54 protein-coding genes (2 of these 54 running past the window's edge) are annotated in these 55,637 nt (G+C 72.0%); 28 read left to right on the top strand and 26 right to left on the bottom strand.

What is annotated here, in order from left to right:
- From J7E93_RS05525 to J7E93_RS05510, 4 genes are all read right to left on the bottom strand, one after another.
- Positions 1-733, bottom strand: the 5' portion of a protein-coding gene (locus tag J7E93_RS05525) for a YoaK family protein (RefSeq protein WP_215066101.1). The gene continues 5 nt to the left of window position 1, outside the view; only the first 733 of its 738 coding nucleotides appear in the window; its start codon is at positions 731-733; its stop codon lies off the left edge, out of view.
- Entirely contained in the window at positions 714-1,238 is a 525-nt protein-coding gene (locus J7E93_RS05520) for a DoxX family protein (protein WP_215066100.1), read from the bottom strand. The genes J7E93_RS05525 and J7E93_RS05520 overlap by 20 nt, the downstream gene beginning before the upstream one ends.
- Positions 1,239-1,284: 46 nt before the next feature.
- Positions 1,285-1,947 carry a hydrolase gene (locus tag J7E93_RS05515; protein ID WP_215066099.1) on the bottom strand — a complete coding sequence of 221 codons (663 nt, stop codon included), beginning with the start codon at positions 1,945-1,947 and terminating at the stop codon, positions 1,285-1,287.
- Positions 1,948-2,112: 165 nt separating this feature from the next.
- Positions 2,113-4,014: an amidohydrolase gene (locus tag J7E93_RS05510; protein WP_215066098.1), complete on the bottom strand. Its 1,902-nt coding sequence runs from the start codon at positions 4,012-4,014 to the stop codon at positions 2,113-2,115.
- Between the two features lie 444 nt (positions 4,015-4,458).
- On the opposite strand from J7E93_RS05510, the gene J7E93_RS05505 reads away from it, so the two are divergent.
- The gene (locus tag J7E93_RS05505; RefSeq protein WP_215066097.1) at positions 4,459-5,451 is read left to right on the top strand and encodes an alpha/beta hydrolase; all 993 of its coding nucleotides are present in this window, start codon (positions 4,459-4,461) and stop codon (positions 5,449-5,451) included.
- A gap of 119 nt (positions 5,452-5,570) precedes the next feature.
- Positions 5,571-6,293 (top strand): alpha/beta fold hydrolase, encoded by a 723-nt coding sequence (locus tag J7E93_RS05500; protein ID WP_215066096.1) that lies wholly within the window; start codon positions 5,571-5,573, stop codon positions 6,291-6,293.
- 117 nt (positions 6,294-6,410) lie between these two features.
- Here J7E93_RS05500 and J7E93_RS05495 read toward each other — a convergent pair whose 3' ends face one another.
- Positions 6,411-7,778: an NAD(P)/FAD-dependent oxidoreductase gene (locus J7E93_RS05495; protein ID WP_215066095.1), complete on the bottom strand. Its 1,368-nt coding sequence runs from the start codon at positions 7,776-7,778 to the stop codon at positions 6,411-6,413.
- A gap of 259 nt (positions 7,779-8,037) precedes the next feature.
- Here J7E93_RS05495 and J7E93_RS05490 point away from each other — a divergent pair, with 259 nt between their 5' ends.
- Genes J7E93_RS05490 through J7E93_RS05480 form a run of 3 tightly spaced genes read left to right on the top strand, consistent with a single transcriptional unit; the run spans position 8,038 to position 9,311 of the window.
- Positions 8,038-8,646, top strand: a complete 609-nt coding sequence (locus J7E93_RS05490) for a Dps family protein (RefSeq protein ID WP_215066094.1) — start codon at positions 8,038-8,040, stop codon at positions 8,644-8,646.
- Between the two features lie 48 nt (positions 8,647-8,694).
- Positions 8,695-9,129 (top strand): NAD(P)H-dependent oxidoreductase, encoded by a 435-nt coding sequence (locus J7E93_RS05485; RefSeq protein WP_215066093.1) that lies wholly within the window; start codon positions 8,695-8,697, stop codon positions 9,127-9,129.
- An 8-nt stretch (positions 9,130-9,137) separates the two neighbouring features.
- On the top strand, positions 9,138-9,311 hold the full coding sequence (locus J7E93_RS05480) for a hypothetical protein (RefSeq protein ID WP_215066092.1): 174 nt from the start codon (positions 9,138-9,140) through the stop codon (positions 9,309-9,311).
- Positions 9,312-9,385: 74 nt separating this feature from the next.
- Here J7E93_RS05480 and J7E93_RS05475 read toward each other — a convergent pair whose 3' ends face one another.
- The 3 genes from J7E93_RS05475 to J7E93_RS37975 all read right to left on the bottom strand — a co-directional run bounded on the left by J7E93_RS05475 (position 9,386) and on the right by J7E93_RS37975 (position 10,672).
- On the bottom strand, positions 9,386-9,817 hold the full coding sequence (locus J7E93_RS05475) for a hypothetical protein (protein WP_215066091.1): 432 nt from the start codon (positions 9,815-9,817) through the stop codon (positions 9,386-9,388).
- A gap of 166 nt (positions 9,818-9,983) precedes the next feature.
- Positions 9,984-10,478 (bottom strand): hypothetical protein, encoded by a 495-nt coding sequence (locus J7E93_RS05470; RefSeq protein ID WP_308367844.1) that lies wholly within the window; start codon positions 10,476-10,478, stop codon positions 9,984-9,986.
- Positions 10,475-10,672 carry a hypothetical protein gene (locus tag J7E93_RS37975; protein ID WP_308367842.1) on the bottom strand — a complete coding sequence of 66 codons (198 nt, stop codon included), beginning with the start codon at positions 10,670-10,672 and terminating at the stop codon, positions 10,475-10,477. Before J7E93_RS37975 ends, J7E93_RS05470 begins: the two co-directional genes overlap by 4 nt.
- Before the next feature lie 324 nt (positions 10,673-10,996).
- Between J7E93_RS37975 and J7E93_RS36735 the strand changes: the two genes are divergently transcribed.
- From J7E93_RS36735 to J7E93_RS05445, 4 genes are all read left to right on the top strand, one after another.
- Positions 10,997-12,916 carry a glycosyl hydrolase family 8 gene (locus tag J7E93_RS36735; protein WP_251066059.1) on the top strand — a complete coding sequence of 640 codons (1,920 nt, stop codon included), beginning with the start codon at positions 10,997-10,999 and terminating at the stop codon, positions 12,914-12,916.
- A 379-nt stretch (positions 12,917-13,295) separates the two neighbouring features.
- On the top strand, positions 13,296-14,333 hold the full coding sequence (locus tag J7E93_RS05455) for a terpene synthase family protein (protein WP_215066090.1): 1,038 nt from the start codon (positions 13,296-13,298) through the stop codon (positions 14,331-14,333).
- 14 nt (positions 14,334-14,347) lie between these two features.
- On the top strand, positions 14,348-15,700 hold the full coding sequence (locus J7E93_RS05450) for a cytochrome P450 (protein ID WP_215066089.1): 1,353 nt from the start codon (positions 14,348-14,350) through the stop codon (positions 15,698-15,700).
- 158 nt (positions 15,701-15,858) lie between these two features.
- Entirely contained in the window at positions 15,859-18,756 is a 2,898-nt protein-coding gene (locus J7E93_RS05445; protein ID WP_215066088.1) for an AAA family ATPase, read from the top strand.
- A 57-nt stretch (positions 18,757-18,813) separates the two neighbouring features.
- Here the strand turns inward: J7E93_RS05445 and J7E93_RS05440 are convergent, their stop codons facing one another.
- Both J7E93_RS05440 and J7E93_RS05435 read right to left on the bottom strand, forming a co-directional pair.
- Positions 18,814-19,317: an STAS domain-containing protein gene (locus J7E93_RS05440; RefSeq protein WP_215066087.1), complete on the bottom strand. Its 504-nt coding sequence runs from the start codon at positions 19,315-19,317 to the stop codon at positions 18,814-18,816.
- Positions 19,318-19,475: 158 nt separating this feature from the next.
- Positions 19,476-20,090 carry a sigma-70 family RNA polymerase sigma factor gene (locus J7E93_RS05435; protein WP_308367838.1) on the bottom strand — a complete coding sequence of 205 codons (615 nt, stop codon included), beginning with the start codon at positions 20,088-20,090 and terminating at the stop codon, positions 19,476-19,478.
- 75 nt (positions 20,091-20,165) lie between these two features.
- Here J7E93_RS05435 and J7E93_RS05430 point away from each other — a divergent pair, with 75 nt between their 5' ends.
- Positions 20,166-21,014, top strand: a complete 849-nt coding sequence (locus J7E93_RS05430; RefSeq protein WP_215066085.1) for an alpha/beta fold hydrolase — start codon at positions 20,166-20,168, stop codon at positions 21,012-21,014.
- Between the two features lie 43 nt (positions 21,015-21,057).
- Here the strand turns inward: J7E93_RS05430 and J7E93_RS05425 are convergent, their stop codons facing one another.
- Together J7E93_RS05425 and J7E93_RS36730 are read right to left on the bottom strand one after the other, a co-directional pair.
- Positions 21,058-22,095, bottom strand: coding sequence for a polysaccharide lyase 6 family protein (locus J7E93_RS05425; protein WP_251066089.1), 1,038 nt, complete (start codon positions 22,093-22,095; stop codon positions 21,058-21,060).
- Positions 22,092-22,490 carry a chondroitinase-B domain-containing protein gene (locus J7E93_RS36730; RefSeq protein WP_251066094.1) on the bottom strand — a complete coding sequence of 133 codons (399 nt, stop codon included), beginning with the start codon at positions 22,488-22,490 and terminating at the stop codon, positions 22,092-22,094. Before J7E93_RS36730 ends, J7E93_RS05425 begins: the two co-directional genes overlap by 4 nt.
- Before the next feature lie 297 nt (positions 22,491-22,787).
- On the opposite strand from J7E93_RS36730, the gene J7E93_RS05420 reads away from it, so the two are divergent.
- Genes J7E93_RS05420 through J7E93_RS05410 form a run of 3 tightly spaced genes read left to right on the top strand, consistent with a single transcriptional unit; the run spans position 22,788 to position 25,383 of the window.
- Positions 22,788-23,111 (top strand): hypothetical protein, encoded by a 324-nt coding sequence (locus J7E93_RS05420; RefSeq protein ID WP_215066084.1) that lies wholly within the window; start codon positions 22,788-22,790, stop codon positions 23,109-23,111.
- Positions 23,101-24,195 (top strand): polyprenyl synthetase family protein, encoded by a 1,095-nt coding sequence (locus J7E93_RS05415; RefSeq protein WP_215066083.1) that lies wholly within the window; start codon positions 23,101-23,103, stop codon positions 24,193-24,195. The genes J7E93_RS05420 and J7E93_RS05415 overlap by 11 nt, the downstream gene beginning before the upstream one ends.
- 27 nt (positions 24,196-24,222) lie before the next feature.
- A complete protein-coding gene (locus tag J7E93_RS05410; protein WP_215066082.1) occupies positions 24,223-25,383 on the top strand; it encodes an oxygenase MpaB family protein in 1,161 nt (386 codons plus the stop codon).
- A gap of 12 nt (positions 25,384-25,395) precedes the next feature.
- Here the strand turns inward: J7E93_RS05410 and J7E93_RS05405 are convergent, their stop codons facing one another.
- Positions 25,396-26,535 (bottom strand): winged helix DNA-binding domain-containing protein, encoded by a 1,140-nt coding sequence (locus J7E93_RS05405; protein ID WP_215066081.1) that lies wholly within the window; start codon positions 26,533-26,535, stop codon positions 25,396-25,398.
- 134 nt (positions 26,536-26,669) lie between these two features.
- Here J7E93_RS05405 and J7E93_RS05400 point away from each other — a divergent pair, with 134 nt between their 5' ends.
- Both J7E93_RS05400 and J7E93_RS05395 read left to right on the top strand, forming a co-directional pair.
- Entirely contained in the window at positions 26,670-27,185 is a 516-nt protein-coding gene (locus J7E93_RS05400) for a DinB family protein (RefSeq protein ID WP_215066080.1), read from the top strand.
- Positions 27,186-27,262: 77 nt separating this feature from the next.
- The gene (locus J7E93_RS05395; protein WP_215066079.1) at positions 27,263-27,538 is read left to right on the top strand and encodes a GlsB/YeaQ/YmgE family stress response membrane protein; all 276 of its coding nucleotides are present in this window, start codon (positions 27,263-27,265) and stop codon (positions 27,536-27,538) included.
- A gap of 82 nt (positions 27,539-27,620) precedes the next feature.
- Here the strand turns inward: J7E93_RS05395 and J7E93_RS05390 are convergent, their stop codons facing one another.
- The 3 genes from J7E93_RS05390 to J7E93_RS05380 all read right to left on the bottom strand — a co-directional run bounded on the left by J7E93_RS05390 (position 27,621) and on the right by J7E93_RS05380 (position 29,571).
- Positions 27,621-28,157 carry a hypothetical protein gene (locus J7E93_RS05390; RefSeq protein WP_215066078.1) on the bottom strand — a complete coding sequence of 179 codons (537 nt, stop codon included), beginning with the start codon at positions 28,155-28,157 and terminating at the stop codon, positions 27,621-27,623.
- 41 nt (positions 28,158-28,198) lie between these two features.
- Positions 28,199-28,756: a hypothetical protein gene (locus J7E93_RS05385; protein WP_215066077.1), complete on the bottom strand. Its 558-nt coding sequence runs from the start codon at positions 28,754-28,756 to the stop codon at positions 28,199-28,201.
- 131 nt (positions 28,757-28,887) lie between these two features.
- Positions 28,888-29,571, bottom strand: coding sequence for a hypothetical protein (locus J7E93_RS05380; protein WP_374105357.1), 684 nt, complete (start codon positions 29,569-29,571; stop codon positions 28,888-28,890).
- A 141-nt stretch (positions 29,572-29,712) separates the two neighbouring features.
- Between J7E93_RS05380 and J7E93_RS05375 the strand changes: the two genes are divergently transcribed.
- Together J7E93_RS05375 and J7E93_RS05370 are read left to right on the top strand one after the other, a co-directional pair.
- Complete coding sequence (locus J7E93_RS05375) at positions 29,713-30,147, top strand: Hsp20/alpha crystallin family protein (protein WP_215066076.1); 435 nt, start codon at positions 29,713-29,715, stop codon at positions 30,145-30,147.
- A 108-nt stretch (positions 30,148-30,255) separates the two neighbouring features.
- A complete protein-coding gene (locus tag J7E93_RS05370) occupies positions 30,256-30,654 on the top strand; it encodes a DUF2267 domain-containing protein (protein WP_215066075.1) in 399 nt (132 codons plus the stop codon).
- Here the strand turns inward: J7E93_RS05370 and J7E93_RS05365 are convergent, their stop codons facing one another.
- Positions 30,655-30,975, bottom strand: a complete 321-nt coding sequence (locus J7E93_RS05365) for a hypothetical protein (protein ID WP_215066074.1) — start codon at positions 30,973-30,975, stop codon at positions 30,655-30,657.
- A 203-nt stretch (positions 30,976-31,178) separates the two neighbouring features.
- Here J7E93_RS05365 and J7E93_RS05360 point away from each other — a divergent pair, with 203 nt between their 5' ends.
- Positions 31,179-32,486, top strand: a complete 1,308-nt coding sequence (locus J7E93_RS05360) for a peptide ligase PGM1-related protein (protein ID WP_215066073.1) — start codon at positions 31,179-31,181, stop codon at positions 32,484-32,486.
- A gap of 49 nt (positions 32,487-32,535) precedes the next feature.
- Here J7E93_RS05360 and J7E93_RS05355 read toward each other — a convergent pair whose 3' ends face one another.
- From J7E93_RS05355 to J7E93_RS05345, 3 genes are all read right to left on the bottom strand, one after another.
- Positions 32,536-34,134 carry a M20/M25/M40 family metallo-hydrolase gene (locus J7E93_RS05355; RefSeq protein ID WP_215066072.1) on the bottom strand — a complete coding sequence of 533 codons (1,599 nt, stop codon included), beginning with the start codon at positions 34,132-34,134 and terminating at the stop codon, positions 32,536-32,538.
- The gene (locus J7E93_RS05350) at positions 34,127-35,107 is read right to left on the bottom strand and encodes an NmrA/HSCARG family protein (protein WP_215066071.1); all 981 of its coding nucleotides are present in this window, start codon (positions 35,105-35,107) and stop codon (positions 34,127-34,129) included. Before J7E93_RS05350 ends, J7E93_RS05355 begins: the two co-directional genes overlap by 8 nt.
- Positions 35,108-35,311: 204 nt before the next feature.
- Positions 35,312-38,128 (bottom strand): hypothetical protein, encoded by a 2,817-nt coding sequence (locus J7E93_RS05345; RefSeq protein WP_374105356.1) that lies wholly within the window; start codon positions 38,126-38,128, stop codon positions 35,312-35,314.
- Positions 38,129-38,560: 432 nt separating this feature from the next.
- On the opposite strand from J7E93_RS05345, the gene J7E93_RS05340 reads away from it, so the two are divergent.
- Both J7E93_RS05340 and J7E93_RS05335 read left to right on the top strand, forming a co-directional pair.
- The gene (locus tag J7E93_RS05340; protein WP_215066069.1) at positions 38,561-39,475 is read left to right on the top strand and encodes a diiron oxygenase; all 915 of its coding nucleotides are present in this window, start codon (positions 38,561-38,563) and stop codon (positions 39,473-39,475) included.
- Positions 39,476-39,550: 75 nt separating this feature from the next.
- Positions 39,551-41,074: an FAD-dependent oxidoreductase gene (locus J7E93_RS05335; protein ID WP_215066068.1), complete on the top strand. Its 1,524-nt coding sequence runs from the start codon at positions 39,551-39,553 to the stop codon at positions 41,072-41,074.
- Positions 41,075-41,187: 113 nt separating this feature from the next.
- Here the strand turns inward: J7E93_RS05335 and J7E93_RS05330 are convergent, their stop codons facing one another.
- The 3 genes from J7E93_RS05330 to J7E93_RS05320 form a co-directional block, all read right to left on the bottom strand.
- Positions 41,188-41,832, bottom strand: coding sequence for a DUF4232 domain-containing protein (locus tag J7E93_RS05330; RefSeq protein ID WP_215066067.1), 645 nt, complete (start codon positions 41,830-41,832; stop codon positions 41,188-41,190).
- 61 nt (positions 41,833-41,893) lie between these two features.
- Complete coding sequence (locus J7E93_RS05325; protein WP_215066066.1) at positions 41,894-42,514, bottom strand: L-threonylcarbamoyladenylate synthase; 621 nt, start codon at positions 42,512-42,514, stop codon at positions 41,894-41,896.
- Between the two features lie 129 nt (positions 42,515-42,643).
- Entirely contained in the window at positions 42,644-43,222 is a 579-nt protein-coding gene (locus J7E93_RS05320) for a Type-2Aa cytolytic delta-endotoxin (protein ID WP_215066065.1), read from the bottom strand.
- Between the two features lie 163 nt (positions 43,223-43,385).
- Between J7E93_RS05320 and J7E93_RS05315 the strand changes: the two genes are divergently transcribed.
- Positions 43,386-44,657: a Tm-1-like ATP-binding domain-containing protein gene (locus J7E93_RS05315; RefSeq protein ID WP_215066064.1), complete on the top strand. Its 1,272-nt coding sequence runs from the start codon at positions 43,386-43,388 to the stop codon at positions 44,655-44,657.
- A gap of 67 nt (positions 44,658-44,724) precedes the next feature.
- Here J7E93_RS05315 and J7E93_RS05310 read toward each other — a convergent pair whose 3' ends face one another.
- Positions 44,725-47,400: an FAD/NAD(P)-binding protein gene (locus J7E93_RS05310; protein WP_215066063.1), complete on the bottom strand. Its 2,676-nt coding sequence runs from the start codon at positions 47,398-47,400 to the stop codon at positions 44,725-44,727.
- Positions 47,401-47,416: 16 nt separating this feature from the next.
- On the opposite strand from J7E93_RS05310, the gene J7E93_RS05305 reads away from it, so the two are divergent.
- The 3 genes from J7E93_RS05305 to J7E93_RS05295 all read left to right on the top strand — a co-directional run bounded on the left by J7E93_RS05305 (position 47,417) and on the right by J7E93_RS05295 (position 48,390).
- Positions 47,417-47,611 carry a hypothetical protein gene (locus J7E93_RS05305; protein ID WP_215066062.1) on the top strand — a complete coding sequence of 65 codons (195 nt, stop codon included), beginning with the start codon at positions 47,417-47,419 and terminating at the stop codon, positions 47,609-47,611.
- Between the two features lie 12 nt (positions 47,612-47,623).
- Positions 47,624-48,085 (top strand): Rrf2 family transcriptional regulator, encoded by a 462-nt coding sequence (locus J7E93_RS05300; protein WP_215066061.1) that lies wholly within the window; start codon positions 47,624-47,626, stop codon positions 48,083-48,085.
- 92 nt (positions 48,086-48,177) lie between these two features.
- The gene (locus J7E93_RS05295; RefSeq protein WP_215066060.1) at positions 48,178-48,390 is read left to right on the top strand and encodes a hypothetical protein; all 213 of its coding nucleotides are present in this window, start codon (positions 48,178-48,180) and stop codon (positions 48,388-48,390) included.
- Positions 48,391-48,411: 21 nt separating this feature from the next.
- Here J7E93_RS05295 and J7E93_RS05290 read toward each other — a convergent pair whose 3' ends face one another.
- Both J7E93_RS05290 and J7E93_RS05285 read right to left on the bottom strand, forming a co-directional pair.
- Positions 48,412-49,653, bottom strand: coding sequence for an NAD(P)/FAD-dependent oxidoreductase (locus tag J7E93_RS05290; RefSeq protein ID WP_215066059.1), 1,242 nt, complete (start codon positions 49,651-49,653; stop codon positions 48,412-48,414).
- Positions 49,650-49,970, bottom strand: a complete 321-nt coding sequence (locus J7E93_RS05285; protein WP_215066058.1) for a bifunctional 3-phenylpropionate/cinnamic acid dioxygenase ferredoxin subunit — start codon at positions 49,968-49,970, stop codon at positions 49,650-49,652. The genes J7E93_RS05290 and J7E93_RS05285 overlap by 4 nt, the downstream gene beginning before the upstream one ends.
- A 170-nt stretch (positions 49,971-50,140) precedes the next feature.
- Here J7E93_RS05285 and J7E93_RS05280 point away from each other — a divergent pair, with 170 nt between their 5' ends.
- The 4 genes from J7E93_RS05280 to J7E93_RS05265 all read left to right on the top strand — a co-directional run.
- A complete protein-coding gene (locus J7E93_RS05280; RefSeq protein ID WP_215066057.1) occupies positions 50,141-50,959 on the top strand; it encodes an IclR family transcriptional regulator in 819 nt (272 codons plus the stop codon).
- Between the two features lie 202 nt (positions 50,960-51,161).
- Positions 51,162-52,244 carry an S-(hydroxymethyl)mycothiol dehydrogenase gene (locus J7E93_RS05275; RefSeq protein ID WP_215066056.1) on the top strand — a complete coding sequence of 361 codons (1,083 nt, stop codon included), beginning with the start codon at positions 51,162-51,164 and terminating at the stop codon, positions 52,242-52,244.
- Positions 52,241-54,694 (top strand): FAD-dependent oxidoreductase, encoded by a 2,454-nt coding sequence (locus J7E93_RS05270; RefSeq protein ID WP_308367822.1) that lies wholly within the window; start codon positions 52,241-52,243, stop codon positions 54,692-54,694. Before J7E93_RS05275 ends, J7E93_RS05270 begins: the two co-directional genes overlap by 4 nt.
- Positions 54,695-54,704: 10 nt before the next feature.
- Positions 54,705-55,637, top strand: partial view of an aromatic ring-hydroxylating dioxygenase subunit alpha gene (locus J7E93_RS05265; protein ID WP_215066055.1) — the 5' portion only. 210 nt of this gene lie beyond the right edge of the window; only the first 933 of its 1,143 coding nucleotides appear in the window; it begins with the start codon at positions 54,705-54,707; the stop codon falls past the right edge of the window.

Raw genomic sequence — 55,637 nt, 5'->3', positions numbered from 1 at the left:
TCGGCGGTCTGGTCCACGGGGCATCGGAGGCCGAGAGGCGGTGCGTGACCAACGCCGTCACCACGAGCAGTCCCAGGGCCAGGCCGAGGGCGGCGCCGAGCCCCCCGTGCGACAGAAGCACGGCGCCCACGAACGCCCCGAGGAACATGGCCAGGACGGACAGGATCCGGCGGCCGGGCCGGGGCGCGGCCCCGCCGGCCGAAGCGGAGTCCGCCGCCAGCCCCGTCAGGGTCAGGGTCAGCACCGTCGTGGTCAGGTCCTGGACGCCCAGACGCCGGGCGACCGCGTTCTGCAGCCCCATGGCGAGACCGAGGAGCACGATCAGGACGTACTGGACCGTGGTGGTCACCCGGCCGTGGGAGGCCGCGGCCGCGACAACGGCCCCGGCGACGAGGACCGCCTGCACTGCCGTGGCCGAGGTCAGCAGCCGTCCGCGGTGTGCCGCGAACCGGGAGCCGAACCGCCCTCCGGCCAGCGCACCGGCGAGGAAGGCGGCCACGCAGACGACGGAGGCGAGCGCGGACAGGCCCTCCGCCCCGGCCAGGGCGAACCCCAGGAAGACGACGTTGCCCGTCATGTTGGCGACGAAGACATGCCCGAGGGCGAGAAAGCTCACCGCGTCGACGAGGCCCGTCACCACCGTCAGCGTGAGCATGAGCGGGGGCAGGGGGCCGTGCCGGTCCCCCTTCGGCGGCACCAGCGTGTGGGCCGCGTCAGTCAGCAGCTTGCGCATGCTCAGGTGTTCCTTCCACGACGGAGGGGCGGTGCAGGAGCGCACGCGTGAGCAGTCCGCCGGCCGGGCCGACCACGACGGCCGCCACGGAGACCCACAGCGGCCAAGGGGTCGGTCCGAGCACATGGTCCACCGACCAGCGGCCCGGTCCGGTGAGCGCCAGCGCCGCGGCGACGGTGACGAGCACCAGCGGGTACTCGTATCCGTCGTGCTGCACCCAGAGCCCGTGGGGCAGTTTGACGGTGCCGGCGACCGTCATCACCCCCATGGCGACCATCGCCGCCGCGGGGGTGAGAAGCCCGGCCGCCAGGAACAGGCCGGCCCCGATCTGGCCGGCGCCCGCGGCGAGCGCGGTGAACCGGCCGCCGCGGAAGCCGTCGCGGCGGAACTCCTCCGTCCCGCCCGCCAATCCGCTGCCTCCCAGCCGGAAACTGACTTTCTGCACGCCGTGCCCGGCGACGAGGAGACCCGTCACCAGCCGAAGTACCAACAGTCCGGTGTCCATTGCGTTCCTGCCTGTTCCTGACGTTCCGTCTCGACCGGGGGTGGGATCAGCCGGCCGCGTGGGCGCCGATGACGGCCTGCGCGTAGACGATGCCGAGGCCGTAGGCGCCGCCGTGCTCCTTCACCACGTCCGTCACGGCGCCGTACGTCTCCGTGCGGGCCCAGTCGCGCTGGAGCTCCAGGAGGACCTGCACCCAGGTCACCGGTATGGCGCCGCCCTGGATCATGCGCTGGACGGCGTGCTCGTGGGCCTGCGGGCTGACTCCGCCGGACGCGTCCGTGACGACGTAGACCTCGTAGCCCTGGGAGATCGCGGACAGCGTGGGCAGGACGACGCAGACCTCGGTCCACAGCCCGGCGATGACGAGCTTCTTGCGTCCGGTCGCCTTGACGGCCTCGACGAAGGCGACGTCCTCCCAAGCGTTCATGGTCGTGCGGTCGATGATCTTCTGGTCCGGGAAGACGGCCGGAAGCTGCGGCATGATCGGGCCGGAGAAGGACTCGGCGGCCACGGTGCTCAACACGACCGGCACGTCGAAGGCCTTGGCGGCCTTCGCCAGGCCCACCGTCGCGTTGATGATCGCGGTGCGGTCGCCGCTTCCGGTACCGAAGAACATCTGCGGCTGGTGGTCCACGAAGAGCACGGCACAGTTGTCGGGGGTGAGCAGGTCCGGGCCGGGGGCCGCGGTGACCTCGGAGATGTCGATCACGAGTGTGCCTTTCCATGGGTGTGGTGAGCGCGGACGGACGTCCGCTGCTGGGCGGCCGCACGGTCTGCGGCGCGAGAGGGGGTGTCCCCCGGAGAGCCGGAGAGCCGGAGAGGCGGTGTTCCGGGCCCGGGAGGGGCGGCTCGTGACCGGCCCCCTCCCGGAGATTCACAGGGAGAAGCAGGGGTCGAAGACCCCGCTCTCGGTTTCCGGGGCCAGGCCTCGACGGGCGCGCCACTGCCGGTGCTGCTCCGACTCGGCGACGGCCTGCCCGAGCAACTCCGCCTGGCGAGCACCGGAAACGCCGGTACGCGGCGGGAGCGCCGACGCCGAGCCGGTCGCGTGGTAGCCGCCGAAGTGCGCCACCGGGCTCCACTCCGGGCCGACCGACGGCAACTCCTCGTCGAGCCCCTCGTACTCCGCCACGGCGTGGACGATCCGGCCGCCCACGACCATCAGCAGGGACTCGATGTGGGCGATCTCCGGCTCCGGCACCGCGAAGTAGTCCTGGGAGAGGACGGCGAGGTCCCCGAGGAAGCCCGGTCGCAGGACTCCCTTGATGCCTTCTTCGCCGGTGAGCGCGGCACCCGCTTCGGTGAACATCGCCAGCGCGGTGCGCCGGTCGACCCGGTTGTGGGGCGGGCGGACGACCAGGTCGCCGACGGAGCGGCCGGACACCAGCCAGTGCAGGGCGATCCACGGGTTGTACGTGGAGACGCGGGTGGCGTCGGTTCCGGCGCCGACGGTCAGGCCGCGCTCCAGCATGGCCCGGATCGGAGGGGCGTCGGCGGCGGCGGCGGGGCCGTAACGGCGTACGAACGCCTCGCTCTGGAAGGAGAGACGGTTCTGCACCGACATGGCGCCACCGAGGGCGGCCACGCGGTCGAGGCTGTCCGCGGAGACGGTCTCCGCGTGGTCGAACAGCCACCGGTTCCCGGCCGGGAAGAGTCCTTCGGCGGCGAGTTTCTCGAATACGGCGAGGTCGCGGCGGATGGTCTCGTCATAGGTGGCGTGCAGCCGGAATCCCCAGCCGTTCTCCATGAGAAGGCGTACGGCCTTCTCGAATTCCACCTCGTAGTCGGATGTGAGTTCGGGACGCGGCTGGGCGAAGTTCTCGAAGTCCGCCGCGGCCCACGTGAGGTTCTCGCCCGCACCGTTGAGGCGCAGCCATTCGTCCCCGTCCTCCGGGCGGGCCGTCTCGATCCAGCGGGCGAGGTCCGCCACCTCCTGGCCCGCGGTCTGCGGGAAGAGGTGATAGGCGATACGGAGCGACAGTTGACCGGCCTCGGCCAGTTCGGCGACCGTGCTGTAGTTGTCGGGGAAGTTCTGGAATCCGCCGGCCGCGTCGATCGCGGACGTCAGTCCGAACCTGTTCAGTTCCTTGAGGAAATGACGGGTGGAGGTCTTCTTGTCCTCGCCGTCGAGCATCGGGGCCTTGGCCAGGGTCGAGTAGAGGACGAGGGCGCTGGGAGCGGCCAGCAGCAGGCCCGTGGGCTCGCCGTCCCTGCCCCGTACGATCTGGCCGCCCTTGGGCGCGGGGGTGTCCCGGGTGTAACCGGCGGCCTTGAGCGCCGCCCGGTTGAGCACCGCGGCCTGGTACAGGTGCAGCACGAACACGGGGGTGTCCGGCGCGGCGGCGTTCAGCTCGGCGACGGTGGGCAGCCGCCGTTCGGCGAACTGCTCGGCGGACCAGCCTCCCACCACCCGCACCCATTGGCCCTTCGGCGTGCGGGCCGCCTGTTCGCGGAGCATCGCCAGACCCTGGCGCAGCGTGGGAACGCCGTCCCACCGCAGCTCCAGCACGTAGTTGAGCCCACCGCGGATGACGTGCAGGTGGGAGTCGTTGAGGCCGGGGACGATCCGGCGGCCGAGGGCGTCGACCACCTGCGTGGCCGGGCCGACATGGGGAGCGACGTCGTTGTCGTCGCCGACGACGGTGATGACGCCCGCGCGGATGGCGATCGCCTCGGCCTGGGGGCGGCCCGGGTCTCCGGTGTGGATCTTCGCGTTGCGGACGACGAGGTCCGCGGGGTTGTCGGCGGCGCTGGGAACCAGCCCACCGACGGGCATCGTGGACACCTTTTCGACAACCTCCTGGGGCGTGGCAGCGTCGATTTCGATCGGGATCGACATCCCTCCGGATCGGCAGCAGCGGGGCGAGGAGGAGCCGGCCGGCCTCCCTCACCGTGCCCACGCTCGTCCGAGGCGCATGCCCCGCGTCCGTGGTGCGTGGTGCGGCACAGGAAGGACCCGGCAGCCCGCAGCTGCTTCGCCGCCAGGCTATTTCGATCATGAGGGGCGGTGTTTCCCGACAGCGCACCGCGAACGGTCCGGCAGTGCACTGCGTGCCGTTCCATGCGCTGTCGGTTCACCACTGGTGCGCTCGTGGTCAAGCGGCGGGACCGTCCCAGGCCTAGCGTGGTGATCGACGGCGCCGCGGATCAGCAGGTCCGCCCGGGCGTCGCCCCCCTCGCCGGAGAGACCGGCGCATCACACGGAACGCAGGAGGCCCCCATGTCCGACGCCGTTGAGCCGGTACGACACGCCGCTGAGCCGGTACGACCGGTCCTGGAGTCGGCGGCGGCCGCGTTCACCGAAGCGACCGCCAACCCGCCCTACCTCTTCGACCTGCCGCCCGCCGAGGGCCGTAAGGCGGTCGACGAGGTGCAGTCCGGCGAGATCGACATGCCGGACATCGAAGAGGAGTGGATCACGGTGTCGGGTGGCCCGACGGGCAGCGTCCGGGCCCGCATCGTCAAGCCCGCCGGTGCCGAGGGAACGCTGCCGGTGATCCTCTACATCCACGGCGCGGGCTGGGTGTTCGGCAACGCCCACACGCACGACCGCCTGGTGCGCGAACTCGCCGTGGGCGCGAACGCCGCCGTGGTCTTCCCGGAGTACGACCTCTCCCCCGAGGTCCGCTACCCGGTGGCCATCGAGCAGAACTACGCCGTCGCCCGGTGGGTCGTCCAGCAGGGCGCGTCCAAGGACCTGGACGGGTCACGGCTGGCCGTGGCCGGCGACTCCGTCGGCGGCAACATGACCGCGGCGCTGACGCTGATGGCCAAGGAGCGCGGCGACATCCCGCTGGTCCAGCAGGTGCTGTTCTACCCGGTCACGGACGCGAACTTCGACACCGCGTCGTACCAGCAGTTCGCCACCGGCTACTTCCTGCGGCGCGACGGCATGCAGTGGTTCTGGGACCAGTACACCACCGACGAGGCCGACCGCGCCCAGATCACCGCCTCCCCGCTGCGGGCCACCACCGAGCAGCTGACCGGCCTGCCGCCGGCTCTGGTCATCACGGGCGAGGCCGACGTGCTCCGCGACGAGGGCGAGGCGTACGCCAACAAGCTGCGCGAGGCAGGCGTCCCGGTCACCGCCGTCCGCTTCCAGGGTGTGATCCACGACTTCGTCATGCTCAACGCCCTGCGCGGCACCCACGCCGCCGAGGCCGCCATCACGCTGGCCACCGGCACCCTGCGGAACGCGCTCCACGCCGGCTGACACCCGCATCCCTGACGCACAGTCACATCGCGGTCGCCTCCGAGCAATTCCGCAAACGGTTCCACCTTCCGCCCCCTTCCCTTTCCCCTTCCCTTTCCACCACAGGAGATCAGCCAGACATGACGACGAACCCCACACCCACCGCCGTCCTCGTCCACGGAGCGTTCGCGGACGCGGCCAGCTGGACGGGGGTCATCGCGGAGCTGCAGCATCACGGCATCCCCGTTGTCGCGCCGTCGAACCCGCTGCGCGGCCTCGCCTCCGACGCCGCGTACATCGCCTCCGTGGCCGCCCAGATCGACGGCCCGGTGGTGCTGGTCGGCCACTCGTACGGCGGAGCTCTCATCTCGGTCGCCGGCACGACGGACAACGTCGTCGGGCTGGTCTACGTCGCGGCCTACGCGACCGAGGAGGGCGAGAGCCTGGGCGAGCTGCAGGGCCGCTTCCCCCTCTCGTCGCTCGTCAGCAACTTGAAGGAGGCGACGTACCCCGTGGAGGGCGCTGAGCCCGCGGTCGAGGTCACGATCAGGGCCGAGGCGTTCCCGGAGATCTTCGCCGCCGACGTCCCGGCGGACGTCACCAAGGTTCTGGCGGTGGCGCAGCGCCCCCTCGCGGCTTCGGCCTTCACCGAGACCGCATCGGCCGCCGCGTGGCGGACCAAGCCGTCCTGGGCGCTGGTCGCGGCGGCGGACCAGGCGATCAACCCGGAGGTCCAGCGTTTCGGCGCGAAGCGGGCCGGGGCGACGATCGTCGAGGTCGAGGGCGCCTCGCACGCCGTGGCGGTGTCCCGGCCCAAGGAGGTCGCGGAGTTGATCCGTGACGCGGTGCGCGCCACGAGCTGACCACACGTCAGGGCGATGGCCGTCCCCCGTCACACGCGAACTCCCCGTACCGGAACGGTACGGGGAGTTCGCGCGCACACATCGGCGGAGCGCTCTGCGGAGTGCTCAGCGGTGCGCTCAGCGGAGGGCTCCGAGGGCGGCCTCGACCGTGCGGTGGAAGGTGGGGTACGTGTAGATCATGTGCTGGAGCCGGCTCACGGGCACCTCGGCGTGGACGGCCACGTTCAACCCGTAGAGCACCTCGCCTCCCGCCGGTCCGGCCGACGTCGCCCCGATCAGCACCCCTCGGTCCGCGTCCTCGACGAGCTTGACGAATCCGTCGTTGCCCGGCCCGTGGACCCAGCCTCGCGTCGAGGAAGCCAGGCTCACCACGCTGGTACGGATCCGCAGCCCCTGTTCACGGGCCTGGCGTTCCGTCACCCCCACGGCACCGATCTCCGGATCGGTGAAGGTGACGCGGGGCAGCGCCCGGTAGTCGGCGTCGGGACCGGGCTGCCCGAGGATGTCCCGTACGGCGATCTGCGCCTGGTACATCGACACATGGGTGAACGCGCCGCGGCCGGTGATGTCACCGACGGCCCACAACCCCTCGCCGGCGCGCATCTGCCCGTCCGTGGGCACGGCTCCCGCCGTCGGATCCAGCCCCACCGTGTCGACGGCCGGCCCCGCCAGGTCGGCGTGGCGCCCGGTGGCCACCAGAAGCCGTTCGGCGTACAGCGGTTCCCCGTCGCCCTCCAGGCGGACGGTGAACCGGGCGCCGTCATGGCTGACCTGGCGCACCCGAGCTCCGGTGCGCACGGTGACGCCCTCCCTGCGCAGGACGTCCGCGACCAGCTCACCGGCCTCCGGCTCCTCCTGGGACAGCAGACGGTCCTGACCCTCGATGACCGTGACCGCGCAGGTGAACCTCTGGAAGACCTGGGCGATCTCGACACCGATGGCGCCCCCGCCGAGGACGAGCATCGACGTCGGCAGCTCCCTGGCGGCCATGGCGTCACGGTTGGTCCAGTACGGCGTTCCGTCGAGCCCCGGTATCGCCGGGATCCTGGGCCGGGCACCGGTGGCCAGCACCACGCCTCGTCGTGCCGCGAAGGTCCGGTCGCCGACCGTCACCCGGCGCGGCCCGGAAAGGCGGCCCGTTCCCCGGACGAGTCGACCGCCCTTGGCCGCGAGACGCTCGGCGGCGACGCGGTCGTTCCAGTCGTCCGTGGCCTCGCCGCGGATACGCCGGGCGACCCTGTCCCAGTCCGGCGTCAGGGTCGCTTCACCGGCCAGGGCACTCACCCGCCCCGCCTCGGCCAGCAGGTTCCCTGCCCGGATCATCATCTTGCTGGGCACGCACCCCCAGTACGGGCACTCCCCTCCGACGAGTTCCGCCTCGACGCCCACCACATCCAGTCCGGCCTCGGCGAGCGTGCCCGCGACGTACTCGCCTCCCGGGCCCAGCCCGACGACCACCACATCCACCTGTTCGTTCGCGCTCATGACCGTCTCTCCTCTTTCCTCGTCGTCGCGGGGTCGTCGGCTCCACGGGCGTGGGCTGTCCGGCGAGGCTAGGTCGGCCGGCCGAAGACCCGTGTCCGTCGCGCGCACGGGTTCTGGCCCCGGAGTGAACGACGGTCCGGGCCACCGCACTCAGTGCACTGGCGGACCGCACCGCATGCGCTGTCGGTCAACGCGCCCCGTAGCGGGACGCCTAGCGTCCCTCGGGTACGCCCAGCACGGCACCCCAGGAGGCCAGCCCATGACCACCAGCACGTCCCAGCCCAGGAGCAGCAGCAGCCAGCCGTGGCTGCACCAGAAGGGCGAGGTGATCCAGCCGTTCGGCACGGTGCGGCAGTTGCCGATCGGCCTGTCCTTCGAGGCGCGGATGTACGCCTGCCAGCGCCTGAACCAGCTCCTCGCCGACACCCAGATGCTGTACGCGCTCTACAAGAAGCACCACTGGCTGATGCGGGGCGCGACCTTCCATCAGCTGCATCTGCTGCTCGACCGGCACGCCGAGGCGCAGCTCGCCGTCGTCGACGCGCTCGCCGAACGCGTGCAGAGCCTCGGTGGCGTCGCCGTCGGCGATCCGCGGCACGCCGCGGAGATCACGGCGGTGCCGCGTCCTCCGGACGGCGTCGAGGAGGTGCCCGCCATGCTGTCGCGGCTCCTCGAGGCCCACGAGACGATCCTCATCGACGCCCGCGAGTCGGCCCGCCGGCTGGCGGACCTCGGCGACGACGGCAGCAACGACCTGATCGTCTCGGAGGTGATCCGGGGCGGCGAGGCGCAGGCCTGGTTCCTCGCCGAGCACCTCGTGGACACCCCTCTCACCCGTCTGCTGCCGGAGAAGGGGCACGGGGCATGACGACGCACCGCCCCTCTCCCGTCCCGGGGGCCGCGCGAGAATGAGCGTGTGACTCACGTTCATGTCGTCTACGCCCACCCGAGCGAGCAGGGCTTCACGCGTGAGGTTCTCGGCGCGTTCCTGAGCGGTCTCGACGAGGCCGGACTCACGTACACGCTCTCGGACCTCTACGCGATGGACTTCCGCTCGGAACTCACGCGCGCGGAATACGAGCGGGAATCCGGCCACCGTACGGATGTCCCGGTTCCCGAGGACATCGCGGCCGAACACGCGAAGCTGGCCGCCGCCGATGTGTGGGTGTTCCTCTACCCGGTGTGGTGGGCCGACTGCCCCGCACGGCTCAAGGGCTGGTTCGACCGCGTGTGGACGGTGGGGTTCGCGTACAAGCCGGCCGGGGTGTGTGTGGCCCGGAAGGCGTTGGTGCTGTGCACGGCCGGGTACAGCATCGCCGACCTGGAGGCGTCGGGTGCTACCAGGCGATGAGGACCGTCATGCTCACCGACCGCATCGGTGCGCGAGCGGAGTCGAGCGATTTCGTCGTCTTCGGCGGCGCGGCGGGCGGGGAGAGCGGGAGCGGCGTCGTCGCCCCGCCCTGGGCGGAGGTCAGAGCCGGACACCTGGCGCGGGCGGCGGAGTTGGCGCGGTCACTCCGGCAGGGCGGGTAGCGGCGTGCGGCGGCTGTACGACGTGAGCCCGAGCGCGGCGCGCGAGGTCGCCGCCGCGGACGTCAGCCGTTGTGTCAGGGCTGCGGCCGGTCCGGTCCCGCGTCCCGGCTCGGAGCGGGTCGGATCCGCAGGCCGGGCCGGCGCCGGTGGACGGTCAGGTACGACATGCCCCGCTCGCCCGCGACGAGCGCCCGGGTGGAGCCGTGGGGCAGCCAGGTGAGTGTGCCTTCGGCCAGTGCCAGCGGCTCCTCGGTGGTGACCAAGGTGCCCTCTCCCTCGACGACCAGCAGGAGGACATCGAGGTCCGGCTCGGTGTGGGTGTCGACGCGCCGCAGGGGCGGGAGGCGGACCACGTTGGCGTCGAGCTGCCGACCGGGCTCCGCCAGCCGCCATACGGCTCCGGCGCGTTCGGGGTCGAGCGCCTCCAGCGCTCCCGTGCCGAACAGGACCCGGGGGAGCTGTGCGCCGTCGGCCGGCTCGGGGGAACCGCCGTCTTCCCCAGTCATCCGGCTCCACCGTCCGCTGCGCGCTGTCCACCACCGACGGGCCGATTCCCGTACGGTCCATCGCCGCGAGCGACCCGTCCGCGAGGCCTTCCACATGGTCACAGGCGTCGTGCGGACGAATCTAACACGCGCGTGTCGATGAGCGTCCCGGCCGCGCCCAGCGCATTCAACGCTTGAAGACACTCGCGTCCATCACGTCCGCCTCGGCCGGAGGCCGCACATCAAGTGGCCGGTCGAAGGCGCTGAACGAGGTGATGGTGTGGTACTCGGCGTCTCTGTAGACCACTTCGAGGATGTACGGCCTGCCCTCGGTGGCGACGTAGAAGGTGGAGGAGCTTCCCTTGTGCGCCTCGTCGGTCACCACGAGCGGAATCGCCGGGCTGCCGTGGATCTCGGTCGGCTGCCCCTTCGTCGGCACGCCGAAGGAGGTGAACGGATAGGTGCATGCGGCGAGCCCGTCGCCCGGCTTCGCCTCGCTGGACGGGGTCTTGATCCACCGGACCCGGTCCTCCGCACCGGCCGAGCCCCGGCCCGACCACTGGGCGAGGTAAGCGCCGTTCGGGCGGACGTAGTCGGTCTCGCCGATCCGGATCTGTTCGAGAACGGCACCGGTGGGCCAGGTCGTCCTCGCTGTGCACCTGTCCTTGAGGTCGGTCGTCATACGGCTGGAAGAGCCGCCACGGGCGGTCGCGGTGGTGCGCACATCGCGGTCACCGACGTGAGCGCGCTCATCGTGTCGTTCGCGTCGTCAAGCATCCGCTCGGCGGAGAGCTCCTTCGCGGGGGTGTCCGGTGCGCCGCCCGCGCAGCCGACAGCCGCGCCACTCACCACCAGGCACGCCAGCCCAGCGGTCATGACAGTCGATGCCGTTCGCACGAGTCCCCCCGGATGATCAGCGGTTCACGCTACCGGATCCCTATCGCCGCGGGGTACGCGCGGCGCACTCCCGCGCACTCCTAGCGACCCGCACTGGCCTCGAACCAGACCCGCACCGGCCCCGCAAGGCCCCGCCGCCGGTCTTGCGCGGCGACCGCGCCTCTCTCTACGCTCCCGCCAATGGTTAGGAATATTTCCTAACCATTGACCGCCCGTACCGTGCCGTTCTCCCTCGACGCAGCACCCGATCCGACCGTCACCGGGACCGGACGCCCTGTCCGGATGAAAGGAACGACCACTGCCATGAGCCGAAGAGGCATATCCCTTATCATCGCGTCGGCGCTGCTGCCCCTGCCGCTGTTCGCGATTCCGCGGGCAGCCGCCGCCGACACCCTGGTGTCGGTCGGCAAGCCGGCCACGACGTCGTCGGTCGAAGGGAGCGGGTTCGAAGCGGGTCTCGCGGTCGACGCGAACACCGCCACCCGCTGGGCCAGCGCCGAGGGCGTCGATCCTCAGTGGGTGCGGATCGACCTGGGTGCGGGCCACACGATCTCCCGGGTGAAGCTCAACTGGGAGGCCGCGTACGCCAAGACGTACAAGATCCAGACCTCCACCGACGGGTCGGCCTGGACCGACGTCTACTCCACCACCGCGGGCGACGGGGCGATCGACGATCTGGCCGTCTCCGGAACCGGACGCTACGTCCGGATGTACGGCACGGGCCGCGGCACCCCTTACGGCTACTCCCTCTGGGAGTTCGAGGTCTACGGCTCCGCCACGGGCAGCGGTGACACCGCCGCGCCGAGCGCCCCCGGCAGCCTCCGCTCGACGGCGTCGACGTCCACGAGCGTCTCGCTCGCCTGGAACGCGGCCACCGACAACGTCGGCGTGACGGGCTACGACGTCTACCGCGGCGGCAGCCTCGTCGGCTCCACCGCCGGCACGTCGTACACCGACACCGGGCTCACCGCCTCGACCTCGTACAGCTACACCGTGAAGGCGCGCGACGCGGCGGGGAACCTCTCGGCCCCGAGCAACACGCTCGGTGTCACGACCCCGGCCGTCGGCTCGGGGCCGGCCGTCCCCTTCGGCAGCCACCTCAAGCCGTACGTCTCGGGCATGTTGAAGCCGTCCGGCACACAGACGACGATCGACCAGAAGGTCGTCGACCACTACAAGGCGTGGAAGTCGGCCTTCGTCCGCCAGAACTGCGGCAACGGCTGGTACCAGGTCATCTCGCCGGACGCCGACCACCCCTACGTCGCCGAGGCGCAGGGCTACGGGATGGTCATCGCCGCGACCATGGCAGGCGCCGACCCCGACGCCAAGAAGATCTTCGACGGCCTGGTGAAGTGGAAGATCGACCACCCCTCCGCCATCAACCCGAACCTCCTCGCCGCCGAGCAGGACGTCAACTGCAAGAGCGTCAACGGCGGTGACGGCGCCACCGACGGTGACATGGACGTGGCGTACGGGCTGCTGCTCGCCGACAAGCAGTGGGGCAGCACGGGCACGTACAACTACAAGGATCTCGCGGTCAAGCACATCAACGCGATCAAGAAGGACGAGGTCAACCCGACGACCAACCTGCTGAAGCTGGGCGACTGGAGCAGCTCCGGCGATCAGTACTACTACATCACCCGCACCTCGGACTGGATGATCGACCACCTGCGGGCCTTCCGTACGGCGACCGGCGACGCGGCCTGGGACACCATCCGCGCCGCGCACCAGAACCAGATCGCCAACCTGCAGTCCACGTACGCTCCCGGCACCGGGCTGCTGCCCGACTTCGTCGTCACCACCAACACCACCCCGAAGCCCGCCCCGGGGCAGGTCCTGGAGGACCCCAACGACGGCGCCTACTGGTGGAACGCCTGCCGCACGCCGTGGCGCATCGCCGACGACGCGGTCACCAGCGGCGACGCCAAGCCGCTCGCGGCGGCGCGCAAGCTCAACACCTGGATCAAGACGAAGACCGGCGGCGACCCGAACAAGATCGCCATCGGCTACAAGCTCAACGGCACACAGATCTCGGCGGGCAGCGAGGCGGCGTTCTTCGCGCCGTTCGCGGTGGCGGCGATGACCGACTCGGGCAGCCAGGCGTGGCTCGACGCGCTCTGGAACAAGATGCTGTCCACCCCCGTCGACACCAGCAGCTACTTCTCGGCGAGCATCCAGCTCCAGGTCATGATCACGGCATCCGGCAACCACTGGGTCCCGTAACACGTCCTGCGGTGCCCACCGGACGGCCCCCCGCCGGTGGGCACCCGGTCGCGTTGTGCAGCCCGTGGCGGGCTGAACGGCACGTTCTCGCCACCATCGACTCCGCAGGCGATCGACCGGCCGCTCCCCCCGGCCGTCGAACGTGCCCCACGCATATTCACCATGACTGCACGTCAGGCACTACCCACAATGCGCCAATCTCTCCCCCGCCCGTCGTTGACACTGCGCGACGCCCTGAGGTTAATTAATCAACGAGTGGCCGATACGGAGCGGCCCGCCGTCGCGAAGTCACCGCAGGAGGGGGCGAGTTGGGAGCCACGACTGTCACGAACCCACATTGACCGGGTAGGGGCGCAGCACACTTCTTCAGGGGGGATCGATGACCCGGCTCAACGCTTTCACAGTTCCCGATTTTCATCTTCCGTTCGGCAATTCCAAGCATCCGCAGGCCGCGCAGGCGAACACCGATGCCACCGCCTGGGTGGTGCGACACGAGCTCGTGACGGACGCCACCGAGCAGTTCACGGGCATCGGGTGCGGCCATCTCGCCGGCCGGGTGAGCGGCGAGGTCGCGTACGACAGGGTCCTGCTGCTCGCCGAATGGATGGCCTGGTCCTTCGTCCTGGACGACCAACACGACCATCTCATCAGGACGGGTGACGTGGCGGCCTGGCGGCCCGTCGCCGAGGCGATCACCACATATCTGGAGACGGGGATGCTCCCCAGCACGTCATCACGGCGGAATCCCCTGGTGAGCGGGTTCGTCGACCTCTGCGACCGCATCCTGGCCGGCATGTCCGAGGCGACCGCCGCCCGCTACCGGTCCCACGTCCCGCAGATGCTGCGCTCCTTGGACCAGGAAGCGGTCAATCGCGAGAACCCGGGCCGCCCGTCGGTGGAGGACTACATCGTGATGCGCCGGCACAGTTCCCAACTGCTGCCGATGATGGACATGGTGGAGGCGGGACTCGGCATCGACCTGCCCCAACGGATCCACGGGCTCGCGGAGTTCCAGGAGCTCATCGCGAGCGCCGTCGACATCATCTCGTGGGCGAACGACGTGTTCTCGCTCCCGAAGGAGTATGCCTGCGGGGACCACAACAACCTCGTCTCCCTCATCTCCCACCACGAGCGTCGCTCGCTCTCCGACGCGGTCCGGGCGGTCGAGAACCGGATCCAGATCCGCATCGAGGAGTATCTGGCCGGAAAACAGCGGTTGTTCAAGGTTCTGGAAGCGGACGGGACGACGACCCCGGAGCTCCGCGAGACGGTCTCCCGGTGCGTGCGCAGCTACGAGGACTGGATCATCGGCACGGATCTGTGGCAGCGTTACGAGTGCACGCGGTACAGCGACGAACGGTTCGCGGCCGGGCTGGAGTCTGCGTACACCCGCCCGGACCTGATCTCGGCGGCATGACAGGGAGTCGGTCCATGACAGGTCTGGAAGTCTCCGGCTCCGCGGTCCAGGCTCCTGTGGCTCCGGGGCGCATACCGCTCCTGGGCCATGTGCCGCGGCTGATGCGGGAGCCGATCGCGTTCCTGGAGTCCCTGCGGGACCACGGCGAGGTGGTACGGCTCGACATCGGGACATGGCCGGTCCTGGTGCTCACCAGCCCGGACCACGTCCACGCCGTCCTGGTCCAGCAGGCCCAGAAGTTCGGCCGCGGGAGGGTCTTCGACCGGCTCCGCCCGATGTTCGGCAACGGCATCGTGACGACCGACGGCGACTTCCACCGCAAGCAGCGCCGGATGATCCAACCCGCTTTCCACCGCAACCACATCACCGAGTACACCGAGACGATGGTCCGGCAGGCGGAGGCGATGACGTCGTCGTGGACCCCGGGCCGCCAGGTCTCGATGGTCAACGAGACCCGCCGGTACGCCCTGTCCTCGGTCGCCGAGATGATCTTCTCCGGCGATCTGAGCCGGCCGGCCGTCGCCGAGGTGCACCGCTCGCTCCCCATCGTCCTGGAGGGGATGCTCCTGCGGGTGGTCATGCCCAAGTCCCTGGACCGGCTGCCCATCCCGCTCAACCGGCGGTTCGACTCCGCCGCCGCGCGCCTGCGCAGCATCATCGACGAGGTGATCGCCCAGTACCGCACCACGGAGGAGGACCGTCCCGACCTCCTCTCCCTGCTGCTGTCCAGCGTGGACGCCGACACGGGCGCGCCGATGACTCCCGAGCAGGTACGGGACGAGGTGATCGCGATCATGTTCGCCGGTACGGAGACCCCGGCGACCACCCTGGCCTGGATCTTCCACGAACTCGGCCGCCATCCCGAGGTGGAGAAGCGGCTGCACGCCGAGGTCGACGCCGTCGTGGGCACGCGCCCGGTCCGCCCCGAAGACCTGTCCCGGCTCGCCTACACGAACCACGTCTTCCAGGAGGCGCTGCGCCTCCACTCGCCCCTGCTCTTCACCCGACGCGCTCTGGCCCCGCTCACCCTCGGCGGCGTGTCGATCCCAAAGGGCGCGGAACTGGCGTACAGCCCCTACGCGTTGCACCGTGACCCGGCGCGGTTCCCGAACCCCACGGTCTTCGACCCGGACCGGTGGGCGCAGGACGCGGCCGAGCGGCCCGACGCGCACACGTTCGTCCCGTTCGGAGCCGGCCAACACAAGTGCATCGGCGATCAGTTCGCGGTCGCGGAGATCCTCACCGCGCTGGCGACCGTGGCGTCACGGTGGCATCTGAAGCCCGCGCCGGGCGTCACGGTGCGCGAGGTCCCCGCAGGCATCCCGCAGCCGAGCGAACTGCCCATGATTCCCGTCGCCCGCCACTGACAACTCCCGCCGCCCGCTGCGCACTTCACCGCCATGAAGTGCGCAAAGGGTACAGCATCGCGACCGCGACCGCGGCGGGATTCCGGAAAAGAAACGTTGAGCAACATCATCCCGCCTACGGGCCGTACACTCGGCCGCACGCGCAGGAGGGGGCACGAATGTCACAGGTCGGCGAAGCGAGGATGTGGGCTTCCCAGCCTCTTCTCGAACGGGAATCCGAGATTCTCGCCATCCATCGCGCGGTGGACGATCTCTGCGGCACCTCCGTCGCCGGTACGGTCACCCGCCGCGGGGGTGTGATGACCTTCGCCGGCTCGGCCGGCATCGGCAAGACCACCCTGCTGGCCGAGGCCCGTCGGCACGCCGCCGAGCGCGGCTGCACCGTGCTGTTCGCACGCGGCGGCGAGCAGGAGAAGCAGGTGCCGTTCCATGTGATGCGGCAGCTCATCCAGCCGAGGTTCGTGGCCATGAGCGAGGAGGCGCGCCGCGACGTCCTCGGCAACTGGTACTCCATCGTCGCCCCGGCGCTCGGCCTCACCGCCGCCCCGACAGGCCGGACGGCGCCGGACCCTCAGGGCGTACGCGACGGCCTCGACTGGGTCGTCACCCACCTGGCGGTCCGCAACGCCCCGGTCGTCCTGGTCCTCGACGACGCCCACTGGGCGGACGCGGAGTCCCTCGCGTGGCTGACCGCCTTCGCGGCGCGGGCCGAGGAACTGGCCATGCTGATCATGGTCGCCTGCCGTCCCGACGAGATCCCCGCCGACGCCGCCTCCCTGCGTGCCCTGATGGGGCGCCAGGGAGCGCGTCCGCACGAACTCGCGCCCCTCAGCACGAGCGCGGTGGCGCGCATCGTCCGCGAGGCCCTCGACGAGAACGCGGACGACGTGTTCTGCCGGGAGTGCTGGGCCATCACCGGCGGAAACCCCTTCGAGGTCGTCGAGCTGGCCATGAAGGGGCGCGACCAGGGGCTGAAGCCGCACCAGGACAGCATCCCCCAGCTGCGCGACCTGGCCTCCGCCGTCAAGGGCAGCGGTCTGATCCAACGCCTCGAACAGCTCGGACCGTCGACCCTCCGGTTCGCCTGGGCCGCCGCCGTCCTCGGCACCGCGGTCCCCACCGGAATCGTCGGAGGAGTCGCGGCCCTCGGCGAGGCGCAGACCACCGAAGCCATCGACCAACTGCGCGCCGCGCGCATCCTGACCGTCCTCACCAGCGTGCGGCGTCAGGAGGTCGTGGAGTTCTTCCACCCCCTCGTCGCCACCGCCGTCTACCGCTCGATTCCGCCCGGTGTCCGCGTCGCCATGCACGGGATGGCCGCACGGGCCCTGATCGACGACGGGCACGGCGCCGCGGCCGCAGCCCGTCACCTGCTGGAGATGCACCCCGAGGGCGACCCCTGGGTGGTGCAGCAGCTGCGCCGAGCCGCGCGCGACAGCTTCTCCGCCGGAGCGCCCGACGCCGCACGGCGCTACCTGGCGCGGGCCCTGCGCGAACCGCCGGAGGCGGAGGACCGGGCCGAGGTCCTCTTCGAGCTCGGCTCCGCCAACCTCCTGCACGACCCCGCGACCACGATCAACCAGCTCAGGACCGCCCTGGAGGAACCCGACTCCGAACAGGAGCTGCGGGAGGCGATCACGTACCGGCTCGCACAGGCCCTGGCGCACACCGGCCAGTTGGCGGAGGCCGCCGGTCTGCTCCACGACGAGGCCCGGCGCGCCACGAGCGCCCGCACCCGGCTGCGTATGCAGGCCGAACAGTTCAAGTGGAACTCCGTCCGGGTCGACGAGGAGAACTCACCGGCCCGGTCCCGGCTCCTCGCCCAGTTCGCCAAGCGACTCACCGGCCGCGGGCTGCCCGAGCGGCACATCCTGGGCCTGCGCGCCTGGGACGCCGCCATGCGCGGCGAACCCGTCGCCACCGCCCTGGACTACGCCGAGCAGGCGCTGGACGGCGGGATGAGCTGGACCGACCAGGACTTCGGTTTCGAGGTGCCGGCCTCCGTCGCGGTCACGTTCATGTACTGCGACCAGCCGGGCCGCGCCGAGGAGCTCTTCAACACCGGAATCGTCGAGTTCGAGTCGAAGGGCTGGCGCGGCGCACACCTGTCGTTCGTGTACACGCTGCTCGGCTACATCCGGTACCGGCGCGGACGTCTCGCCGAGGCCGAGGACTTCGTCCGCAACGGCCTGCAGATCGCCGACCGCATCGGACACGGCATCCCCGCGCAGTGGTACGCGATCGGCACCCTCATCGAGACGCTGCTCGCCCGGGGGAACGTGGCCGAGGCCCAGCGGGTCGCCCGCGCGTACGGACTGGCGGACGGCTTCCCGAAGGCGGTCGTCTACCCCGATCCGCAGGCCGTGTGGGGCAAGCTCCTGCTGGCCGAGGGCAGGATCGAGGAGGCCGAGAGGCACCTCGTCGCAGCGGGCAGGCGCCTCGATCTGCGTGGCACGCGGAACCCTTCGTGGAGTCCCTGGCAGCTCGACCTGGCGCTCGCCCAACTGACCCACGATCCCGGCCAGGCGCGTGCCACGGCGGCCGAAGCCGTGGCTCGTGCCCGCGCGTTCGGGGCGTCCAGCGTGATCGGCCATGCGCTGCGGGTCGCGGCGGCCACGGCCACGGACGCGTCCCAGGCGTCCCTCCTGCTGGAGGAGGCGGTCGGTCATCTCGAACAGTCGCCCGCCGCGTACGAGCTCGCCCACGCGCTCATCGACCACGGCACGGCCCTGCACACGATAGGTGACACCCACAGGGCGGCGCAGCAGCTCTACCGCGGCCTGGAGACCGCCGTCGCCTGCGGCGCCGACGCGCTCTCGGCCAGGGCCCGCGCCCACCTCGCGTCGGCCGGACTGCGTCCGCGCCGGCTGCACACGTCGGAACAGGAGACCCTGACGGTCATGGAGGACACGGCGGCCCGCCACGCCGCTCTCGGTCTGGACAACACGGCCATCGCCAAGGAGATGCGGACGGACGTTCAGACGGTCTCGGAGCTGCTGTCGGCGGTGTTCACGAAGGTGGGCACCGACAGGGCCGGACTCCGCCAGATCTTCTGAGTCGGCCTTCAGACCTTCTGATGCCCGGTGCGGCGGTCGGCCGCCCGCCGGTCACTCTCAACGGGCGCGCGGGAGCGGGGAGGGTGGGACTCCGGACGCCGTCCCGCTCCCCCGGCCGCCGGCGGCTCGGGGCGTCCGCCGTCGGGCGGAGGAAGCGCCCCGTGCACGGGCGGCCTCGGTGCGTTGCGGCAGGGCCCTGATCAGGTCCTCGCCCTGCTGCAGCAGGTCGAGCCAGTCCGCGCCGTCCACGAGGTGGAAGTCGCCGAGCAGGCCGAGCAAGCGCCGTGGTTGCGGCTGCCAGTCGTAGAAGACCACGCGCGCGCCGCGGGCGTGGGCACGCTGCTGGAAATCCAGCACACAGTGCATGCCGACGACGTCGACGAACGGGACGTGGCGCAGGTCGCAGGCGATGACGGCGACATCGCCCGCCAGGGACGTCAGCACGCCCGTGAAGGCCGCTTCGGCGGTCAGATCGAGCTCTCCGGACGGAGTCAGGTGCACGGTGGGGCCGTATCGCCGTACGACGATACGGAAGTCGTTGCCGCTCTCGACGGTTTCCATGGCGCGTCTCACCTGCCAGGAGGGAGGACCCTTCGGTGTGCCCGTACCGTTTGCGCGACGGCGCGGGCGACCACTTCGATACTGGCTCCCCTGCGGTCGCCTCCGCAACCTCTCCCACCTCTCCCGCCTCTCCTAGGTGGGGGGCGCCGTCGCTGTCGTTAGGCATCGCCCCGGAGGCGGACCCGCTGGATCCGACAGGCGAGGGCGCGGCGCGCGGAAGCCGTCGCGGTGGGGGCCGCGGGCGTGGTGGCCTTCGGGGGGAGATCGAGGCCACGGCTGATCCTGTCGTACGCGTCCTGGTAGCCCGCGGGCAGCTCCGCCCGGTGCCGTCCGAGGTCCTCTTCGACAAGGCGGCGCAGCTCGTCGACGTTCCGGGGCGTGAAGCGCTTCTTTCCCCGGGCGACGGCGATGACGTACGGGGTGCAGCGAGCGGTGTCGCCGAAGACCTCGGAGAGCTCCTCGGCCAGGCCCCAGAGGCGTCCCTCAAGCCATGGGGTGTCGTACTGGTCGAGGGAGAGGACCGCCGGGGGCGGTGCGTCGTCCTTCCGGTACTTCGCCACCTGCTTGGACACGGCGGGCTGACTCATCTCGGTGAGCTGGGCGATCTTCTCCTGGGTCCAGCCGAAGCCGGCGAAGACCGGGATCATCTCGGCGCGCAGCTTTCGCATCTCCTCGCCCGCGCGGATGACCTCGTTCATGCCGGCGAGCATCCGCACGGCCTGTTCCTCGGTCAGCGTCCCCGGGTCCTCGTACACGCTCTTCTCGCCTGTCACAGCCTTGTTATACACCGTTCACCCCAGGAATATAACCGGGTTGTACAACTCGGTTATGGGTGCCAGGATCCCTCCATGCCCACCTTCAGCGCACCTGACGGAACCGCTCTCGCCTATCGGACGACCGGAGACGGCGCCCCCGTCGTCTGTGTCCCCGGGGGCCCCGTGGACTCCGCCTACCTCGGCGATCTCGGCGGTCTGTCCGCGCATCGCCGGCTGATCGCTCTGGACCTTCGCGGCACCGGACGGTCCGCGGTCCCCGAAGACGCTTCCTCCTACCGCTGCGACCGCCTGGTCGACGATGTCGAGGCGCTCCGCGTCCGCCTCGGACTCCCCCGGATCGATCTGCTCGGGCACTCCGCGGGCGCGAACATCGCGACGCAGTACGCGACCCGGTATCCGGGGAACGTCGGCAGGCTCGCCCTGATCACCCCCAGCACCCGGGCCGTCGGCATCGCGATCACCGGGGAGACGCGCCGTGAGCTCGCCCGGCTTCGCAAGGACGAGCCGTGGTTCCCGGCGGCGTACGCCGCGCTGGAGGCGATGACCCGGGGCGCGGGCGGCGACGGGGAGGCCCTGGCTCCCTTCTTCTACGGCCGGTGGGACGCCGAGGCCCGGCAGCACCATGCCGCCGGGCGGCCGAGCAACGAGAAGGCTGTCGCGCTCTTCGGCGCCGAAGGCGCCTTCACCCCGGCGGCCACGCGTGCGGCGCTCGCCTCCTTCGAGGCACCCGTCCTGCTGTTCGCCGGAGAGTTCGATCTGAACAGCCCGCCCGCCTCGGTGGCGGAGTTCGCCGGACTGTTCCCCGACGCCTCACTGGTGGTGCAGCCGGGAGCGGGCCACTATCCCTGGCTCGACGACGCCGACCGCTTCGTGGCGACCACGGCGGCGTTCCTGTCCTCTCCGGGTCAGGGTCGACCGTGAATCGGCGCCGCCGGCCAGTGGGGCCGTGAGCGGCCCGGGGCGCTCAGGAGGCGTTCGGGCCGACGTCCGCCGGCGTGAGGGGCCGGCGGAGAGGCGCCAGTGTCGTGTACTCGTCGGCGCCGATGTCGCGGGGGGTGCCGCGCGTGTGGCCGTCGATGTCCTCCTCCACGACGGGGCTTCGCAGCGTCGCCGCGCCGATCGCCGGGCTGCCCGACGACAGCCGGAACACCCCGTCGGCCTCCTGGCGCAGGCGCGGATCGATCCTGGTGTAGCCGCCGGAGGGGATGTTGCCGTTGGAGGCGCTGCCCCAGAGGATGTTGCTCTGCCAGGTGAAGCCGGTGGTGCTGCCCATCGCGACCAGGCTGCCGGCGTTGCCGACGAGCAGGTTGTCGGCGACGACCACGTCCCGCGGCTCGTACTCCCTGGTCTCGCCGGACAGCGTCTCGGCGTTGTCGAGCAGGGTGTTGTGCGCGATCACCGCGCGGTCGCACGCGTCGTTGCCGCGCCGCTCGTCGGTCGTCTCGCCGGTGTGGTGGTCGCGAGTGGTGCCGCTGCCGATCACCAGGGCCCGGCCCGACAGTCCGCCGATGTAGTTGTTGACGACCAGATGGTCGTTGCCGTAAAGCCGCACGCCCTCGGTACCGCCGAGCAGGTAATTGCCGTCCACCGTCGAGCGGTTGCCGTGGCGCAGCACGATTCCCCCGCGGCTGTCGCGGATCGTGTTGTACCGCACGGTGTTGTCGGAGGACTTCACCGAGATGGTCTCGGGGTCCCCGTCGCACCGCTCGAACAGGTTGTACTCCACGAGCGCGTCCGCGCCGGACAGCGCCCGGCCGCTGACGCCGAGCCGGATCGGCTCGCCGCCGTTGGAGCCGGTGAAGCTGCGGTCGGAGAAGTGGTTCTTGAAGAGGTGGAGGCGCTGGGCCAGGGCGGTGGAGCCGCTGGGGCCGTCGAGGACGACGAAGATGCCCGCGGTCGTCTTGTGGTGGAAGTGGTTCCGGTCGATCTTGGTGTCGTCGGCCCGCACGACGACCCAGTAGAGACCGCTGACATCGGCGAACCGGAAGTCGTTGCGGGTCAGCCGGATGCGTGAGCAACTCTCCGGTATCTCCAGGCTGGTGCTCTGCCGGAAGGTGAAACCGCTGATGGTGATGTGCTGGAGTTGCCGAAGACGAAACTGCGTGCGCCGTTCAGTACGGCGCCGCCGCGGGACGCCGAGACGATGGTGATCGGCGCGCTGCTGGTGCCGTTCTTGCCCGAGACGTTGATGGCGCCCCCGGTGGGGACGGTGTACGAGCCGTCGGCGAGGACGATCCGGTCGCCGGGCGCCGCGCTGTCGATCGCCTTCTGCAGGTCGCCGAGCGAGCTGACCCGCGTCTCGGCGGCCGACGCGTCGGCCGACAGCAGGGTGGTGAGCGGCACAGCGGCGAGCGCGGCTCCCAGCGCGGTGCGCGTGAGGAACGTACGACGGTGCATGCTGCCTCCTGGAGGAAACGGGAAGGTGCCGGCCGGCCGGCACTTGGCCGTCGGCCCGCGGCGGTTGGGGGCTCCCGCGCGATACGGCCCGTACGGTTCCCCCACAGCTTCGGGCCCTGCCCTGCCGTTGCGCTGACGTACCGCTGATGCGCCGCTGACACGGCTCCCCCACCGAGCGCGTCCGGCGCGCGCACGCCAGTCCAGGCGTTCGCCCGATCGGTGATCCGCCGCACGCCGACCACCGAGTTCGATCACGCTGGCGACGGAACGGCCGGGAGCGGTGTGGGAGGGGATGCGGTGACGCACGGAACGGGGCCGGAGCGCGGCCCGGGGCACAGCGACGCGGTGCTGCTGGCCGCGGGGGCGGCCGACTGGGCGCTCGACGGTCTGACCACCGCCGCGCGGGGCCTGCGCAGTCTACTCGGACGGGCCGACCTGGGCGGGTTGGCAGAGGACGGCCGGCAGGACCTCAGGGCCCGTGGACGACTTGCCCTGGACCGACTGGCCCTGGGCCGTCCGGCTGCCTCCTCGCCGGCCTACCTGGAGGTGCTGGCCCGGCACACGGTCGCCCGGCAGGCCGCCGCCCGGCGCGCCGACGGTGGTGACCGCGATGACGGCTGACGGCAGCACGCCGGGCGGCGTGTCCACCGCGGCCCGGCCCGGCGGCGAGGCGCAGACCGTCCTGAAGTGCCGTGTCGACGCGGTGGTGGAGCGATTCGTCAGCGACGAGATCGACCAACTGCTCGGGATCGACGGCGAGCTGGCGCCGGTGGCCGAGCAGTTGCGCACCGCCACCGCGTACGGAAAGCGGCTCCGAGCTGCGTTCTGTTACTGGGGGTGGCGGGCGGCGGGGCAGCCCGACAGCGACGCGCTGGTACGGGCCGCGGCCGCGATGGAGCTGGTGCACGCAGCGGCCGTGGTCCACGACGACCTGATCGACGACAGCCCGCTGCGGCGCGGCCTGCCCACCGCGCACATCGCCCTGCGCACGGCCGCGGGCGGCCGCGGACGGCCGGGGGCGGCGCGGTCCCTGGCCATGCTGGTGGGGGATCTGCTGATGGCGTGGGCCGGGCAGCTGTTCGTCTCCAGTGGCCTGCCCGCGGCGTATCTGTCCCGCGCCCGCCCGCTGTGGGCGGCGTTGGCCCGGGAGCTGATCGCCGGGGAGTGCCTGGAGATCCTGCGTACCGGCGGCGAACCCGATCTTCGGCGGTCACTGCAGGTGATCCGGTACAAGACCGCCAAGTACACCGTCGAGCAGCCCCTGCTCATCGGCGGCGCCCTGGCCGGGGCGACGCCCGAACTGCGGGAGGTCTTCACCGAGTACGGCCTGCCGCTCGGCGAGGCGTTCCAGTTGCGGGACGACCTGCTGGGCCTGTTCGGCGACACCGCCCGTACGGGCAAGGCCAACGCCGACGACCTCGACGCCCGCCGTCCCACCGCCCTCCTGGCCGAGACCTGGAGCCGGGCGACACCGGCCGAGCGCAAGGATCTTCGGCATCTGCTGGACGGCCGCCGTCAGGACGGGGACAGTCTTCGGCGGGTCCGCGAGATCATGCTCCGCACCGGGGCTCCTGACCGTGTCGAGGACATGATCAACCAGCGGGTGAGGGTCGCCACCGCCGTCGTCCGACAGGCGCGTCTTCCGGCCGACGCCACCCGCGCACTGACCGGTCTCGCGGCCGATGCCGCCCACCGGCGCCACTGACCCGCCGCCCGCGCAAGGAGAGACGTCATGACCTTTACGGAAGCGTCGATGGACGCGCTGCGCCGCTCCGGGGACGAGCTGGCCGACGCCACCGTGGCGACCCTGTTCGAGCGGGGCGAGGTGGGCAGGTTCAACACCCTGATGCGGTACGTCTCCACCGTGGGACAGGATCTCCCCGACGGGCTGCCCGACGTCGCCCGGGAGTACCTGCACGCCACGAGCGCCCCGCCGGCGTGGGTGGACTGGGACGAGATGGAGCGAGCGCGGCTCTTCTTCGTCGACAACAACGTGCACATCTCCACCGCCCTGTCCTTCGCCGCCATGCCGGCCTGTTACCTCGTCCCGCACGTCGCCCGGCTGCTGTCGGCGACGCACGGCCTGAACTATCCCTCCAAGCGCATGGCGGAGACGGGCCAGTTCACCGTCCACCTCATGCAGCCCGACGCGTTCGAAGCCGGCAGCCGCTTCATTCCCGCCGCCCAGAAGGTGCGGCTGCTGCACGCCTCCATCCGCCACCACCTGGGGCGGGAGAACGCCTGGGACACCGGGACGCTCGGGACGCCGATCTGCCAGGAGGACATGATCGGCGGGCAGATGTTCTTCTCGCTGCTGGTGCTGGACTCCCTGGACCGCCTGGGTGTCCACATGAGCACCGAGGGTGCCGAGGCGTACTACTACGCCTGGCGGGTGGTCGGCGCCATGCTCGGCGTGGATCAGGACGCCGTCCCCGAGGACCTGCAGGCTGCGCGCCGTTTCCTGGACCTGTACATGATCCGGCACATGGGGCCCTCCGCGGAGGGCGCCCATCTGACCGGGCAGCTGATCGACCTGTACGAGGAGGTCGTCCCCGGCACCTTCTTCGACCCGGTCGTCTCCGCCCTGATCCGCCATCTGATCGGTGACACCTGCGCCGACTGGCTCGATGTACCCCGCACTCCCTGGGACACCGTCGTCAAGGCCGCACCCCACCTGCTGGGGGTGCTGGAGACGATCGAGGACCGGTCACCGCTCGGCGCGTGGGCTCTGGACCGCCTCGGCCACCTCACCACCCACCTGGAACTGTCCTCCCTCACCCGCGGCCGGGTGATGCACTACGCCGTCCCGGAACACCTCAAGAAGGAGTACGGCGTCCCCAACACCCCGCTCCGCAGCCGCCGTTGGACCCCACCCGCACCCACCGTGACCTGAGGACGGCGAGGCCTATCCCGGAAGCAGGCGTACGGTCGCGTCGGGGAGTCTGGTCCACCAGTGGCCGTAGCGGCTGTACACCCGGGGCTCGCGGTCGGCCAGCAGGGCCGACAGGGACCGGGCCTCCGCGGCGAGGCCGTCCCACGCCTCGGGCGTGAGGTCGTGGAACGCGGCGGCCTCGATGCCGCCCTCGACCGGCCGCCACACGCCGGCGACCTGGCCGTCGACGAGCAGCGTGGGCAGGACGTCGCCATTGTTGCGGATCACCAGGCGGCGGTAGGCCGGGGGTATGAGACGGCTGCGGTCGGCGTACGCGAGCAGCGTGCTGTCCCACATCGCCATGAGGCGGGGCGGGGCGGGGGTGTCCGCGGGCGGGCGCGCGGCGCCGGGGATGTCGAACAGCGCGATGCCGTCGGGTCCTTCGAGGTGCTCGACGGCGCCGTCGAGCGCGCCGAGCGCCTCACGGACCCATGCCCGCTGGACCATGGCGAACTGTGCCACGTCCGCGACCGACGCGGGCCCGAACCCTTCCAGGTAGCGCAGGACGAGGGTCTGCAGCGCCTGAGGCACCGTGGACCGTCCCGTGGGGACGGAGTCGGTGGGCGCGGCGACGTAGGACGGCCGGACGCCGAACGACCACGGCCCGCCCGTCGGGGCGTGGTGCAGCGGGGCGTAGGCCCGCAGCCCCCACCAGGCCCCGGCCTTCTTCTCCGGGCCGAGCCTCTGCTCCAGCCATGCCTCCATCTCGGCGCCGGTGCGAGGCCGGTCGGCGAACGCCCGTATCTGCGATACCAGAGCGTCGCCGCCCGCCGGAGTCAGCCCCTGGACGGCGAAGCGGGCGCCGAGACGCGAGCCGTACAGGGTCGGCTGCATCGCCGCACGGAACGCCTGGTAGTCCTCGGCGTGGACGGCGTGCAGGGTGATGCGCATGAGGGTCGCCTTGACCAGGGAGCTTCCGGCGAAGGCGGTGTCCAGGTCGCGCGGATCGAAGTCGGCGAGCCGGTTCCACAGCGCGAGATACGGCGAGGCGGGGTGCTGCGCCTGCAGGGCGACCACCCTGCGGGTCGCGTCGGAGGCGCTCAGCCGCTCCCGCTCCAGCAGCAGTTGGCGGCCGAGGGTGGCTCGGTTGAGTTCGCGCGCGGTGATCTTCACGGTCGGGGATTGTGCCGTGAACCGGCCCTGCCCGCCAACGCCCCCGGGTGCGGGAGCGGCGACGGGGCGCTGCCGCCTCGCCTGGGCGGAATTCGCTCGACACCGCGCCGGAGGGTGCGGGAGGCTGCCCGGCGATGACACGACGAACCGATACTCCTCCCTCGTGGGACGAGTACACGCAGCTGACCACCTTCCTCGACTACGCGCGGGACACGGCACGGGCCAAGTGCGAGGGACTGTCCTCGGAGGACGCCCGCAGGGCGCCGTTGCCTCTTTCGCCGCTGATGACGGTGTGCGGCCTGATCAGCCACCTCCGGTGGGTCGAACACCACTGGCTCCAGGTGGTGTTCCTGGGTGAGGAGCCCGCGGGCCCGCTCACCGAGGTGTCCGACGAGGATCCCGACCCGGAGATGCGGCAGGCTCTGGACATCCCGCTGCCCCGTCTTCTCGCCGAGTACGAGGAGCAGAGCGCCCGCTACCGCGGCCTGCTGTCCGAGCACGACCTGGACACGAAGGCGAGCCGCCCCGTCCGGGACGGCCGTCACGTGGATCTGCGCTGGATCATCCTCCACCTCATCGAGGAGACCTCCCGCCACAACGGTCACCTCGACATCGTGCGTGAACTCCTCGACGGGCGGACCGGCGTCTAGGGGCGTTTGAAATCGGCCGCGGCGCGTAGGCGAAGGAGGAGAAGCCACAGCACGCTCAGCCGAGAAGGAGGACCACCATGGGCATCATCGCCTGGATCGTCATCGGACTGCTGGCCGGCTTGATCGCGAAGGCACTCATGCCGGGCCGGGACCCGGGCGGGCTCGTCATCACCATGCTGATCGGCATCGCGGGAGGCCTGCTCGGAGGGTGGCTGGGCAAGGTGCTCTTCGGCGTCGACTCCCTCGACGGATTCTTCGAGCTCTCCACGTGGATCGCGGCGATCATCGGGTCGATGATCCTGCTCGCCGCCTACCGGATCTTCACCGGAGGACGCGCACGCCACAGCCACTGACGCAGCCGGGCAGAGACCGGAGCGGGCCGACAGGACCCGCTCCGGTCTTTGCGTTCGAGAGCACCGGCCCGCGAGCCGAGCCTCACTTCGTCAGCAGGCGGTTGAAGAACGACCGGTACTGGCGCAAGGCCATCCGGAGGCTCTCCGTATCGACCTCGCCGCCCTGGTTCCACTGGCCTTCCAGACCCTTCTTGTGGTCGGCGAAGGTCTCGGCCAGGGTCCGCATGACGTCGGCCACCAAGCCGTCGGCCGCGTGGACGGCCTCCCGTGGATCGTCCACGAACTGGTTCTGGATCTGTTGCCAGCGGGTACGGAAGGACTCCACGTCATCCGCCGACAGCAGTTCCGGGACCTCCTCCGTGTCCTGGCCGGCGTCCTGGTCGCCCTCCGTCCGCTGAGCGCCGCCCGCGGTGTCCTCACCCGGGGGCTCCTCCAGGGACTCCTGCGGCGTCTCCTCCGTCTCCGTCGCTCCTGCTTCCGTCGCCGTCGCCTCTCCCGGGTACATGGGCGTCGCCGGTCCTTCTCCGCCGCCCGTCTCCTGTGCTCCGAAGCCGGCGATGTCCTCGGTGGTCAGACCGCTGTCGTCGGGTGGGCGGTCCGGTATGTCGTTGTGCTGCATGACGTCTCCTCGTACGCCTGCCGTACGCTCCCGCGGACGGATCAGGCCCTGGCCGGGCCGGACCGGCGGCCGTCGGAGAGCAGTTCGTCGAAGAGGGCCCGGTAGTGCACCATGGCCCCGCGCAGCTGCTCGGTGGTCGCCTGCCGGCGTGTGCTGAGCGAGTTGATCTCGTGAGCCGCCCGGTAGTGCTCCAACGTTCGGCCGTGCTCGACGGAGAGGTCCCGCACCTGCTGGTCGAAGTCCTCGGTGGGATAACCGCGTGCCTGCATGAGGGCGGTCACGAGCCGGTCGGCGTCGTGCACCGCGTCCTCGGGACGGTCGACGAACTCCTCCTGGACGCCGTTCCACTCCCGGGCGTACCTGTCTCGTTCGGTGTCCTCCAACGGCCGCAGCTCGAGAGAATCGTGGCGCTTCTCGCGTTCGGCGAGATCGCGCTCGGCGGCCCTGCGGCTTCCGGCGTCCTCGACGGTCCGCTCGTACTCCGGCCCGAAGCGCTCCCGGAGGCGGCGTCGCCGCCGTACGACCACCATGGCCAAGACGATCAGGGCGATCACCACCACAACCGGGATGATGATGGCCAGTAGCGTCCCTGTTGACATCGGGGCGGCCCCCTCGGTCGGTTTCGGGTACGTCTGTCTGCGGCGCTGCTGCCCGTTCGGAACAGGACGAAACGGACGTGTGTTCGCGGGCCTCGACGCCACGAACGTCGCCCGCCCGGACCGGCGCCGGCTCAGGGGGAGCTGCGGCGCTGTTCGGTGCTTTTCCGGCTCAGGCGTTCCGTCTGCCGGGTGAGGTCCTCGATGCGGGCGGCCAGTTCCGGGTGCCGCCCCCGCAGGTGGGCGGTGGTGGCGGTGAGGGGACGGACGAGGTGGGCGGCGTCGTCCTCGGCCAGGGCTCGGTTGAGGTCGTCGATCGGGATACCGGCTTCGACGGGGAGGTCGGGCAGGGCTGTGATCTGGCCCGCGAGCCGGCGCAGGTCGGCGGCGTTGTGGCGGGCCCACGCCGCGACGGTGCGGTGTGCCGCGCGGCGGTCCCGGGTGGCCTGGACGCGTTGTTCGCCCGTGGTGCCCGCGGCCCCGGGGCGGAGCCGCAGGTAGCGGCGCTCGGCTGCCTGGCGGCTCGCGACGCCGAGCGGTTCGGCGAGGTCGGCCCAGCTGGCGCCGGCCGCGCGCGCTGTCTCGATGAGGCCGGACTCCCAGCCGGCGAGCTGATCGCGCACATGGCGCAGCAGCAGAAGCGCGGCGAGGGCCTGCTCGGGCAGGGCGCCGTCCGACTCCCGTCCGCCACCGCCGCCCTCGCCGTCGGAGCCGGCGCGGGCGCCGCGTACCGCTTCGTCGATCGTGCGGAGCGCCGCCATGGCGGCGATGAAGGAGGTCGGGCCGCTCGGCTGTCCTGGCTCTTCGACGGGGGTCACCTTCGCCTCCTCGCGTCACCCGTTCAATGACATGTCCTCTTGTCATCGTTTGGACGACATGTTACAAGAATGAGTAGGTGAAGCGCAGCGCCCGGGCGGCTCCGCCCGGGCGCCGGACTTGATCGCCGGAGGTGTTCCGAGATGCTGATGCGCACCGATCCGTTCCGCGAACTCGACCGACTCACCCAGCAGCTCCTCGGCACGACGGGGACCTGGTCGAGGCCGTCCGCGATGCCGATGGACGCCTACCGCGACGGAGATGTGTACGTGATCGCCCTGGACCTGCCCGGGGTCTCGGCGGACGCGATCAACATCGACGTCGAGCGCACCATGCTCACCGTGAAGGCGGAGCGGCGGCCGTCCGCGAAGGGCGACGACGTCCAGGTGGAGCTGTCCGAGCGGCCGCTGGGGGTCTTCTCCCGGCAGGTGATGCTGGCCGACACCCTCGACACCGAGCACATCGAGGCGGAATACGACGCAGGAGTTCTGACCCTGCGCATCCCGATCGCCGAGCGTGCCAAGCCGCGCAGGGTGAGCGTCGGCGCCGGAAGCGAACGCAAGCAGATCAGCGACTGAGTCGAACCGTCACGGAGCAGTGGAGGGCGGGGCGCGCCGGCCCCTGCTCACCCCGCCCTCCCGCTCCCCCTCCCCCCGACCACCGCCGTGCCAGCAAGGGACTTTCCGATGGGCATGCAATGGGACGTATTCCTCAAGGCCGTCCAGGAGCGCGGCGACTACGCCTCGGAACACGAGGCGGAGCGCGCCGCTCGCACGGTCCTCGCCCTGCTGGGCGCGCACCTCGTCGGTGCGGACCGCGCCGAACTGGCCGCCCGGCTCCCCGAGACCTTCGCTCTGATCCTCCTCAACCCGTTGCAGGCCACCGAACCGCTCGACCCGGAGCGATTCGTGCGGGCGACCGCCGCGTGGATCGACGGAGCGACGGAGGAGACCGCGAAGTGGGACGTCAGCGCCGTCCTCAGCGTGGTCGCGGACTGCGCGGGAGACGACCTCCTGCGTCGGGTCCTTCTCCAGTTGCCCGCCGGGTACGACCTGCTCTTCGGCCGCCCGCAGCAGTACACCTGATCACTCCTCCGAGTCGTCCCGGGCCAGGCTGAGGGCCAGCTCCTGCAGGATCAGTTCGGTGCGCGGCCCGGATCCGGTCTCGTCGTAGGCGTCGGCGACCGCCTCGAAGGCGACGATGAAGCCATTGACGAGCGCGCTCAGCGGATCGGAGAGCTGGCTCAGCACCGCCATGCCGACCTCTTCGGGGCCGGCCCCGACGGGCACCATGAACTGGCCCGGGATCACCTCACCGAGCAGGGTGGAGACGAGACTCTCCTCCACCCCTCCGCGCAGTCCCGTGAGCGCGGCAATGGCCTTGAGCTTGATCTCGTTCTCGGTCACACGACGAGCCTATGAGTACGCCGGGCCTCGGCCGCGCATTCCGGCCGCCGATCGGCGGTGTCAGTACGACGCGGAGCCGGCTGCGTCCTCGGACGCGCGACACCGGGCGCCCGTACGGCCGTACTTCTGTTTCGCCGGTCGTGGGGAGGGGCAGCCGCAGGAGGCAAGAGTCCCCGAGGGCGGAATCGAGAGGGGCACAAGCGGTGGATGAGGCCGGGCCCCTGGTCATCTTCGCGAACTTCGTCTCCGACCTGGCGGTAGATCTGGAGGAGAGCGGGGCACTGGCGGAGTGGGCGGAGCAGGCGCCGCGCAAGGCGTGGCTGCTGCGGCCCGGCGACGTGCTCGTGACGCCCGTACCGCTCAGCGAGGAGTTCCTGCGGTACGCGTGCGGCCTGACGCGGGTGCCGACCGACGAGGTGACGGTCGTGGAAGTGCCGCCGGTCGCTGCCGACGGGCCGGCTTCCACGGGCGCCGTACCGATGGGGCAGGCGCTGCGCGCGGCGGGCCTCGCCGAGCGGCTGCGGACCCTGGCCGGCGAGCGCGGCAGCGCACTGCTGCCCACCGCGCTCGACGCGTCCGCGGTCTCCTTCGCCCGGGACCTCGGCATCACCGTCCGTCCCTTCCCCACGGTCGATGCCGCGGCGGCCGCCCTGGAGGTCACCCGACGGCTCAACACCAAGGCCGGCTTCCGCGAGGTGGCCGCCGAGCTGGGCATGCGGCTGCCCGTCGGCCGGGTGTGCCGACGCGGTGAGGTCCACGAGACGGTGCGTGAGCTTCTGGAGACGTACGAGCGGGTCGTCGTGAAGCCCGACCGGTCGGCGGGCGGCCACGGGCTGCGCTTCGTCTCACGCAACGACCCCACCTGGACGCAGCAGGGCCTGGAAGCGGTGGGCGGCCCGGACGGTACGTGGGTGGTCGAGCAGTGCGTGGACGTGGCCGCGTCGGTGAGCGTCCAGCTGGAGGTGTCGGCGACGGGGACGCGCCCCCTGTACAGCGGCGTGATGAGGACGGCACGGGGGTCGTTCACCGGTTATGTCTCTCCGCTTCCGCCCGCCTCACCGCCGGTGTCCGAGGAGCTGGACCGGTGGGGGGTCGCGCTGGGGAACCATCTGGCACGGCACGGCTACGCCGGTCCGCTCGGGGTGGACGCGCTGGTCACCACGGACGGCGCGCTGCTGGCCGGCGAGAGCAACGTCCGGCGCACCGCCACCACCACGGTCCAGGCGATGGTCGACCGGCTCAGCGCCCTGTCGGGCCGGTCGGACCGGGCGTGGTCGGTCGCGAGGCGGCGGGCCCGGCGGCGCTTCGGCTTCGAGGAGGCCCTGCACCGGCTCTCGGCGTACGACCTCGCCTTCGATCCCGCGCGGGGCGAGGGCGTCGTCCTGTACGCGGATGTGCCGCCGGACGGGCATTCCTGGCGTTACGCGGTGATCGGCGAACACGCCGAAGGCGTGGAGGAGCAGGAAGCGCGGCTGGCCGTGGCCCTGGGCTTCCTTCCCCCGTCACCGTGACCTGCCGGCGACCGCCGTGACCGCCCGGCCGCCCCCGTGACCGCCCCGCTCACCGTGACCGCGCGCCCGGTCCCACCTGCCCCGGGTCCGCCTCCCTCGGTTCTCCCCGCCCGGCGTCCGGCCGGCCGGTGTCCGACTGCCGGGCTTCCGGCTGCCGGGCTTCCGGCTGCTCCGCGAGGGCCTGGTAGAACGCGGCGAGCGTGTGCGCGCCCCGCAGGAGCGCCTCGACCTCCACCTTCTCGTCCGGGCCGTGCCAGCGGTCGTCGATGAGGCCGGTACGGAAGAACAGCACGGGTGCGTCGAGGCTCCGGGCGAGCTGCGCGGCCGGTGCGGCGCCGCCGTTCGCCATCCGCCGGGCCGGGCCGCCGAACGCGCGGCTCATGGAGCGCCGCAGGGCCTCCAGCGCCGGGTGACCCGAGGGCGTGGTGTACGGGTCGGAGATGGTCGACGACACCTGCAGATCGTGGCTGAAGCACGGCCTTATGTGGTGGTCGAGCCAGGCGCGGAGCTGGGCGGCCACGTCGTCCGCGCGTTGGTCCGGCACGAGGCGCAGGAGGAGCTCCGCGGACGCGGCGGCCGGGATGAGGCCGCGCACGGGCCCCTGCGGGTCGCCGCCCGCCAGGCTGCTGATCTCGGCGGAGGGCCGGAACCAGACGCGCTCCCGGACGCTGCGGCCGTCCTCCCCCGTGGTGCCGAACGTGCCGGTCTCGGCGGTCCAGGCGGCGGTGTCGAACGGGGGAAGTGCGTCGAGTTCGGCGCGTTCCGCGGGGGACGGCTCACGTACCGCGTCGTAGAACCCCGGCAGGGAGATCCGGCCGTCGTCGTCGTGGAGCCGGCCGAGGATCCTGCAGAGCTCGTTGAGCGCGTTGGGCGCGGCGCCGGAGGCGGCCCCGCTGTGCAGGCCCCGGTGGGCTCCGCGGATCTCCAGGCGGGCGTTGACGGAGCCACGGACAGCGGTGCACACGGCGGCGTCGTCCAGCGACCAGAGCATGGTGTCCGAGACCATCGCCACGTCCGCGGAGAGTTCTTCGGCGTGTTCGGCGAGCAGGTCCCCCAGGTGGACGGAACCGATCTCCTCCTCGCCCTCGATGAGCAGCTTGAGGGTCACCGCGGGGGCCGTGCCGGGGTGTGGGCCCGAGCCGGAGCCCCAGCCCGAGCCGGGGTCGGAGTCGGAGTCGGCGCCGACTCCGACCCCGGCTCCGGCGCCGGAGCTCGTGCGGGCGGCCAGGTGGGCGCGCAGGGCCCACAGGTGACAGAGGATCTGACCCTTGGCGTCGGACGCGCCCCGACCGTACAACCGGCCCTCGCGCAGGGCCGGTGTGAAGGGGGCCGTCTCCCGCCACTCCTCCTCCTCGGCGGCGTGGACGTCGTGGTGGCTGTAGACGAGCAGGGTGGGGGCGGCCGGGTCCGCAGCGGGTCGACAGCCGTAGACCGCCGGCAAGCCGTCCGTCTCCCACTCCTCGACGATCGGGAAGCCCTCCTGCCGCAGGGCGGCACAGAGCCACCGCGCGGAGCGCGTCACATCGACGGCGTGCGCCGGCTCCGCCGAGACCGAGGGGACGGACACCCAGTCGGCCAGCGCCCGCAGCATGGAGTCCGCCTCGGCGACGACAGCTGTACGCAGCACCCGGTCGGCCGGGTCACTCACCGCCGCCCGCCTCCCGCTCGGTCCGCTTCTCGGGGGCGAACTCCGCGCGGTGGGCCAGCAGCCAGGTGCGGAAGTTCTGGAGCGCGGGATTGAGCGCGCGTACGGCGGCGAGGTCGCGGGCGGCGGTGAACCGGTGCTCGCAGTCCGCGTAGAACTGGAACATGTTGCCCGACTCCTGCGCCCCCGGCATGTCGAGCGCCCGGTAGGCGTCCGGGGCCAGGGGCCGGTACTCGACCGGTTGGCCGAGGACCTCCGTCAGGGTGGCGGCCATGTCCGCGACCTTCAGGTGCTCGCCGGCGATGCTGACCGTGGCGCCGAGGAGGTCGGTGCCCCGTTTCAGGACGCCCAGCGCCGTCCTGCCGACGTCGTCGACGGCGATGCCGGAGAGCCGGCGGTCGCCCATCGGCAGGTTGATGACGAGAACGCCGTCGTCAGCGCGTTGCGGCGGGCACAAGGTGAGCAGGTTCTCCCAGAAGAACGTCGCCCGCAGGTACGTCGTCGGTACGCCGTCGTCCTCGAAGTACCGGTCGGCCTCCGCCTTCGCGTCGAAGTGCGGCACCTTGTAGGAGCCCTGCAGCGTGGGCATGCGGTCGTCGTCCAAGGGGATGCACTCGCGCGTGTCGTCCAAGGTGGACCAGATGGCGTGCTGCACCCCGGCGTGTCCGGCCGCCCGGGCGAGGGCCGCGGCCTGGGCCTTCTCCCGTTCGGCGGAGGTGTGCTCCCAGAAGTTGGTCACCAGGAACGCCGCGTACGCCCCCTCGAAGGCCGGGCCCAGGCTGTCCTCTTCGTCCATGTCGGCCCGGACCACCTCGGCCCCGAGCCGCTCGAGCTCCTTGGCCGCGTCCGAGTCCGGCCTGCGGGTGACGGCCCGCACCGCGAAGTCGCCGTCCCGGTCCGCCAGGATCGCCCGCGCCAGACCGCCGCCCTGGCGTCCGGTCGCACCGAACACGGTCACCGTCCGCTTTCCGGTCATCGTCCGAGCCTCCTCCCAGGCACGTCGTTCGTCGTTCCCTGCGGCGGCGCCTACCCGGATCCGCGCCACACATCCGCCCGACGTGTCCGCCCGACGTGTCCGCGCTCCGGCGCCGGCTCCGGCGCCGGTGCCGGTGGGGGGCGCGTACGTGGCACCGGCCCGCACCCCTGGTGGGCGCGGGCCGGTGTCAGGTCGTCGGTGACGCTACGCGGCGTCGCGCACCGTGCCGATGAGCTCCGGTCCGGGCCGCGGCTCCCACTCCTCGTCGTAGGTGATCAGACGGGCCCGCAGGGACTCCTGCGGCTCGCGCAGCTCGTCGGCGACGGTGGGGACCGACACGTCGAAGGCCGTCTCGCCGGCGGGTATGTACACCGTCAAATAGGCCCGCGGCAGCTGAGACAGCGGCACGGCCTGTTCCGGCACCTCGCCGACGTACTCCTCCAGCCACCGGCGGTCGACGTCCGCGGTGGACAGCTCCGCGCCGCCGACGACGGGCAGGAGTTCGAGCCCTGCCGAGATCTCGGCGTCGGCGGCCTCCGACAGCGTCAGCCGCCAGGTCAGGGGCTTGCCCTCGGTGACGTCGGCCGCGACCGGTGTCACCGTGAGCGTGGGCATGGGGTCGTCGTTCCGGGCGGTCACGCCGCCGTGATGGGAGCCGACGACCGCGCCGCGGACCGCCTTCACGAAGACCTCCTGCGAGAGGTCGTTGCCGAACCGCGTGTTGCCGCGCACCGTCAGCGACACGTCGACGGCGTTCTTGCCGGGCCGTACCGTCACCGTCCGGTGGGTGACCTCGCCCGTGGCGGGGTCGGCGACGAACACGCGGACCTGGCCGCTGCCCTGCCCGGAGACGCGTACGGGGACGCGGTGGGTACGGACCCCCGAGTCGCCCTCCGCCACCGTGAGCCGGCCGATGTCGACGCGCGGCAGCGGAGCCGGGCGCACGACGGGCGTGCCGGGGCGCCAGCCCCAGGCGTCCATCAGCCATGCCTTGCCCGAGCCGGTGCGCGGGGTCAGTTCGAGGGTCTTCACCCGCTTCAGGTCGAGGCCCGCGCGGGCGGCGGCGGACAGGGGGAGGCGGAGCTCGCGCGCCCAGTAGGAGGCGGTCCGCTCGGTGCCGGGGAGCCCGTCGAGCCGTGCCCGGCCCAGGTTCGCGCGCCGGCCCGAGGCGTCGACGAGGGTGACGTCCAGCTGGGTGCCGCTGGTGTTGGGCGGGACGATCACCCGGAGGGCCAGGGCCTCGCTGCCCGCGAGGGAGACCGGACGTGCGGGGCGTACCGTGACCGCCGCGCCCGCCTTCGACCAGTTGAGGGCGATCGCGTCGCGGCCCGGCTCCGGCGCCGTCTCCCAGGAGGCGAAGTGCGGCGACTGACCGCCCCCGTCGGGCGGCAGGCAGGCACGGGCCGCGTCGGGATCGACCTGGGCGCACACCCTGCCACCGGTCACGGCGACCGACGGATCCGCGAGGAAGGCCGGCGTGCGGTGCGCGCCGACGGCGTGGGTGAGCACCCGGGCGGGGTCCGCCGAGGGCGCGCGCCGGCCGGTGCCGTCGAGGAGCGGACGGACACGGTCGTCACCCGCGAGGAACAGCCGCGCCGCCGCGGCGATGTAGGTGGCGCCGGCGGTCTGCTGCTGCGTGGCGGTCAGGCGGGTCTTCGTCCCCGGCGTGCACACCGGGTCCGGCGTGTCGTCGGACCAGAAGTCGTCGTCGGCCGGCGCCTTCGCCTGACCCGGGGTCCATTCGCTGTTGAAGAAGTTGTGGTTGGCGCCGACCATGTACACCGCGCTGTGCAGGGCGGCGCCGCGGCTGACACCGCGGGTGCCGTCGACGTAGATCTGGCCCTGAAGGTCGGACACGTCGCCGTCGCAGCCCGGCAGGAGGGTCGCGGAGGGCACGTCGGGGACGGGGTTCTGCCCGAAGACGGTGGGACCGATCAGGACGTTGCCGCGGATGGTCCAGCGCACCGGACCCCGGTAGCCGTCCTGGTCGGCGGGCGGCCGGGAGAGGCTGTCCAGCGCGGCCCGGTTGACGCCCTCGCCGCCTCGGGAGTGGCCGACGAGCAGGACGCGGGACAGGTCGGCGGGCGCGGTGGCGCGGACGGCGGCCGGTGCCCCGGCCGGTTTCGCGGCCCACTCCGCCCAGTGGGCGAGGTGCCGGCGTACGAGGGACGAGCGGGCCTGGGCGCCGCCGTCCTCCGCCTGGAAGTCCTGCCCGTTTATGCCGTTGGCGGCGATGGAGACGGTGACGTACCCCTGGGAGGCCAGGAGTTTCTGGGCCTGCAGATAGCCCTGGTGGCTGGGGATCGGCTTCGTGCCGTCCGTGCAGGGCCACTCGCCGGTGACCTCGCCTGCGGTGTTGAAGCACGTGGCGTGGCGTCCGTGCAGGAAGAGTGCCAGGGGCCGCTTGCCGGGAGCGCCGATCGGTCCGACGACGGTGGCGCGCATCTCCACGGGGGCGGGGAAGTGGGGCAGACGCACCGGGGGCAGGGTGTATTCGCCGGTGACGGTGCGGTGGCCGCCGCGTACGCCGGGATCGACCGGGTTCGCCGGAAGGGGGGCTTCCGTGTGTCCGGGAGTCCCTGGAGGGGGCGTCTCGCGGGGCGCCGACGGGGAGAGGCGCCCGGCGTCGTCGCGGGCGTCCGAGCCCGCGCCCGCGTCGAGGCGCCGGCCGCCCGCCATGACCCGCAGCTCCGTCCCGGAACCGATGCGCGTGCCGTCGGTCCTGAGCCGGAACGCGTGCCCGTCGCGCGCCGCTTCGGGCCGGCCGAGCAGGGTCTTTCCGGCGTAGAACTCGACTCGGGCGTTGCCCATGGGCACGAGGTCGGGCGAGGTCCAGATCAGTTCCCTTCCGGCGCCCGTGCCGGTGAACTGCCAGCCTTCGGGGAGGTTTCCGTCCTCCCTTCCCCGGGGCGCTTGCGACAGGGGTCCCGGGGACGGCTGCGCGTGCGCCGCTCCCGGCGCCGCCGCGGCCAGCGCGAGTAACGCCACGGCCGCGGTCACCGCGCGTGTGACACGTATCAAAGCGGTCTTCCTCACCATCGAATCTGGTCGGCTCCTCCGGATGCCGTGCTGCCCGGGTTCCGTGGTGCGGGGGTCCCGTGCTGCCGGATTCCGTGGTGCCTCTCTCGCCTCCGGAGGACGGCAACGGCTGGCCGTGGGTTGCCTGGTGAGGTCGACGCGGTGCAAGCGAAGGGCGCCGGTGGCGAGTTGGGCGGTCCCGATCAGGGGCAAACCCTGCGAAATGGTCACGGAGGGCCGTCCATCGCGACGACGATTTCCGTCACGGGGGTAGGCCCGCGCCCCACCCTTGTTATACGTTCCGTCTAACAGCTTGCTAGACGTCGTGTCTAACAAGCGAGGGTGGCGTGCGGCGGCCCACCTCATCGCGCGGGCACGGGATGAGGCGGCGGGCGGCCGGCGTCGGGTCGGTCACTCGATTCAAGGAGCCGCAGCATGGCAAGCAGCACCGTTCGCCCGGAGACCCAGGACCGGCGCGCAGAGCAGGACGTCGCCCGGCGGCTGCTCGACTCGGCCGCGAAGCTGTCGTACGACCCGGCCACCGAGGTGGACTGGGACACCCCGCTGGACAAGGAGTTCCACGGCGCGAGCCCGGAGTGGAGCACCCTCTACGGCACCGCGTACTGGGCCGAGTTGAGCGAGGCGCAGCGCAAGGAGCTGACCCGGCAGGAGGCCGCCTCGGTGGCCAGTACCGGCATCTGGTTCGAGATGATCCTGCAGCAGATGGTGCTGCGCGACATGTACGCCAAGGACCCGACCTCCCCGCAGTTCCAGTGGGCGCTGACGGAGATCGCCGACGAGTGCCGGCACTCCATCATGTTCGCGCGCGGCGCCGCGAAGCTCGGCGCTCCGGCCTACCGGCCGCAGCGGATGGTGGTCGAACTCGGCCGTGCCTTCAAGACGCTCGCCTTCGGCGAGGCCGCCTACGCCGCGATCCTGGTCGCCGAGGAGGTCCTCGACGTCATGCAGCGCGACTGGATGCGCGACGAGCGGGTCGCCCCCTTCGTCCGCACCATCAACAACATCCATGTCGTCGAGGAATCACGGCACATGAAGTTCGCGCGCGACGAGACGCGCAAGCGGCTCCGTCACGCGGGCCCGCTGCGCCGGCAGCTCAACGCGTTCGTGATCGCGATCGCCTCCTACTACATCGTCACCAGCATGGTGAACCGCAAGGTCTACGCGAACGCCGGGCTCGACACCGAGCGCGCCCTCACGGAGGCGCGGTCGAACGAGCACCACAAGGCCCTGATGCGTTCCAGCTGCTCGGGCCTCATGGACTTCCTCGCCTCGGCCCGCTTGCTCACCAAGCCGGCGCTGTTCTTCTACAAGCGCGCGCACCTGATCTGACCCGGGCCGCGACGACGGTCCACCCGTCGAGCGACCCACCGGATTCCGACCCACCGACCGAGCCGGGCTGACGACATGACCTACGCCATCACCCAGACGTGCTGCAGCGACGCCACGTGCGTCGCCGTGTGCCCCGTCAACTGCATCCACCCGACCCCGCAGGAGCGGGCGTTCGGCAGCACGGAGATGCTCCACATCGACCCGGAGACGTGCATCGACTGCGGGGCCTGCGCGGACGCCTGCCCCGTCGACGCGATCTTCCCGGTGGACAGCCTCTCCGCACCGCAGCAGCAGTACGCCGCGATCAACGCGGCCTACTTCGCCGGCAAGGAACCCGAACCGGTCGGCGCCGGGCCGAACTTCCACGCCTGGGGCGAGCCCGTCTTCGAACGCGGGCTGCCGTCCGACTTCACGCCGATCCGGGTCGCGGTCGTCGGCACCGGACCGGCCGGGATGTACGCCGCCGAGGACCTGCTGCTGCACACCAACGCCGAGGTGACACTGGTCGACCGGCTGCCCCTGGCGGGCGGCCTGATCCGGTACGGCGTGGCCCCGGACCATCCCGCCACCAAGAAGGTGGGCGACACCTTCGCCCGGTTCCACAGCCATCCCCGGGTACGGATGCACCTGGGCGTCGAGATCGGCAAGGACATCACCGCCGAGGAGCTCGCCGCGCACCACGACGCGGTGGTGTACGCCGTGGGCGCGTCGGCCGACCGCCGGCTCGGCATCCCGGGCGAGGACCTGCCGGGCAGCATCTCGGCGACCACGTTCGTGTCCTGGTACAACGCCCATCCCGAGGTCGCCCCGGAGGCGGTCGCCCTGACCGCCGAGCGGGTCGTGGTCGTCGGCAACGGCAACGTCGCCCTCGACGTCGCCCGCATCCTCGTCACGGACCCGGCGGCCCTGGCCGGCACCGACATCGCCGATCACGCGCTCGCCGCCCTGCGGGACGCCTCGGTGCGCGAGGTGGTCCTGCTCGGACGCCGTGGCCCCGAGTACGCCGCGTACACCGCCTCCGAACTGCTCGCCCTCAAGCACCTGCCCGGAGTGGACCTCGTCGTCGACGACCACGATCCGCGGACCGGCGCGACGATCGACGGCGCTGAGGCGAACGAGAAGGCCGCGCTGCTGCGGGGCGTGCCGCGCGAGGCGGCGGACTGGTCGGCGACACCGGCCTCGGACCGCCGCCGCATCGTCCTGCGCTTCCACTCGGCGCCGGTGGCGGTGCTCGGCGAGGACACCGTCATGGGCGCGCGGGTCACGGAGGGGGCGGGAGAGCGGACGATACCGGCGGGCATGCTGCTGCGGGCCGTCGGTTACCGCGGCATGCCCGTGGCGGGGCTGCCCTTCGACGAGGCGACCGGCACCGTGCCGCACGCCGGCGGTCGGGTGTCGGGGATGCCGGGGACGTACGTCGTCGGCTGGATCAAGCGGGGCCCCTCGGGCGGTATCGGGGCCAACCGCACCTGCGCCGCCGAAACCGTCGGCACCCTCCTGGCCGACGCCGTCGCCGGCGCCCTGCCCGCACCGTCGCGCACACCGAGGGCGTTCCACCGCCTGGCCCGGCGTCGCGCACGCCGACCCGGGAGGGGCTGAGCGCGGCGGGCGGCGGCGCGGCTTCCGGCACGCTGCAGGACCGGGCCGCCACCTCGCGCGGGCGGCCGGGCCGGTCCGCCACCTCGCGCGGGCGCAGGACCGGGCCGGACGGCTCAGTCGACGACCTTCTGCCACGCCGTCGTGCCGAGCAGCCCGGTCTCCCCGACGTCCAGGCCGCCCTCCGGCACGACGGTCTGCCGCTCCGTCCCGGCGGCCGGAGCGATCTCCACGTAGACGCCGCTCCCCCGCCCGGTCGCCGGGTCGACGGTCGAGTAGCGCCAGACGAAGACGCTGCGCGCCGACTCTCCGGGCCGGAGTGTCACCGGGTGCGGTCCGGGGTCGTCGAGCCGGGTGATCGGTTCCGGTCCTCTGAGTACGGTGACGTCCATGGGTTCGTGCCGCGCGTCCCGTACCCGCACATCCGGATAGCCGTTCAACTGCCGGGTGATGTCAGTGCAGTTGGTGAGCGTCACGGGCATGGCCCGCAGCCCCATGGCGGCGTTCACCGCGCCCGTCGACACCTTCACCCCGGTGGCCGGGCAGCCCGTCGCCGCCACGGAGGGGGTCGGTCCGTCCTCTCCCGGCCGAGGGGTCCTCGCCTCGGCCGGCGCACCGGTGCGCGGCGGATTCGGAGTGGCGGCCGCTCCGGTGCGCTCGGGATCGACCTCACGGTCGAGTTCGGCCGCGAGGCCGCATCCGGCGGTGAGGACGGCCACCACCGCCACGACGAGGGCGTGCCGCACGGGAAGAACGGTCATGCGCCGATCATCACACGCGGGCGGGCAGGTCCGTCTTGGGGCGCCCGGCGGGGACCACGGGTCACTCGAACCGCGTGGTGTCGCCCGCTCCCCGGCGGACGATGTCGAGTTCGCCGCCCGAGAAGTCGATGACCGTCGTCGGCTCCGTGCCGCAGTCGCCGGAGTCCACCACGATGTCGACCACGTGGTCGAGCCGTTCCTTGATCTCCCAGCCCTGGGTCATCGGCTCCTCCTCGTCGGGCAGGAGCAGGGTGCTGGAGAGCAGCGGTTCGCCGAGTTCGGCGAGCAGGGCCTGCGCGACGGCGTGGTCGGGGATGCGGACTCCGACCGTCTTCTTCTTCGGGTGCAGCAACTGGCGCGGCACCTCCTTCGTCGCGGGCAGGATGAAGGTGTACCTGCCGGGCGTCGCCGCCTTGATCGCGCGGAACACGTCGTTGTCGACGTGCACGAACTGCCCGAGCTGCGCGAAGTTCTGGCACACCAGGGTGAAATGGTGACGGTCGTCGAGGTTCCGGATGGACCGGATACGGCCGATGCCGTCACGGCTGCCCAGTCGGCATCCCAGGGCGTAACAGGAATCCGTCGGATACGCGACGAGCTCGCCGGACCTGATGCTGTCGGCCACGCTGCTGATGGTGCGCCGCTGAGGATTCTCGGGGTGCACGTCGAAGTACTTCGCCATACGGGCAGTCTAGGTTCCGGTGGGGGCCGGCCCGGGACGGCGGGCCGGTGCGCGCCGGGGCGAGCCGGGGCGCTTCGATGCGAAGCGGGGCGAGCCGGCTTCGCGTTCAGGCGGCGGTCGGGCGGCTTGTCAGGCGGCGAGGCCCAGTTCCTGGCGCACGACGATCGCGTTGAGCCGGATCGTGAAGGGGGCGACGTCGGCCGTCTGCAGTGCGCCGGCCTTCTCCTTCTCCAGGCCGACGCTCACGTCGATGCAGAAGGCGATGGCGTACATGTGGTCGCCGGTCTCCTCGTCCTGCAGGGCGAAGAACAGATCCCGGTAGTAGCGGGTGCGGTCCGGGCCCTCCTCGTAGTACGACAGTCCCGGCTCGCCCTCCTGTGCGGCCAGGCCGGTGAACGCGCGGACGAGTTCCTGCTCGATCGTGTCCCAGAAGGAGGCGTCGGCGAACTCGGCGGGAAGTGCCTGACGGACGGCCTCCTTCAGGGAGAGCACCATCACGATGACCGGAGCGTTCTCCTGAAGTCCCCAGCCGCGGACCATCTTCACGATCGTGCTGTCCGGGATGGCGGCCGCCGCCTGCCGGATGTTGTCGAAGTCGAAGTTGACGGTCGCCGGAGCGATCGCCTCCTGGAACAAGCGGTCGATGACGCGGGCCTGTTCGAGATGGTCCGGGCCCACCTCGATGACGGTCTTGAAACTGGCGGCCATGTCTCCTCCTGCGGCGTAGCGGTGATCAAGAGGGGTCAGTATGCCGAGCGGGCTCGCGCGTGGCGACGTCGTCCCGCCGTACGGACGGTTCACTCGGTCGTGGCGAGGGGCGGACACGGCCATGGTCTTGTCGATCGGCCGGGCACCCCGCACATTGGCGGGCATGACGATCGTTGTGCTGGTGGGCACGCTGGACACCAAAGGGCTGGAGTACGGCTGGCTGCGTGAGCGGCTGCTGCTGCGGGGAGTCGAGGTCGTGGTGGTCGACACGGGGGTGATCGGTTCCCCCCGCATACCCGCCGACGTGTCCCGCGCGGAGGTGGCGCGGGCGGCGGGGGTGGATCTGGAGCGGCTACGGGCGGAGGGCGACCGGGGCGCGGCCGTGACGACGATGGCCCGGGGCGCCGCCGAGGTCGTGCGGCGCCTGTACGCGGAAGGACGGCTGCACGGGGTGCTCGCCCTCGGTGGCAGCGGCGGTACGTCGATCGCGACCCGGGCGATGCGGGAACTGCCGCTCGGGGTGCCGAAGGTGATGGTCTCCTCGATGGCGGCCGGAGATGTCTCGCCCTACGTCGGCTCCGCGGACATCACGATGATGTACAGCGTGGTCGACATCGCCGGTGTCAACCGGTTGTCGGCCCCGATCCTGGCGAACGCCGTCGACGCGGTCGCCGGAATGGCGAAGGGCTTCGCCGCCGCGCCGCGGGCGGTGCGGCCGGCCGAGCTCGGCGAGGGCGGGAGCGGAGGTCCCGACGCGGGCGAGCGGCCACTGATCGCGGCGAGCATGGCGGGGGTGACGACGTCCGGCGTCGACGCGGCGCGCGAGCGGATGACCGAGCACGGCTACGAGGTGCTGGTGTTCCACGCCAGCGGGACCGGTGGGCGGACCCTGGAGTCGCTGGCGGATCGACGACTCTTCGCCGGCACACTGGATCTGACGCTCTGTGAGCTGGCCGACGAGCTCTTCGGGGGCATCCTGACGGCCGGGCCGGACCGGCTGCTGGCCGCCGGGCGCCGCGGTGTCCCTCAGGTGGTGAGCCCGGGAGCCCTGGACCTGGTGAAGTTCGGCCCGCTCGACACCGTGCCCGCGCGGGTGCGCGACCGTGACGTGCGCGTGCACAACCCGTCCATCTCGGTCGTCCGCACCACGGCGCGGGAGTGCGCCGAACTGGGCGCCCTCCTCGCGGCGAAGCTCCGGGCCGCCACGGGGCCGACGGCGGTGTGCCTGCCGCTGCGGGGGCTGTCCACGCTGGGGGCTCCGGGCGGGCCGTACCACGATCCGGCCGCGGACGAGGCGCTGTTCGCCGCCCTGCGGGACGGGCTGAGAGGGAGCGCCGTCGACATCGTCGAGATCGACACCCACCTCAACGACCCGTCGTTCGGCCGGGCCGCCGCCGATCTGCTCCAGCGACTGATCGCCGACGCGAGCGAATGAGCCAGGCGGGTGCCTGAGCGGGCGGGAGCCGACGTGAGGCCCGTCGCCCCGCGCGTCCCCCGCCCGCTCAGCCGGGCAGGTCGGCCAGGCGTCGTCGGTCGAGCGGAGATGCGCGACGGTCGAGGCGCTCCTCGAGGAGGTGGCGGGCGGCGTCGCTGTGGCCCGCCTCCATCAGGGCGTACAGCAGGGTCTCCTCGACGACCTCGCGCTGCGCGGCGCTGCCCCCCACCTTGCGCAGCGAGGGCAGGAGGGCCCGCAGTCCTTCCACCGCGGTGGTCCACCGCTCCTCCAGTACGGCTTCGAGTGCGCGGCACAGCGGGACGACGACCTCCCGCTGTACGGGATCGGCCCCCGCGGCGTGGGTGCGCAGGCGGCGCAGGGCGGGCAGGTCGCCCGCCGCGGTGAGGGCGACGGCGCTGTGCAGGGCGGTGAAGGCGGTCGCGGGCCGTTCCACCAGATCGCGGGCGACGGCGTCGAGCACCCCGTCGACGGGCATCCGCCCCTCCCAGTTCCGGGACATCCGGGCCCGCCACAGGAGCGAGCCGGAGTCGACGAGCGCCCGTACGCCGTTGACCTGACGGGGAGCGAGCTGGGCGAACCAGCGGCGGCGTACCGCCTCGGAGTCGTCGAGGGCGAGTTCGTGCAGCGCCACGTGCCAGGAGAAGTGCGCCCGGTGCACGGCTCCCCTGCCCTGGCCGCCGATCCAGCCGTCGAGCCAGTCGCGGCCGGAGCGGTGCGCACCGGACTCGTAGTGGACATGGGCGAGGGCGTGCACGGCGTGACCGGAGGCGGGTTCGGCGGCCAGGGCCACCCGGGCGAGGGCGCCCGCCTCGTCGACCCGGCCCTGCTCCTGGCGGACGAAGGCGAGGAGCGAGGTGTGGAACCAGTGGCCGTCGTAGGCGGGCGCGGTGTGTTCCACGAGCCGCAGCGCCAGGGAGCCGTCGAGGTCGCCGACGCCGGAGAAGGCGATGGTGGGGACGGCGATGCCGAGCGCGAAGGCGTCGCCGGGGAATCGGTCGAGGTGGTCGACGAGCGCCCGGTCGCCGTCGTCCGCCGCCGCGGGACCGCCGTCGTGTGCCCGGACGCGGCGGGTGACGACGTCGACGAAGGAGCGCTCCCGTTCGTCGCCGCGCTCCGCGGCGCTGCGCTGGGCGTCGGCGAGTGCGCGGGAGACGTCGACGTCCGCGCCGCACTCGTGTCCGAGCAGGGCGAGCGCGGCATGGCCGAGGGCGAAGCCGGGGTCGAGTTCGACGGAGCGGGCGAAGGCGTCCGCCGCCTTGGCGCGTACGGTCACGACCCGGCCGAGTCCGGTGCGGAAGGCCGCGGCCGCGGCGGCGTGGGTGGAGAGCGGCAGCCCGAACTGGTCGGTGGGCCTGCGGCGGGTGGCCGGGCGGAGGGGGGTGAGCGGAGCGAGGACGGCCTCGGCGATCTCCTTGGCCTGGGCGCGGATCTCGGGGATCGCGGTCGTCTCCCAGAGCTCGCCGCGACGGGGCGCGCCCAGGGTGAAGAGCGGCCTTCCGCTGCTTCCCCGGGCGTCGAGGAGGCGCCCGGCGTCGGTGGCGACGCCGATGCCCAGCGGGCCGGGGACCGCGAGGCCGTCGGCGAGCAGCCCGCGCCACAGCGGGTCGTCGGCGCCGTCCATCCGGAGTCCTGGTCCGGTGCAGTCCACCACCCGGGCCACGGTCAGTTCCCGGCCGTCGGCGAGCCGGACGGCGAGCCGACCGTCCTTCTGCGGCTCGGCGGAGGCGATCCGTCCGGCGTGGATCCGCAGGCGGCGGGCGGCGCGGGCGCGAGCGACGGCTTCCGCGGTGGCCGGTGCCATCCGGTGGCGGTGGACGTTCCACCGGGTGGCGTCGCGGGCGAGGAACTCGGCTCGCTCGTCGTCGGTGAGGCCCTGCCAGAGCGCCGCGATGCCGGGGCGCAGTCCGTCGAGGGCGGGCCGCCAGTCGCCGTGGTCCCGCAGGACGGCGGCCAGATGCCGCCGTAGTTCCGTACGGAGCCGGTGGAGCGGCAGGGCCCCGAGACCGGGCGGCGGGGGTACGGGCGGCAGCGGGGCGACGGCGTGCGGCTGGGGCAGCAGCCCGCCGCGGGACACGGCGTGCACCGTGCGGCCTGGCCGGTCGAGGACGAGAGCGAGGTCGATGGCGGTCAGGCCGGTGCCCACCAGCAGGACGTCGTCCGTGGCGCCCACCGCGTCGAGCGCGCCGGGCGCCCACGGGCGGTCGATGAACCGGTCGGAGCCGCGCAGCTCCGCCGGGGCCCAGCCGGCCGAACCGGCGGCGGGACCGGTGGCCAGGACGACGCTGTCGGCCGTCAGCGTCCCGCCGTCGGCCAGCGCGAGCGCGAAGCGCCCGTCGGCCGTACCGGCGCAGCCGGTCGCCTTCGTCCTCAGCCGGCGCACCGCGACCGTGCCGTGCGCCGTGATGATCGCGCGTCCGAGGGTGTCGGCGAGGTAGGAGCCGAAGCGGTGGCGAGAGGCGAAGTCCGCGGCGGTGACGGTGGATTCACCGTGGCGGCAGAGCCAGCGACGGAAGTGTCCGGGGTCGTCGGGGTAGCAGCTCATCCCGCCGACGGGCACGTTGAGGCGGTGCTCGGGGACTTCGGTGGCGTAGGCCGTGCCCCGGCCCGCCTCCGCGGCCGGGTCGATGAGGACCAGGTCGAGCGGGGTGCGCCGCCGAGCCGCGGCTTCGCACAGCTGGACGGCGACGAGGGCACCGGCCGCGCCCGCGCCGACGACTGCCACGGTCGGTCGCTGACGGGTGGACACCACGGACGCGACGGGAACCACGGAAACCTCCGAGCCGGGCGGGTGTTGCGCGGTGACGTTCCATGAGGTCGAGGACGCCGACGAGCCGGCGAAGCCGATGAAGTTCACTATGTCGATGGACAATGTGGAATGGCAACCCCGGGCGGTCGGCGCCGAAGGCGTCGGATCGCTTTCGCGCCAACCGTGAGACATTGAGGCGGTGAGGATCTCAGCGAGAACGGACTACGCCCTTCGGGCCATGGCGGAGCTGGCCTGTTCGCCCGACCGGCCGCTGAAGGCGGAGGAGATCGCGTCCCGTCAGGACATCCCCGTCCGCTTTCTCTTCGTCGTCCTCAGCGAGTTGCGGCAGGCGCGGCTGGTGCGGAGCGTGCGCGGTCCGGACGGCGGCTACGCCCTCACCAGGCCGGCGGCGGACATCACCCTCGCCGATGTCGTCCGCGCGATGGACGGCCCCCTCGTCAGCGTGCGTGACCTGAAACTGACGGGACTGGAGTACCAGGGCGCCGCCGCCCCCATGCCGGACGTCTGGCGCGCCGTGCGGGCGAGTCTGCGTCAGGTCCTGGAGGGCACGACGCTGGCGGATCTGGCGTCGGGGACGCTGCCCGAGCTGGTACGGGAACGGGCCCGCGAGTACAACGACGACGTACGGACCTATCCGTAGCACCCGGCCCCGGCCTCGTACGGCGTGGGTGAGGCGCGGGGGATGCGCGGTGGGTGATGCGCGGTGGGCCGTCGTGTGGTCGGATCGGCGTCATGGACCTCGCAGAGGAGAGCGACGGGCCGCCGGGGCCTGCTCCCGGCAATCGGCGCCAGGCCGCCCGGCGGACCGTCGCGAGCCGGACCGCCGACCGGGCCGAGCTGGCGGAGTTCCTCGACATGCTCGATCTGCGGCCGGAGGTCGATCACCTCTATCCCGGTACGGAGGCCGAGGAGAAGGACCGCCACGGCCCCCGCCGAGCGGAGTGACCCCGTGGCCGGCCTGCCAGGTCAAGGCCCGGCGGTGGCGGCCGCGGGCCGGCCGGGCCTGGGCCCGTCCGTGGCCCCACCGGCCATGGGTCCACCGCTCATGGGCCCGCCGGCCTCGGTCGCACGGGCCAGTTTGCGGCGGGCCCGCATGAACGACCGCGGCCGGTCGACGGCGAGCACCCCCGTCGTCCGGCCGTCACGCTCGTAGAGGCAGAGGAAACTCCCCTCCTCCGTGGCTCCCTCGACGACGCGGACGGTGTCCCCCTCACGCCGGCGGCCCGCGAACTGGATGCGTGCGCCGTACTGGTCCGACCAGAAGTAGGGCAGGGAGCGGGAGGTGTCCACGGTCCGCCCGGCCAGGAGGTTGCGTACGGCGACGGCGGGTTGCTCGGTCGCGCTGGTCCAGTGCTCCGTGCGCCGGCCGCCGACGCGGGCGACGTCGCCCACCGCCACGACCTGGGGCAGCGCGGTGACACAGCCGTCGTCGCACAGCACCCCGTCACTGAGCAGGAGTGTGGAACCGGCCAGCCATGACGTGTTCGGTACGGCCCCGATGCCGACGACGACCACGTCGGCGGGGAGCACCCGGCCGTCGGTGAGCTCCACCCCGGTGACGGTCGCCCGCCCGTGCAGCCGGGCCACTCCCGTACCGGTGATCAGCTCCGTGCCGCCCCGTCGGTGCAGACCGGCGCAGACGGCGGCCATCTCGGGACCGAGTTGCGGGGCGAGCGGGAGCGGGGCGGCCTCCACCACCGTGACGTCGTGTCCGAGGGAGGCGCACGAGGAGGCGGTCTCCGCGCCGATGAATCCGCCGCCGACGACGACGACCCGGCGCGTGCCCGCGCCGAGGGCGTCCCGCAGAGCGCGGGCGTCGTCGAGCGTGCGCAGCGTGTGGACTCCGGCGAGGCCGGTGTCGCCCGGCAACCGGCGCGCGGAGGCACCGGTGGCGATCACCACCGCGTCCGTGACGAGGGTCCGGCCGTTCTCCAGGAGCAGGGTGCGGCCGCGGACGTCGAGGCCTCGGGCGCGTGTGGCCGGCAGCCACTCGGCCGCGAGCTCCCGCTCCTCCTGTTCGTCGGTGAGGGCGAGCTGGGCCTCCTCCACGCGACCGGAGAGGAAGTCCTTGGACAGCGGCGGCCGGTCGTAGGGGCGGTGAGGCTCCTCGCCGACGATCACCAGCCGCCCGTCGAAACCCTGGGCGCGCAGCTCGCGGGCGGCGTACAGGCCGGCGAGCGAGGCGCCGACGACGGTGACGGTTCTCATGCTGCGGTGCCCTCCTGGGCGGCGGGGCGGACGTGGATGACACCCTCGTCGACGACGACCTGGTGCGTGCGGACGGGTCGGCGGGCGGGCAGGCAGGTCGGCTGCCCGGTGCGGAGGTCGAACGAGGCCGCGTGCAGCGGGCATTCGACCAGGCAGCCTTCGAGCCATCCCTCGGAGAGGGAGGCGTCCTGATGGGTGCAGGTGTCGTCGATGGCGTACAGCTCGCCGTCGGCGTTGAACACCGCGATGGGCGGTGTCGTGTCGATACGGACGGATTCGCCCACGGGAAGGTCTTCAAGGCGGCAGACGGGAATCACGGGCCCCCCTCGGTCCAGGACTCTTCAGCAGGACTCTTCGGTAACATAATGTTGCGTATGGCGCGTGAGGGAGCGCTATGCGCAACAGAATCCGGGCGGGACGCCCGTCGCGTCAAGGGCTTCCCGCAGATGTGTCCCCCATGGGGCCACCAGAGGGTGAGAGTTGAGCCATGACCCGCGATCACGTAGTGGCCGAACAGAACGAGGATGCACCCGAGCGAGCGCCCAAGGGAGGGGCGGGGGCGATCCAGTCCGTCGACCGTGCCGTGAGCGTGCTGGAGATCCTGGCGCGGCACGGCGAAGCCGGTGTCACGGAGATCGCCGACGAACTGGAGGTGCACAAGTCCACGGCGTTCCGGCTCCTCGGGGTGCTGGAGAACCGGGGCCTGGTCTCCCAGGCGCAGGACCGGGGCAAGTACTTCCTGGGAGCGGGGATCCTGCGCCTCGCCGGGGCGGCGGCCGTGCGCCTGGACATCTCCCAGGAAGGCGCGCCGGTGTGCCGGGAACTCGCCGACGAGCTGGGCGAGACCGTCAACATCGCGGTCCTGGACGACGACGCCGCCGTCAACATCATGCAGGCGCGCGGCCCCGCCTCGGTCACGGCGCAGAACTGGCTGGGCCGGCGCACCCCGCTGCACGCCACCTCCAGCGGCAAGGTGCTCCTCGCCCATCTGCCGGTGACGCTGCGCGAAGGGCTCCTCGCCCGGGCGCTGCCGCGGTTCACGGAGAACACGCTGACCAGTGCGGGGATGTTGCGCAGCGAGCTGGACGCGGTCCTCGCGCAGGGCTACGCCCTCGTCGTCGAGGAGCTGGAGCTCGGGCTGCACGCGGTCGCCGCACCGGTGCGGGCGCACGACAGCCGGGTGATCGGCGCGCTCAGCGTGTCGGGGCCCGCCTACCGGCTGCCGCGCGAGCGGCTGCCGGAGCTCGCCGCGCGGACGGTGGTCGCGGCCGACGAGCTGTCCCGGCGGATGGGGTACGGGTTCTGACCCGTCGTCCGTCACGGTGCCCCCTTCGACGCGGGGCCGGGGAGACCCGGCCCCGCGTCGTCCTGTGTCCGGAGCATTTCCTCGCGCCCCACCGCTTTTGCCAGTCCTTAACACCGACCTCTTGACGGGGTGTCGTCGGCGTTCCCACTATGTTCCCCATCGCGCAACCCATCGTGCACAGCGCAACACTGAGGAGCCCATCGTGCCGCATGAGGTCCGTGCCGTCGTAGCCGTCAAGAGGGGCGCACCCGTCGAGGTGCGGACGATCGTCGTCCCCGATCCCGGCCCCGGCGAGGTTCTCGTCTCCGTGCAGGCCTGCGGTGTCTGCCACACGGATCTGCACTACCGGGAGGGAGCGATCAACGACGACTTCCCCTTCCTGCTCGGCCACGAGGCGGCCGGCACCGTCGAGTCCGTCGGGGAGGGCGTCACCGACCTGGCGCCCGGCGACTACGTCGTCCTCGCCTGGCGCGCCCCCTGCGGCACCTGCCGCTCCTGTCGCCGCGGCCGCCCCTGGTACTGCTTCGACTCCCGCAACGCCACCCGCCCGATGACCCTGGACGGGACGCCGCTCACCGCCGCGCTGGGCATCGGCGCGTTCGCCGAGAAGACCCTGGTCGCCGCCGGCCAGGCCGTGAAGGTCGACCCGGCCGCACGGCCCGAGGCCGCCGGGCTCATCGGCTGCGGGGTGATGGCCGGTTACGGCGCCGCGGTGAACACCGGCAAGGTGCGCAACGGCGACACGGTCGCCGTGATCGGCTGCGGCGGCGTCGGCAACGCGGCCATCGCGGGCGCCTGTCTGAACGGGGCCCGCAAGGTCATCGCCGTCGACATCGACGACCAGAAGCTGAACCAGGCCGAGAAGTTCGGAGCCACGCACACGGTCAACTCCCGTGGCACCGACCCCGTCGAGGCCGTGCGCGCGCTCACCGACGGCTTCGGGGTGGACATCGCCATCGACGCGGTCGGCCGCCCGGAGACGTACAAGCAGGCGTTCTACATGCGCGACCACGCGGGCGTGCTGGTCCAGGTGGGTGTCCCCGACCCCGAGATGAGGATCGACCTCCCGCTGATCGACCTCTTCTCGCGCGGTGGCGCGCTGAAGTCCTCCTGGTACGGCGACTGCCTGCCGAGCCGCGACTTCCCGATCCTCATCGACCAGTACCTCTACGGCCTTCTCGACCTCAACTCCTTCGTCACCGAGACGATCTCCCTGGACCAGGTCGAGGCCGCGTTCGCCAAGATGCACCGCGGCGAGGTCCTGCGCTCGGTGGTGGTCCTGTGACAAAGACCGTGAACACGCCCGCCGCCTCCCCCCGTGTCGTCGTCATCGGCGCCGGCATCGTCGGCTGCTCCCTCGCCGACGAGCTGACCGCCCGTGGCTGGAGCGATGTCACCGTCCTCGAACAGGGCCCGCTGCCCGCCCCCGGCGGTTCCACGTCCCACGCGCCCGGGCTCGTCTTCCGCACCAGCCCGTCCAGGACGCTCAGCGCCTTCGCGACCTACACCGTGGAGAAGTTCAGCGCGCTCGAGGTCGACGGACTGTCCTGCTTCAATCCGGTCGGCGGCCTCGAACTGGCCACCACCGAGGAGCGCCTGGCCGAACTGCACCGCCGGGCCGGCTACGCCGCCTCCTGGGGCATCCACGGCGAGATCGTCTCCGCCGAACGCTGCAAGGAGCTGTGGCCGCTCCTGGACGAGAGCCGGGTCCTCGGCGGATTCCACACCCCCGGCGACGGCCTCGCCCGCGCCGTGCTCGCCTGCCGAGCCCAGCGGGAGCGCGCCGAGGCCCGCGGGGCCCGCTTCCTGGAGCGGCACACCGTCACCGGCATCGAGCGGAAGGAGGGCCGGGTCACCGCCGTCGTCACCGACCGGGGGGTCTTCCCCGCCGACCACGTCGTCTCGGCGGCCGGTTTCTGGGGCCCGGTCGTCGGCCGGATGGCCGGCGTCGACGTGCCGCTGCTGCCGCTCGCCCACCAGTACGCGAAGACGGGCCCGCTGCCGGAGCTCGCCGGCGTCAACGACCCGCGCACCGAGGCGTCCCGTCCGATTCTGCGCTTCCAGGATCGCGACCTCTACTTCCGTGAGCACACCGACCGGATCGGCATCGGCAGCTACGCCCACCGGCCGCTGCGCGTCGACCCGTTCACGGTCCCGGCCTACGACGAAGCGCCGGTGATGCCCTCCTCGTACCCCTTCACGCCGGAGGACTTCGCGCCGAGCTGGGAGGACTGCCGGACGCTCCTCCCGGCGCTCGCCGCCGGGGAGATCGAGGAGGGCTTCAACGGCGTCTTCTCCTTCACCCCGGACGGCATGCCGCTGCTCGGCGAGTCCCGCTCGCTGCGCGGGTTCTGGCTCGCCGAAGCCGTCTGGGTGACCCACTCGGCGGGGGTGGCGAAGGCGGTCGCCGAGTGGATGGTGGACGGCCGTCCGGGCGTCGACGTCCACGAGTGCGACCTCACCCGCTTCGAGGACGTCCACCGCTCCCCCGCGTACGTCCACGAGCGGGGCGCTCAGCAGTTCGTCGAGGTGTACGACGTCCTGCACCCGCTGCAGCCCATGGAGCGGCCGCGCCCGCTGCGGGTGAGCCCCTTCCACGCCCGTCAGCAGGAGCTCGGCGCCGTCTTCCTGGAGGGCGGCGGGTGGGAGCGCCCGCACTGGTACGAGGCGAACGCCCCGCTCGCCGAGGGGATCGACCTGCCGGCGCGGGACGACTGGTCGGCCCGCTTCTGGTCGCCGATCGCCGCCGCCGAGGCGCGGGCGACGCGGGAGAGGGTCGCCCTGTACGACATGACGCCCCTGCGCAGGCTGGAGGTCACCGGCCCCGGCGCCCTGGCCTTCCTCCAGCGCATGACCACCAACAACCTCGCCAAGAAGCCCGGCGCGGTGACCTACACCCTGCTCCTGGACGAGTCCGGTGGCATCCGTTCGGACCTCACCGTGGCGCGCCTGGCCGCCGACCGGTTCCAGATCGGTGCCAACACGCCGGCGGACGAGGACTGGCTGCTGCGGCACGCCCCCGACGACGTGCGGATCCGGGACATCACCTCGGGGACCTGCTGCATCGGGGTGTGGGGGCCGCTCGCCCGGGCGCTGGTGCAGCCGCTGACCCGGGACGACTTCTCCCACCAGGGCTTCGGCTACTTCCGCGCCAAGCAGACCTACCTCGGCCATGTGCCGGTGACGGCGATGCGGCTGAGCTACGTCGGGGAGCTCGGCTGGGAGCTGTACACCAGCGCGGACCTCGGGCTGCGGCTCTGGGACACGCTCTGGGAGGCCGGCCGGGAGCACGGCGTGATCGCCGCCGGACGCTCGGCCTTCAACAGCCTGCGCCTGGAGAAGGGCTACCGCTCATGGGGCCACGACATGACCGCCGAGCACACCCCGTACGAGGCGGGTCTCGGCTTCGCCGTCCGTATGGACAAGGGCGACTTCGTCGGACGGGCCGCTGTGGAGAAGGCGGGCGAACCGCGCCGCAGGCTCACGGCGCTGCTGCTCGACGACCCCGCGGCCGTCGTCCTCGGCAAGGAGCCGGTCCACGTCGACGGCGTCCCCGCCGGCTACGTCACCAGCGCGTCCTACGGGTACACCCTCGGCCGCTGCGTCGCCTACGCCTGGCTGCCCCCGCTGGACGCGGGCACCGCGGTGCACATCGAGTACGTCGGCGAGAAGGTCACGGCGACCGTCGCCGAGGAGCCGCTGTTCGACCCCGACATGAGCCGTATCCGCCGCTGAGGAGTCCGCCATGACGACAACCCCGCTGTCCCCGAGCCTGATCGCCACGCTCCCCGGCCACTACTACACCGATCCCGAGATCTTCCGGCAGGAGCAGGAGCGGCTCTTCGAATCGATGTGGTTCTGCGCCGTGCGCGCCGCCGACCTCGACAAGCCGGGTGCCTTCCGTACGGTCCAGGTGGGCCGCGAGAGCGTGATCGTCACCCGTGACCGGGCCGGTGGACTGCGCGCCTTCCTCAACATCTGCCGCCACCGCGGCGCCCGGCTGTGCACCGAGGAGTCCGGCCAGGTACGGCGCTCCCTGCAGTGTCCGTACCACGCGTGGACCTACGACCTCGACGGCAGGCTGATCGCCGCACCGAACCTCGTGAAGATGCCCGACGTGGACCGGGCCGCCTACGGCCTGGTCACGGTGCACCTGCGCGAATGGCTGGGCTACGCCTGGCTGTGTCTGGCCGAGGAGCCGCCGTCCTTCGAGGAGACCGTGATCGGTGCGGCCGTGGAGCGGCTCGGCGACGCCGCCTCCATCGACCGCTACCGCGCGGAGGGCCTCGCGCTCGGCCGTCGGATCACCTACGACGTGAAGGCGAACTGGAAGCTGATCGTCGAGAACTTCATGGAGTGCTACCACTGCGCGACGATCCACCCCGAACTCACAGACGTGCTCCCGGAGTTCGCGGACGGCTACGCGGCGCAGTACTACGTCGGCCACGGCGCCGAGTTCGCCGAGGAGGCCAAGGGCTTCACGGTGGACGGCAGCGAGGGGTTCGCGCGGCTGCCGGAGATCGCCGAGGAGCAGGACCGGCGCTACTACGCCATCACCGTGAAGCCGACCGTCTTCATCAATCTGGTGCCGGACCATGTGATCCTGCACCGGATGTTCCCGCTCGCCGAGGACCGCACGGTCGTCGAGTGCGACTGGCTGTACGCGCCCGAGGTCGTG

Source organism: Streptomyces sp. ISL-36, from assembly GCF_018614205.1.
GTDB lineage: Bacteria > Actinomycetota > Actinomycetes > Streptomycetales > Streptomycetaceae > Streptomyces.
This window is presented reverse-complemented; position numbering and strand designations above follow the sequence as displayed.

Excerpts from the sequence above, each read along its gene's own strand:
- J7E93_RS05520 (WP_215066100.1), bottom strand. The coding sequence starts at position 1,238 with ATGGACACCGGACTGTTGGTACTTCGGCTGGTGACGGGTCTCCTCGTC.
- J7E93_RS05510 (WP_215066098.1), bottom strand. The coding sequence starts at position 4,014 with ATGCCCGTCGGTGGGCTGGTTCCCAGCGCCGCCGACAACCCCGCGGAC.
- J7E93_RS05505 (WP_215066097.1), top strand. The coding sequence starts at position 4,459 with ATGTCCGACGCCGTTGAGCCGGTACGACACGCCGCTGAGCCGGTACGA.
- J7E93_RS05500 (WP_215066096.1), top strand. The coding sequence starts at position 5,571 with ATGACGACGAACCCCACACCCACCGCCGTCCTCGTCCACGGAGCGTTC.
- J7E93_RS05495 (WP_215066095.1), bottom strand. The coding sequence starts at position 7,778 with ATGAGCGCGAACGAACAGGTGGATGTGGTGGTCGTCGGGCTGGGCCCG.
- J7E93_RS05490 (WP_215066094.1), top strand. The coding sequence starts at position 8,038 with ATGACCACCAGCACGTCCCAGCCCAGGAGCAGCAGCAGCCAGCCGTGG.
- J7E93_RS05480 (WP_215066092.1), top strand. The coding sequence starts at position 9,138 with ATGCTCACCGACCGCATCGGTGCGCGAGCGGAGTCGAGCGATTTCGTC.
- J7E93_RS05475 (WP_215066091.1), bottom strand. The coding sequence starts at position 9,817 with ATGACTGGGGAAGACGGCGGTTCCCCCGAGCCGGCCGACGGCGCACAG.
- J7E93_RS05470 (WP_308367844.1), bottom strand. The coding sequence starts at position 10,478 with ATGACGACCGACCTCAAGGACAGGTGCACAGCGAGGACGACCTGGCCC.
- J7E93_RS37975 (WP_308367842.1), bottom strand. The coding sequence starts at position 10,672 with ATGACCGCTGGGCTGGCGTGCCTGGTGGTGAGTGGCGCGGCTGTCGGC.
- J7E93_RS36735 (WP_251066059.1), top strand. The coding sequence starts at position 10,997 with ATGAGCCGAAGAGGCATATCCCTTATCATCGCGTCGGCGCTGCTGCCC.
- J7E93_RS05455 (WP_215066090.1), top strand. The coding sequence starts at position 13,296 with ATGACCCGGCTCAACGCTTTCACAGTTCCCGATTTTCATCTTCCGTTC.
- J7E93_RS05450 (WP_215066089.1), top strand. The coding sequence starts at position 14,348 with ATGACAGGTCTGGAAGTCTCCGGCTCCGCGGTCCAGGCTCCTGTGGCT.
- J7E93_RS05445 (WP_215066088.1), top strand. The coding sequence starts at position 15,859 with ATGTCACAGGTCGGCGAAGCGAGGATGTGGGCTTCCCAGCCTCTTCTC.
- J7E93_RS05440 (WP_215066087.1), bottom strand. The coding sequence starts at position 19,317 with ATGGAAACCGTCGAGAGCGGCAACGACTTCCGTATCGTCGTACGGCGA.
- J7E93_RS05430 (WP_215066085.1), top strand. The coding sequence starts at position 20,166 with ATGCCCACCTTCAGCGCACCTGACGGAACCGCTCTCGCCTATCGGACG.
- J7E93_RS36730 (WP_251066094.1), bottom strand. The coding sequence starts at position 22,490 with ATGCACCGTCGTACGTTCCTCACGCGCACCGCGCTGGGAGCCGCGCTC.
- J7E93_RS05415 (WP_215066083.1), top strand. The coding sequence starts at position 23,101 with ATGACGGCTGACGGCAGCACGCCGGGCGGCGTGTCCACCGCGGCCCGG.
- J7E93_RS05410 (WP_215066082.1), top strand. The coding sequence starts at position 24,223 with ATGACCTTTACGGAAGCGTCGATGGACGCGCTGCGCCGCTCCGGGGAC.
- J7E93_RS05400 (WP_215066080.1), top strand. The coding sequence starts at position 26,670 with ATGACACGACGAACCGATACTCCTCCCTCGTGGGACGAGTACACGCAG.
- J7E93_RS05395 (WP_215066079.1), top strand. The coding sequence starts at position 27,263 with ATGGGCATCATCGCCTGGATCGTCATCGGACTGCTGGCCGGCTTGATC.
- J7E93_RS05390 (WP_215066078.1), bottom strand. The coding sequence starts at position 28,157 with ATGCAGCACAACGACATACCGGACCGCCCACCCGACGACAGCGGTCTG.
- J7E93_RS05385 (WP_215066077.1), bottom strand. The coding sequence starts at position 28,756 with ATGTCAACAGGGACGCTACTGGCCATCATCATCCCGGTTGTGGTGGTG.
- J7E93_RS05375 (WP_215066076.1), top strand. The coding sequence starts at position 29,713 with ATGCTGATGCGCACCGATCCGTTCCGCGAACTCGACCGACTCACCCAG.
- J7E93_RS05370 (WP_215066075.1), top strand. The coding sequence starts at position 30,256 with ATGGGCATGCAATGGGACGTATTCCTCAAGGCCGTCCAGGAGCGCGGC.
- J7E93_RS05350 (WP_215066071.1), bottom strand. The coding sequence starts at position 35,107 with ATGACCGGAAAGCGGACGGTGACCGTGTTCGGTGCGACCGGACGCCAG.
- J7E93_RS05340 (WP_215066069.1), top strand. The coding sequence starts at position 38,561 with ATGGCAAGCAGCACCGTTCGCCCGGAGACCCAGGACCGGCGCGCAGAG.
- J7E93_RS05335 (WP_215066068.1), top strand. The coding sequence starts at position 39,551 with ATGACCTACGCCATCACCCAGACGTGCTGCAGCGACGCCACGTGCGTC.
- J7E93_RS05330 (WP_215066067.1), bottom strand. The coding sequence starts at position 41,832 with ATGACCGTTCTTCCCGTGCGGCACGCCCTCGTCGTGGCGGTGGTGGCC.
- J7E93_RS05325 (WP_215066066.1), bottom strand. The coding sequence starts at position 42,514 with ATGGCGAAGTACTTCGACGTGCACCCCGAGAATCCTCAGCGGCGCACC.
- J7E93_RS05320 (WP_215066065.1), bottom strand. The coding sequence starts at position 43,222 with ATGGCCGCCAGTTTCAAGACCGTCATCGAGGTGGGCCCGGACCATCTC.
- J7E93_RS05315 (WP_215066064.1), top strand. The coding sequence starts at position 43,386 with ATGACGATCGTTGTGCTGGTGGGCACGCTGGACACCAAAGGGCTGGAG.
- J7E93_RS05295 (WP_215066060.1), top strand. The coding sequence starts at position 48,178 with ATGGACCTCGCAGAGGAGAGCGACGGGCCGCCGGGGCCTGCTCCCGGC.
- J7E93_RS05290 (WP_215066059.1), bottom strand. The coding sequence starts at position 49,653 with ATGAGAACCGTCACCGTCGTCGGCGCCTCGCTCGCCGGCCTGTACGCC.
- J7E93_RS05280 (WP_215066057.1), top strand. The coding sequence starts at position 50,141 with ATGACCCGCGATCACGTAGTGGCCGAACAGAACGAGGATGCACCCGAG.